Raw genomic sequence first — 54412 nt, forward strand, 5'->3', positions numbered from 1 at the left:
AACGCCTCGAACCCTTCCTAGAGAGGCGGAAAGGCCGTGCCAACACCCCCATCCCTACCCTTCCCCCATCAAGGGGGAAGGGAGAGCGGAAGTTGTGAGTTTTAGTGCGAGGCCGGCCCGCCCGCCGCCTTGATCGCGCGGAAGTCGATGCCCGTCTCGGCCACCAGGTAGATCAGGCTGGCCCAGGCGGCGACGTTCTGCGCCAGCTCGTCCGGACGCACCTTGTTCAGGGTGTCGTCGGCGGTGTGGTGGTAGTCGAAGTAGCGGGTGGCGTCCTGCTCCAGCTCGACCGACGGCACGCCGGCTTCCTCCAGGCCCTCGATGTCGGCGCCGCCGTGGGTGGCGGGGGTGCGGCTGACATAGATCTTCAGCGGGGCCAGGACATTGGCGGCCGTGGTGGCGAACGGATGGGTCTGGGCGCCGGTCGGCAGCTTCAGCGCATAGACGCGGTCGGCGCCGGTGTCGCTCTCACCGGCCAGGACGATCTTGGGGACCTCGTCCTTGTGGGCGGCGATATAGGCTTCCGACGAGCCGCCGCTCTCTTCCGAGCCGAACATCACCACGCGGATGGTGCGCTTGGGATGCTTGGGCAGGTCGCCGATCAGCTTGGCCGCGGCCGTGGTGATGGCCACGCCGGTGGCGTCGTCCAGGGCGCCGGTGCCGACATCCCAGCTGTCCAGGTGGCCGCCGATGACGATGACTTCGTCCGGCTTCTCCGAGCCCTTGATCTCGCCCGAGATGTTCCAGGCGACGTCGTTGGCGTCGGTGGTCGAGGCCAGCTTCAGCTTGATGCGCAGGGTCTTGCCCGATTTGGCCAGGCGCTCCAGCTGCTCGGCTTCCGGCACGCCCATGGCGGCGGACGGGATCGAGGCGACGCCGTCGCCGAACGCGGTGACGCCGGTGTGCGGCACGGTCGAGTCCGAGGTCGAGACCGAGCGGATCAGCAGGGCCACCGCACCGCGCTTGGCGGCTTCGGTCGGGCCCGAACGGCGCGAAATGCCGGCCACGCCGTAGCCCGAGCCGTCCTGGGCCTTGACCATCGGCTGGGTGATGACGGCGATCTTGCCCTTCAGCGCGCCCTCGGGGGCGGCCATCATCTCGGCATAGGTGCGGAACAGGGCGACGTCGGCCTCGATGCCTTCGGCCGGGGTCGGGACGGTGCGGCCCAGGCCCACGATGCCCAGCTTCATCGGATAGGGACCGACCAGCTCGGCGCTCTCTTCACCGCGCGTCCACGACGGCTTGGCGAACTGCTCGACCTTCACGTCGGTGAAGCCAAGAGCCTTGAACTTGGCCACGCCCCAGTCCTTGGCGCGCTCCATGGCCGGCGAACCGACGAGGCGCGGGCCGATGCTGGTGGTCAGGTCCTCGGTGATGTCCCAGGCGGTGCGGTCCAGCAGGGCCTTGTCGCGCAGGGCCTCGGCCGTGGCGACGGGCGACAGCGTGGGCGCGGCGGCCGGCGCAGCGGCCTTGACGCCCTTCGCGGGCTTGGTCTCGGCATGGGCGGCGCCCGAAAGCAGGGCGAGCGTGGCGGTGGCGGCCAGTAAGCGACGATACATGAGCAAGGATTCTCCCCAATGGCGCGGGAGTCATAGCACCGCTCCACGTCAGGGGGAGTCAGCATAACGCTGAACTGTCACAGTGCCCTCAGGCCGGGCGCCCGATCCGCTTGATCTCCCAGTCCAGCTGCACGCCGGTCTTTTCCTTCACATCAGCGCGGACGGCTTCGCCCAGGCCTTCCAGGTCGGCGGCGGTCGCCTCGCCCGTGTTGATCAGGAAGTTGCTGTGCAGCGGGCTGAACATCGCGCCGCCATACGGCTTGCCGCGCCAGCCGGCCTCATCGACCAGCTTCCACGACGAGTGGCCCGGCGGGTTCTTGAAGGTCGAGCCGCCGGTCTTCTCGCGGATCGGCTGGGTGGTTTCGCGACGGCTGGTGATCTCGGCCATGCGGGCCTTGATCGCCTCGGGTTCGTCGGCGGTCCCTTCGAACACGGCGTCGAGCACGAACACGGTGTCGCCGTCCTGCAGGGCGCTGTGGCGATAGGTGTAGTGCAGGTCCTCGACGGACAGCTCGCGCACCTGGCCGGCGCGGTCCATCACCCGGACGGACTTCACGACATTGACGGTTTCGGAGCCGTAGCAGCCGGCGTTCATGATCACCGCGCCGCCGATCGTGCCGGGGATGCCGGCATAAAACTCCAGCCCGGCGATCCCAGCCTCAGCCGCCTTGCGGGCCAGGATGGCGTCGGGCACGGCCGAGCCGGACTTGATGCGATTGTCGCCCAGCGGCTCGACGCCGTTGAAGCCCTTGCCCAGCCGGATGATCACGCCCTCGACGCCGCCGTCGCGGACCAACAGGTTGGAGCCCACGCCGATGGCCAGCACCGGAACCGCCGGGTCCAGGGCCTTCAGGAAGTCCGACAGGTCCTGCTCGTCGGCCGGCAGGAACACCACGTCGGCCGGACCGCCGACCCGGAACCAGGTGAACGGCGCCAGGGCCTCGTCGATCAGCAGCTTGCCACGAACGGTCGGGAGATTGGTTTTCCAGCTCATACGGGGGCTCTAGCGCGTCCTGTACCGTTTCTCAAAGTGCTCGACCGCCCACCAGGACAGCACAAGCAGGATGCCGGCGACGATCAAGGCGATATGCGCCCAGTGCTCGGCGGGCGTGACATAGGTGACGCCGCCGGGCTGCTTCAGCGCCACGACGAAGGCGCCCTCGGGCGCCTTGGGCCGCTGGGTGGTCAGGAGCTTGGTGAACCACCAGCTGCCGAACAGGTACGCGATCACCGCCACGACGATCGCGGCCTTGGTCGCGAGCCAGCGGTTCACTTGCTTAGCGCTTCAAGCTGCCCCGGCAGAGCGTAGGACCAGCTGGTGATGTCGCCCGCGCCCAGCAGCACGACGAGGTCGCCGCTGGTCGCCTCGGCCGCGATCAGGGCCGGCAGGGCCGCGGGGCTCTCCAGCGGCAGGGCGCGGCGGTGGCCGAACTTCTTGAGGCCCTCGACCAGGTGGTCGCGATCGACGCCCTCGATCGGCTGCTCGCCGGCCGTGTAGACGTCGGCGACGATCACGGTGTCGGCGTCGTTGAAGCAGCTGCTGAACTCGGTCATCAGGTCGCGCAGGCGCGTGTAGCGGTGCGGCTGGACCACGGCGATCACCTTGCCCGTCGAGACCGCGCGGGCGGCCTTTAGCACGGCGGCGATCTCGACCGGGTGGTGGCCGTAGTCGTCGACCACGCGGATGCCGTTGGCCACGCCGGTGGTGGTGAAGCGGCGCTTGACCCCGCCGAAGCTGGCCAGGCCCTTGCGGATGGACTCGGCATCGACGCTGAGCTCGCGGGCCACGGCCACGGCGGCGGTGGCGTTCAGCACGTTGTGGTGGCCGGCCATCGGCATCTTCAGGTCGTCATAGCGCACGACCTCGCCGTTCAGCGGCGAGACGATGATGTCGAAGGTCGCGCCTTCCGGGCCCATCTCGATGTTGGAGACCCGGACCTCGGCCTGCGGGTTGGTGCCATAGGTGACCAGGCGGCGGTTCTCGATGCGCGAGGTCAGGGCCTGGACTTCCGGGTGGTCGGTGCAGACCGCCGCGAAGCCGTAGAACGGGATGTTCTCGATGAAGTCCTGGAAGCCCTTCTTCACCGCGTCGAAGTCGCCCCAGTGGTCCAGGTGCTCGGCGTCGATATTGGTGACGATGGCCACCGTGGACTTCAGCTTCAGGAACGAGCCGTCGCTTTCGTCGGCCTCGACGACGATCCAGTCGCCCTCGCCGACCTTGGCGTTGGTGCCGTAGGCGTTGATGATGCCGCCGTTGACCACGGTCGGGTCCAGGTCGCCGGCGTCCAGCAGGGCCGCGACCATCGAGGTCGTGGTGGTCTTGCCGTGGGTGCCGCCGACGGCGATCGAGAACTGCAGGCGCATCAGTTCGGCCAGCATCTCGGCGCGGCGCACCAGCGGCAGGCGCTTGTCGCGGCCGGCGACCATTTCCGGGTTATCGGCCTTCACGGCCGTGGAATAGACGATGGCCGACGCGCCCTCGACGTGGCCGGCGTCATGGCCGATGAAGATGCGCGCGCCCAGCTTCTCCAGGCGCTCGGTGTTGGCGCTGGCCTTGGCGTCGCTGCCTTGGACGGTGTAGCCGATACGCAGCATGATCTCGGCGATGCCGGACATGCCAATGCCGCCGATGCCGATGAAGTGCACGGGGCCGAGTTCGAAGGGGACGGGGCGTCGACGCTGGATCATGAAAAGCCGATTAGACCAATTCCGCGCGCCGCGAAACGCCCTCCTGATCCTCTGTGTGTGGACAGCCTCCGCTCACGCCCAGGCGCCCTCGCCTGCCCCGCTTGAACTGCGCCTGGCCGATGTCGGCCGGTTCGCCAGCTTCGTGGACATGACCAGCCGCCAGGCCGAGGGCTCCACGGTGCAGGTCCGCGTCCTGCAGGTGGCCGAGGCCGACTTCGAAGTGGCCGGCGAAGCCTATTGGGGCGGCTGGCGGCATGAGGTGATCGACTGCCCGGCCCGCACCCTAGCCCACGCCGGCTTCTCCAGCCTGCGCGCCACCGGCCGCGAAGGCCCAGTCATGGGCGACCTTCGCCCTGCCGTGGGCCCCGCCCCCGGCGGGACGGACGAGGCGGTGCTCAAGGTCGTCTGCGATGGCTGGAAACCGTTCAAGCCGATCCCCGTCGCGACCAGCGTCGAACAGGCGGTGAAGCTCGCCCGCCCGCTGATCGAGACGGGTGCGGAGCCATGAGGGCGCTGCGGACCGTGATCGTGCTGGCGTTCGGCCTTGCCCTCCAGATCGGCCGCTACGCCGTCCTCGACGCGCTGTATCCGAAGGGCCCGCCGGAATGGGCGGTGTGGACCTCGGTCGTCGTCTTCTTCGTGCTGTGGTTCACGCTCGGCAATCTGCTGCACTGGCAACTGGGCCGCTGGTGGCTGGACAAGTCGAAGAAGGTCCCGCCCAAGCCCTAGGCCGTCTCGATCGGGATGTGCGGCTTGGTGTTCGGATAGATCAGCTCGACCGGCGGCTCGTCGGCGGCGGGCTTCTTCATGCCGTAGGCGTTGACCGGCTGCGAGCGGTTGATCCAGGCCGTGTAGTACAGGTGGTCGGCGCGCGGATCGTCGGTGTTCGGGTGCAGCAGGATCGTCAGGCCCAGGCTGTTCAGCTGCAGCCACGGCAGGATCACGTGCAGCAGGTCGTTGGTGAAGCCGAAATAGAACGACGGCGTCACGTGCGGGCCGCGCGGCGTCAGGTTCCAGTCGCCCAGCTCGACCTCGAACCGTTCGGCCACCCAGCGGCGCAGCAGCGCCGCCTTCTCCGAGGTGTCCTCGTCGAAATAGATGTGGGCGTGATAGCTGCGGATATCCGTATAGGCCCGAGGCTTCAGCGGCGTCGGCGTCTCGCCGGGGCGCACCGACACCGGATGCGGCGTGGGCTGGCTGGAGGTCTCGTATCCCCAGGGACTCTTGCCGCCGACCGGCGCGCGCGGCTGCTTGGCCGGCGGCGGTATCCTAGACTCGGTCTCGGCGGCGCTGGCCGGCTTGGACGCCAGTCCCGCCGCGGCGGCCAGGCCGCTCGCCAGCAGCAGGCCGCGCCGCTCGACACCCGGCTGCTCGGCGGCGATCGCCTTCGTGGATTTGCGCATGGAAAGCCCCCTGAGGCGGTGGAAAGGTCGAACCATTCATCCGCCGCCCCAGGGCGCCGCATCAAACTAGATTAGTTTGATGGGAATTCAGTGAAGCTATCGCCCTCACCACTCCGGCGGCATGTACGGCCCGCCGGCCGTGCAGATGTACATCGGCTGGAGGTCGTAATACGGCGTCGGGACCTGGACGCGATTGACGGTGACGACGTCGCCCGACTGGCTGCAACCCTGGTCGGAGACCGTGCCCAGGAACTGCGTCTTCGCCGCGTCGGCATAGTAGAAATAGGTGTAGGCGGTCAGCGGGTCCTCGGCCATGGCGGCCGGCGCGCCCAGGGCGGCGAAGGCGGCCACGGCGCCGACCAGGAAGGCTTTCATGCGGATGGTCATCGGAACTCTCCCATCTGGAATGCGCGACGGACGCGCGGCCAGACGGTTCATCAGATCGTGGCGACAATCAATCTTTGCCTGCATTATAGAAATTGCAATTTTAGGATTAAACACGATGCGCAACCTCGCGCTAAGCTTAACCTTGGATAGAAATGTCCATTTCACATCTTAAGATTGACTCGCCGCGCGTCGCGGGCGGATGCTCCGGCCATCCTCATGGTGAGGAGGGAGGACATCAGATGAAGTCTAGCCTTCGTTGGAAATCGATCTGCGCCGCCATCGCCTCGGCCGCCCTGGCCAATGGCGTGGTCCTGGTCACGCCGGCCGCCGCCCGTCCGCCGATCTGCGTGGAATGGGCCTGGCACAACTGCGACCCGGACTTCCCGCGCAACACGCCCGAATGGGGCGAGTGCTTCGACTACTACTCGACTCTCGGCTGCCCCTGGTGGGAAGGCCTGAGCGGCAAGAAGGCCCCCACGGCCGTCAAGCCGGAAGACATGCTGGCCTTCTCGCGCCAGTAGCGCTCCAGCGCGGCGCGGGCGTCCTTGCAGCGCCCGCGCTTAGCGCGCCGTGCGCTCCACCAGATCCGCCAGTTCCTCGGCCGCGTTCGGCTTGGCCACCGACCGTGCGCCGGCCGCCATCTTGGCCAGGCGTTCGGGGTTCTTGAGCAGGGCGTTCAGAGCGCCGGCCATGGCGTCCACCGTCAGCTCGTCTTCCAGGCACACGGCCGCGCCGCCCGCCTCTTCCAGGAGCTTGGCGTTGAAGCGCTGGTGGTCGTCGGCGGCGATCTTGAGCGGCACCAGGATCGAGGGCCGGCCGGCGACGGCCAGCTCGGTGCAGGTCGAGGCGCCCGAACGGCCGACGACCAAGTGAGCCTGACGCAGATAGCCGGCCATGTCGCGGAAGAACGGCGCGACCTCGCAGTCGACCATGGCGTTGCGATAGATCTTGCGGGCGCCTTCCATGCTCTCGGCGCGGGCCTGCTGGAAGACCTTCAGACGGCCGCGGACGTCCTCGGGCAGCTTGGCGACGGCCTCGGGGATCAGCTCCGACAGCAAGCGCGCGCCCTGGCTGCCGCCGGTGACGAGAATGCGCAGCTGCACTTCCGGCGCGATGTACGGCACGTCGTAGAGCTCGCGCACCGGCGGACGCACGGGATTGCCGACCACGTGGGCGCGGGCCTTCACGGCCGGCGTGGCCATCTGCAGCGTCGGGAAGGCGCAGGCCACCTCGTTGACGCGCGGGGCCAGGAAGCGGTTCACGCGGCCCAGGACCGCGTTCTGCTCGTGGATCACCGTCGGGCGCTTCTGGCTCAGCGCGCCCAGCAAGGCCGGTAAGGCGGGATAGCCGCCGAAGCCGACGACGACGGCCGGGTCCAGGCGCTTGAAGGCCGTACGGGCCTCCATCACGCCCTGCATGACCGTGAAGCCGGCCTTGATCATGCCCAGCGGGTCGTTGGACTTGGCCGTGGCGGCGGAAAGGGCGAGACGCTCCTCGGCCGGGAACTTGTCGGCGTACATCGCGCCGCGATCGTCCGTGGCCAGCACGACGCGCCAGCCGCGCGCGGACAGGGCCTCAGCCAGCGCCTGGGCGGGGAACATATGGCCGCCGGTTCCCCCGGCGGCGACGACAGCCAGCTTGCTCATCTCAGGCGAAAGCGCCGCCGAGGCTGAACTCGCCGCTCGCCCCATAGGCGCCGGGGCGCTTGCGAACCAATGCCAGGGCCATGCCCAGCGTCAAACCCATCGCGAGCATGGAAGAGCCCCCGTAACTGATGAACGGAAGCGTCATGCCCTTGGTCGGGATCATGTTCAAGTTCACGGCGATATTGATGATGGCCTGTTGCCCCACCAGCACGAACAATCCGGCGGCCGCGACCTGCTCGAACGGGTCGTTCAGCTTCATGGCCTTGTACAGTCCGCGCACCACCAGGAAGGCGAAGATGGCGATCAGGGCCCACGAGAAGATCAGGCCGTATTCCTCGGCCGCCACCGAATAGATGAAGTCGGTGTGCAGGTCGGGCACGTGGCGCTTCATGACGCCCTCGCCCGGGCCGCGTCCGAAGAAGCCGCCGGCGCGGATGGCCTCGGCGGCGCGGGTGATCTGGTGGGTGTCGGCCTGGTCGGGGCTGAGGAACTTCTGCACGCGGGCGTGCACGTGGTCGAACAGGAAATAGGTCGAGCCCAGGCCCGCCAGCGCCACCGCGCCCAGACCCATGATCCACGAGATCGGCACCCCGGCCATCCAGAACGCCGCCCCGAAAGCGATGGTGATCAGCACCGTCTGGCCGACGTCGGGCTGCACCAAAAGCAGGCCCACGGCGATGAAATAGAGCAGGAAGGCGATCGACACGCCCGGCACGCCCTCGCCCTTCTGGCCCTCGGCGAACATCCACGAGACCAGCACGATCAGGGCCGGCTTCATGAACTCGGACGGCTGCAGGGTGAAGCCGCCGAACTGCAGCCAGCGCGTGGCGCCCTTGGCGTTGTGGCCGATGAACGGCAGGGCGATCATGATCGCGATCGCCACGATGTAGATGAAGAAGGCGGTGCGCCGGATGCCCTTGGGCGACAGCATCGACACCGTCAGCATCACCACCGACGAGGCGGTGGCGAAGAAGCACATGCGGATCGCGAAGTGGAACTGGTCGTCGATGCCGATCCGCTGGGCCGCGGCCGGGCTCGAGGCGAACGACAGCAGCATGCCCAGCGTGGCCAGCAGGGCCGTCGCGCCCAGCAGCCAGCGGTCGGTGGTCCACCACCAGATGCCGAGCGCTGTGCGGTCGGTGCGGGCGAAAGCGTGTGTCGCGTTGGAGGCCATGGCCGGAGAGTCGGACCGCAGGGTTAATCAAATCTTGCTGCGCCGTTCTACGCCGGTGGACATGCGTCGAAAAGCGCGCGCAAGCGCGCTCGATCAGCGCAGTTCGAAATAGGCCGTCTCGCCGCCCTCGGTATGGGCGACCACCGCGATGTTCAGAACCTCGCCGTCATCCAGCGTCAGGCGGCACTCGCCGGCCCGGAACGCCTGCCGAAGAACGTCCGGATCACCCGTGACGCTGCCCTTGCCGGTCTTGCGCCCGGCCGGACCGCTGACGAGCAGCAGGGAGAAGGCCACGGCGCTGTCCTGGCGGGCGACGGTCAACGCGCCGTCACCGGTGCGGGGGAGCTTCTGAAGCTTGGCTACAGGCATCGAACACAACGCATGAAGTTGAAAATCACGCTTCGTTATTACAGAACGAAATCTGTCGTGCGTATAATAATATTCAGAAATTGCTTGCGCATTTCCAACCCGAAGCGCAGGGTATATTTTATCGAATATTGAACCGGTTCGGCCGCTCTCCACGCTTTCTCTTAGGATCGAGCTCCCGAGCCCCTCCAAATCCTCTCCGAAAATTTGATCACGTGGCTCGTCTCGGGTCGCGCGCCCCCTGACATGCAAGGAATACATCCATGGCTACCGGCACCGTGAAGTGGTTCAACTCCACCAAGGGCTTTGGCTTCATCCAACCCAACGACGGCGGCGCCGACGTGTTCGTGCACATCACGGCCGTCGAACGCTCGGGCCTGGGCTCGCTCGACGAAGGCCAGAAGGTGTCGTTCGAACTCGAACGCGACCAGAAGAGCGGCAAGATGTCCGCCGGCCAGCTGCAAGCCGCCTAAGGCCTGAGCCCAGCCTGGATGGATCATCCGGACTGGGCCCCCGCTCCTCCTGCGAAAGCGACCATGAACCCATTAGACATCCGCCATTCGGACCGCCTGAAGACGGCCGCTGACGCCAAGGCCGCCCTGCTGGCCAAGTTCAAGCCCCGCGCCGCCAGCACCGACCCGCTGTTCGCCGAGCGCGCGACGCTGCGCGCCGAGGAGCTGGCCCAGGTCCGCAAGGCCCGCGCCGACGCCAAGACCGCTGTCAAGCAAGCCGCCGCCGACGCCGAAGCCGCTCGGGTCGAGGCGCAGGCCGCGCTCAAAGCCGAAGCCCTCACCGCCAAGCGCGGCGAGCGCAAGGAACGCAAGGCGCTGTCGGCCGCCGACGCCAAGGAAAAGCGCGACGCGCGCTACGCCGCCCGCAAGGCCCGGAACTAGGCCAGCGCCCGCCGCGTCCAGTCGATGATCTGCGGCGCGGTCATGGCCCCGGCCTGCCGCGCGATCACCTGACCGTCGCGATAGAGCACCAGCGTCGGGATGCTGCTGACATTCAGCGCCCCGGCCGCGGCCGGCTCGGCGTCGGAATCAAGCTTCAGCAGACGCACCGCCGGCTCCAGCTGGCGCGCGGCGGCCTCGAAGGCGGGGGCCATGCTCCGGCAAGGTCCGCACCATGGCGCCCAGACGTCCAGCAGCAGCGCCACGCCCTTGGTCATCCGGCGATGGCGATCCAGCGCGGCGCCGGTCACGGCTGTCGGCCCGCCGGTGAACAGCGGCGACTTGCACTGGCCGCACTTGGCCGACAGCGGATCGCGCTCCTGCGGCAGGCGATTGCCGGCCCCGCAGGCGACGCAGACAACCTGGGACATCGCTGCTCCTGAAACTTCAACGACCGCGATCAGATGGTCGGATGCGCCAACGAACGCAAGGCGGCCTCGGTTTCCCATTGTCGTGCAGGCTTCGCTTGAATTCGGCCGCCAGCCAGTGATCATGGGGGTCGACAACAGGGGCGCAGAGTGGCTGACGAAGGATCCGACAAGGCTGTTCTGGAAGGGGTTGGCGCCTATTTCCTCAGCGTGGTCGAGGCCAGCCAGGACTGTATCCGCGTGATCAGCGCCGACGGCCATGTCGAGTACATGAACGCCCAGGGCCAGGCGCTGTTCGAAATCGTCGACTTCGACGGCCGCAACCGCCAGCGCTACTGGCCCGACATGTGGCCGTCCGAGAGCCGCGACACGGTCGAACAGGCCCTGCGCGCCGCGCTCGAAGGCAATGCCGTGGCCTTCCGCGCCTTCTGCCCGACGGCCCTGGGCGCGCCGCGCTGGTGGGACACCACCGTCTCGCCGATCCTGGAAGGCGACCGGGTGATCCGGGTCCTGGCCACCTCGCGCGACGTGACCGGCGAGCGCACGGCCGAAACCCACCGCCAGCTGCTGGTCAACGAGCTGAACCACCGGGTGAAGAACACCCTGGCCACCATCCAGTCGATCGCCAACCAGTCGCTGCGCAACGCCGGCGTCGGCCCCGACGTCCGCGACGCCCTGGAAGGCCGGCTGATGGCCATCGCCGCCACCCACAACGTGCTGACCGACCAGAACTGGTCCGCCGCCAGCCTTCGCCAGATCGTCGACGGCTCGGTGGCGCCCTACAGCGCCAGCCCCAGCCAGCTGACCATCACCGGCCAGGACCTCCAGGTCTCGCCCAAGCCCGCCGTGGTCATGGCGCTGGCCTTCCACGAACTGGCCATCAACGCCCTGAAGCACGGCGCCCTCTCCGCCCCCGACGGCCATGTCGACATCCGCTGGTCGATCGACCCGGACGACCAACTGCTCATCGAATGGGCGGAGCGCGGCGGGCCGACGGTGCGTCCGCCGGAGCGGCGGGGGTTCGGGTCGCGGATCGTCGAGACGGCGCTGCCGAACGAGCTCGGCGGCAAGGTCGCGGTGGACTACCGCGCGGACGGCCTGAGGTGCTCGATCCGCTCGCCGCTGACCGCGCTGGACAAGGTCGACGCGTTCATGCCGCTGGGCTGAGCCCTACCCGACGACGACGGCGGCGCGCTCGCCCAGCGCCTTGCGGACGGCCACGGCCAGATCGCTGACCTTGAAGGGCTTGCGGAGCACGGCCTCGGAATTGACCAGCTCGCGGATGGCGCCCGCGTCGGCATAGCCGGTGATCAGCAGCATGCCGAGGTCGGGAATGACCTGCCGCGCCCGCTTGGCGACCTGGGCGCCGTCCATGCCCGGCATGGCGAAGTCGACGACCATCAGGTCGGGCCGATCCTCGACCAGACGCGCCAGCCCTTCCTGCCCGCCCGACGCCTCGGTGACGCGGTAGCCCAGCGAGCGCAAACACTGGACCAGGAACCGGCGGACACTGGGATCGTCGTCGATCACCAGGACACGCTCGCCCTCACTGAGCGGCGTTTCGTTCGGCGGGATGTCGCTGGGCCGGATGCGATCGCCGGCCTCGGTGATCGGCAGCCAGATCTCGATCGTCGTGCCGACGCCGACCGTGCTGTCGATCCGCACCGTGCCGCCCGACTGGGTGGCGATGCCATAGACCTGGCTGAGGCCCAGCCCCGTCCCCTTGCCCACGCTCTTGGTCGTGAAGAAGGGATCGAACACCTTCTGCAGCAGCTCCTTGGGAATGCCATGACCGGTGTCGCTGACGGCGATGACGACGTGGTCGCCGGGCTGCAGACCCTCGTGCCACTCGTCGGAGATCCGGCTGGAGATGGTCACCGTGCCGCCGTCGCCCATGGCGTCGCGGGCGTTGATGGCCAGGTTCAGCACCGCCAGCTCCAGCTGGTTGGCGTCGGCCTTGGCCCGCGCCGCGCCGGCGGCCAGCGCCGTGCGGACCTCGACGGTGTGGCCCAGAGTGCGAGTCAGCAGATCGTCCATGCCAGCGATCAGCACGTCGACCTCGACCGGTTGCAGGTCCAGCTGCTGGCTGCGCGAGAAGGCCAGGAGTTGCGCGGTCAACTTGGTGGCGCGTTCGACGCCTTCGCGGGCGTTGGCGGCCATGCGCTTGACCCGCTCGTCGTCGCTGCGCCGCTCGATCATGTCGATATTGCCGACGATGGCGGTCAGCAGGTTGTTGAAGTCGTGGGCGATGCCGCCGGTCAGCTGGCCGATCGCGTCCATCTTCTGGGCCTGGACCAGGGCGGCCTGGGCCTGCTCGCGCTCGCTGATCTCGGCCAGCAGACGCTCGTTGGCGCGCTGCAGCTCGCGGACGCTGTCGGCGATGCGCTGCTCCAGCGTCTCGTTGAGCAGCCGCAGCTCGGACTCAGCGGTCTTGCGGGCGGTGATGTCGAGGCTGATCCCCGACATCCGTCGCGGCTCGCCGGGTTGGATCCGGTTGAGCCGTCCCCGCACCTGCACCCAGTGCAGCGAGCCGTCCGGCCAGAAGATCCGGTACTCGACGTCATAGTCCTCGGCGCGAGCGACCGAGGCCTCCAGCGCGCCGGCGCGCAGGGCCACGTCCTCGGGATGGACCGCCGCCTCGATGCTGGCCAGCGTCATGGGCTGGTCGGGCGCGTGGCCGAAATGGGCGCGGGTCGCCGTCGAGGTGGTCAGGGCTCCGCTGTCGAGGTCCAGGTCCCAGGCGCCCAGCTTGCCGGCCTCCAGGGCGAAGCGTAGCTGCTCCTCGGCCTTGGTCTGGGCCAGCAGGTGATCGCGGGCGACGTACTGGCGATGACGGGCGCGGATCGCCGAGTGCGCCGCGCTGACCAGCGTCTCGGCGTTGATCGGCCGCTCCAGCAGCACGATGTTGCCGATCGCCCGCAGGCGTTCGGCGTCGGCCTGGGCCCGCTTGCCGGGCTGCTTGGTGACCAGCACGATGAACGGGAAGTCCGACCAGGTCGGCTGATGGGCCAGCCAGTCGGTCAGGGCGTCGGTGGCGCCTTGAGCCAGCGCCTCTTCCGTCAGGACCGCCGCGCCGGCCTCGTCGCCCAGCGCCTGGGTCAGAGCGCCGAGGTCGCCGCAGATCTGCGAGGCGTGGCCGACATGGCCCAGGGTTTCGGCGATGACCGCCGCGTCGCGCCCTCGCGGCGCCAGGATGAGGATCGGCTTAGGCATCCGTCGGCCGATTGTTCTCCTCGCCCAGCATGTCGATCTTGCCCTGGTAGGACGGCAAGCCGGACATCACGCCCTGGAAGTCGGTCAGCGCCTGGCCGACCTCGATGCCTCGGTCGGTCAGACGGATTTCGCGGATGGTCTTCTCGTGCGCGGCCGTGCGGCTCTTGACCGCCGAGATCGCCGTCAGCACCGAACCGGCGGCCTCGAAGAAGCGGAACAGCAGGATGCCGTCGCTGAGATAGCTGAGGTCGATGTCGCTGCGGACCTCGCCGATGAAGCCGTGCTGGCCCAGGATCAGCAAGGTCACGACGCCCTGCTGGTTGAGATAGGTCAGCAGCTCGTGCATCTGCAGCAGCAGGAACTTCTGTCCCGGCATGGCCTGCAGGTAGGCGTTGAGGCTGTCGATGACGATGGTCCGTGCGCCCAGGCGCTCCACCGCGTCGCGGACGTGGAAGGCGAACTCGCCAGGCGACAGTTCGGCCGGGTCGATAGCGCGCACGAACAGTCGGCCGCTGTCGATGTGAGGCTGCAGGTCCATGCCCAGCGCCTTCGAGCGCGTCAGCAAGGTCGTCAGGCCTTAGTCGAACAGATAGTAGGCGACCGTCTCGCCGCGCTCGAGCGCGGTCAGGGCGCAGCGCACCGAGGTGGTGGTCTTGCCCACGCCCGAGGGGCCGCTGATCAGGGTGTTGGTGCCGCGCGTCAGCCCGCCGCCCATCAGCGCGTCGATGCCCGGCGAACCCGTGGACACCATCTCCTGGGCGAAGGTCGCCGGGTGATGGGCCGCCACCAGGCGCTCGAAGACCCGGATACCGCCGGTGTCGAGCGAGAAGTCGTGGAAGCCGCCGCGGAACTTGATGCCCCGCATCTTCACGACCTCCAGCTGGCGCCGCTGGGCGCCATACTCCTGGGTCATGCGGCGCAGGCTGATCACCCCGTGGGCGATGCTGTGCAGTTGCAGGTCGCCGTCCTCGGCGGTCTGGTCGTCGAGCAGCAGCACCGTGCACCGGCGCGTGGCGAAGAAGTGCTTCAGCGCCAGGATCTGGCGACGGTGGCGCAGCGGGTTCTGGGCCAGCAGCCGCATCTCCGACAAGCTGTCGAACACCACGCGGAGCGGCTTGGTCTCCTCGACCTGCTTCATCACCCCGCGCGTGGTTTCGCCCAGTTCGACGTCGGACGGGTGCAACACCGACTGCTCGCTGTCGGGGTCCAGGCCCTCTTCGCTGACCAGTTCGAACAGGTCGATGCCGTCCAGCGACCAGCCGTGGCTGGCGGCCGCGGCCTTCAGCTCGGGTTCGGTCTCCGACAAGGTGATGTAGAGCCCGCTCTCGCCCAGTTCCCGCCCCTTGAGCAGGAATTGCAGCGCCAGGGTGGTCTTGCCCGAGCCGGGCGTGCCCTCGACCAGATAGATGCGATCACGCGTCAGACCGCCGCCCAGGATGTCGTCGAGTCCGGGCACTCCGGTGCTGACACGGCTCTCGACCTTGACCTCAGACATGCTCGCTCCGCAAACGACGCGCCGGCCCCCTAGGCGGCGCACAGCGGTTCAACGCCGAAACAAAGGCTAAGTTCAGTGCGGGCGTGCCCGATATGTGGATACGGTGAAGCTAGCCGGCCCCTAGGCGACGGCCGACTTGCTTCCACTGGCCGTCAGCCCGTTGACGGCGGCGCGGAACGCTTCGCCCCGCGCCTCGAAATCCGAGAACTGATCGAACGACGCGCACGCCGGCGACAGCAGCACCACGGCGTCCTCGCCGCTGGCGGCCGCGTCGGCATAGGCTTGACTCACGGCCTTCTCCAGAGTGCCGCTCATCTTGACCTCGGCCTTGCCGGCCAGGGTCGTGGCGAAGGGCTTGGCCGCCTCGCCGATCAGGTAGGCGGTGGCGATGCGCGGAAAGAGGTCCTTCAGGTCGTCGATGCCGCCGGCCTTGGCCACGCCGCCGGCGATCCAGTAGAACTTCGGATAGCTGGACATCGCCTGGCGGGCGGCGTCGGCGTTGGTGGCCTTGCTGTCATTGACGAAGCGGACCTTTCCGATCTTGCCGACCGTCTCCATCCGGTGCGCCAGGCCCGGGAAGGTCATCAAGCCTTCGACCGCGTCGTGGGTGGAGATGCCGATGGCGCGGGCGGCGGCATAGGCGGCCGCGGCGTTCTGCCAGTTGTGGCGGCCCGGCAGGCTGCGGGCGCGCAGCAGGTCGGCCATCTCGACCACGCGTTCACCGGTGGCGTCGTAGAGCACGCCTTGCAGGGCGTAGACGCCCCGGCCCATGGCCTTGCCCGAGCTGATCGGCCAGATGGTGCGGCGGTTGGCGGCGGTGATCTCGGTGCAGATCTGCTGGCACCACGGATCGTCGACGCCGATGATGGCGGTGTCGCCCTTGCCCTGGTTCAGGAAGATCCGACGCTTGGCGGCGATGTAGCCGTCCATGCCGCCGTGACGGTCCAGGTGGTCGGGCGAGATGTTCAGCAGCACGACCGCGTCAGGCTTCAGGCTGGACGTCAGGTCCAGCTGGTAGGACGACAGCTCCAGCACGTAGACCGCGCCGCCGTGCATGTCTTCCAGGCCCAGGACGCCCAGGCCGATATTGCCGCCGACGCGGGTGTCGCGGCCGGCCGAGGCGCAGAGGTGGCCGACCAGGGCGGTCGTGGTCGACTTGCCGTTGGTGCCGGTGATGGCGATGATCTTCGGGCGCTTGTGCGCGGGAGCGGCGTTGACCGTGCGGGCGAAGAGCTCGACGTCGCCCAGCACCTCTACGCCGGCGGCCTTGGCCTTCTCGACGGTCCAGTGGGGCTTGGGATGGGTCAGCGGCACGCCCGGCGACAGCATCAGGGCGGCGAACTGGCTCCAGTCGGCGGCTTGCAGGTCGACGACGGGGAAACCCTCGGCGGCCGCGGCTTCGCGGCTCTCCGGTTTCTCGTCCCACAGGGCGACCTTCGCCCCACCCGCGATCAAGGCGCGCGCGGCCGTCAGTCCGGTCCGGCCCAGGCCGAACACCGCGACGGTCTTGTCCTCGAATCCGCGGACGGGGATCATGTTCTCAGGGCTCCTAGCGCAGCTTGAGGGTGGCGAGGCCGACGAAGGCCAGGATCATCGACACGATCCAGAAGCGGACCACGACGGTGGACTCGGCCCAGCCCAGCTTCTCGAAATGGTGGTGGATCGGGGCCATCAGGAAGACGCGCTTGCCGGTCTTCTTGAAGTAGGCGACCTGGATCATGACGCTGAGCGCCTCGGCGACGAACAGGCCGCCGACGATGCCCAGGACCAGCTCATGCTTGGCGCAGACGGCGATCGCGCCCAGCGCGCCGCCCAGGGCCAGCGAGCCGGTGTCGCCCATGAAGATCTTGGCGGGGGGCGCGTTATACCAGAGGAAACCCATGCCCCCGCCGATGATGGCGCCGCACAGCACCGCCAGCTCGCCGACACCCGGCGCGAAGTGCAGGTTCAGATAGTCCGCGAACTTGTAGTTGCCGACGAGGTAGGCGATCAGGCCGAAGGTCGAGGCGGCGAACATCACCGGCACGATGGCCAGGCCGTCCAGGCCGTCGGTCAGGTTCACGGCGTTCGAGAAGCCGGCGATCGTCACGGCCGCGAAGGCCACGTAGAACCAGCCCAGATTGATCACCAGCGCCTTGAAGATCGGGAAGACCACGCTGGTCTCCATCCCAGGCGTCATCGGCGACTTGGGCGCGAACAGGATCAGGATCACGGTGGCGGCGATGGCGACGATGAACTGCGCCACCAGCTTCTGACCGCTGGAGAGGCCCGCCGTGGTCTGCTTGGTGACCTTGGCGTAGTCGTCCATGAAGCCCAGGACGCCATAGCTGCCGGTGACCAGCAGCACGACCCAGACGTGGATGTTGCGCAGGTCCGACCACAGCAGGGCGCCGACGAACAGGCCGGCCAGGATCATGAAGCCGCCCATGGTGGGCGTGCCGGCCTTCTCGGTGACGTGACGGGCGATGCCGTCGGTGCGGATCGGCTGGCCCTTGCCCTGCTTGGCCTTCATCCAGCGGATGAAGCGCGAGCCCATGGCCACGGCGACGATATAGGCGGTCAGCATCGCCATGCCCGACCGGAAGGTCAGGTACTTCAGCAGATTCAGCATCGGCACATGCTCTTGCGAGCGCGCCAGCCATTCATACAGGAAGTACAGCATCAGCCCCGTTCTCCAAGGTCGAGCGCCGCCAGGGCCCGGGCGAGAACCCCTGCCTTGGAGCCGTTCGACCCCTTCACCATCACCACGTCACCCGGACGGATCGCCCCCGCCAGCTGCGCCGTTAACTTTTCAGTAACTTCCGCGTAGCCGCCCCGCCGAGTCGGCGGAAGCGCCTCCCACAGCGATTTCATGTGGACGCCTGCGACAAAAACGACGTCAACGTTTGCATGGTCGATCGGACCTGCAAGCTCGGCGTGAAACCGCTCGCTGCCCTCGCCCAGTTCGAGCATGTCGGTCAGCGCCACGACCCGGCGGCCGGCGACCTTGCGCGCGCCCAGGGTCTTCAGAGCGGCCTGCATCGAGACCGGATTGGCGTTGTAGCTCTCGTCGACCAGGGTGAAGGACCCGCCGTCGATACGGACCGTCTTCTCGGCCCCGCGGCCCTCGATCGGGGCGAAGGCGGCCAGGGCCGCCAGGGCCGTCTCGCGGGAGACGTCCAGGGCTTCCAGCATCAGCAGGACGCACAGGCTGTTGGGGCCCCAGTGGACGCCGGTCTGGCGGATCGGGAAGCTCAGGGGTTCGCCGCGCAGGTTGAGCGAGACGACCGCGCCCTCGCCATCGACCGCGAAGCCGGTCAGGCGCGCGGTCGCGCCTTCGACTTCGCCGAAGCTCCAGACGGTCGCGCCGGCCTTCTCGGCCTCGGCCTTCAGCAGGTCGAACCACTGGTTGTCGGCGTTGAGCACGGCGATCCCGCCGGGTTGCAGACCGGCGAAGATCTCGGCCTTGGCGCGCGCCACGCCCTCTTCGTTCTCGAAGTTCTCCAGGTGGACGGGGCCCACCGTGGTGATCGCCACCGCGTGCGGCTGGACGAAGCCCGACAGCGGGACGATCTCGTCCGCGTGGTTCATGCCGATCTCGAACACGGCGCGCTCGGTGTCGCGCGGCATCCGGGCCAGGGTCAGCGGCACGCCGATGTGGTTGTTGTAGCTCTTCACCGAGGCGTGGGCCTTGCCCGCCAGGCGCAGGCCCGCCTCGACGGCGCGGGTGACGCTGGTCTTGCCGACCGAGCCGGTCACCGCGCCGCGCTTGCATTGCGGCGCGCGTTCGCGGGCGGCGACGCCCAGCAGTTCCAGGGCCTTGAAGGTGTCCTCGACCATCACGGCCGGGGCGTCGACCGCCTTGGCGGCCAGGACGCCGGTCGCGCCGGCGGCCACGGCCTGCGGGACGAAATCGTGACCGTCGCGCACGCCGACCAGCGGCACGAACAGGTCGCCCGTCTCGACGGTTCGGGTGTCGATCGAGATCCCGGTCACAGCGAAGTCGCCGGCGACCTTGCCGCCGACCGCCTTGGCGATCTCGTCAGCCGTCCAGAGGGCTTCAGGCATCGACGCCCTCCAGGGCTTCGAGCGTTTCAGCCACGTCGTCGAACGGGTGGACGACGCCAGCGACGATCTGGCCCTGCTCGTGGCCCTTGCCTGCGATGACCAGCACGTCGCCCTCGCCCATCAGCGCCACGGCCGCGCGGATCGCGGCTCGGCGATCGCCGATCTCGCGGGCGCCCGGCGCGGCTTCCAGGATGGCGGCGCGGATCGAGGCGGGGTCTTCCGAGCGCGGATTGTCGTCGGTGACGATGGCGATGTCGGCCAGCTTGGCGCCGATCGCGCCCATCAGCGGGCGCTTGCCGCGATCGCGATCGCCGCCAGCCCCGAACACGGCGATCAGCTTGCCGCGCGTGTGCGGACGCAAGGCTTCCAGCACCGTCTGCAGGCCGTCCGGCGTGTGGGCGTAGTCGACATAGGCCTCGCCGCCCTTCAGGCCGCGACCGACACGCTGGAGACGACCGGCCGCGCCGTCGAGGGTCTCGAGAGCCTTCAGCACCTTGCCGATGTCCTCGCCGGCGGCGACGCACAGGCCGGCGGCGACCAGCACGTTCGAAGCCTGGAAGGCGCCGGCCAGCGGCAGCTTGATGTGATGGACGACGTCGTCGGCCTCGATGACCAGATCCTGGCCGGCCGGTGTCGGGGTGCGCGAGATCAGGCGCAGGCCCTGGCCGTCCTCGCCCACCGAATAGACGCTCTGGCCCGAGGTCACGGCGGCGGCGGCGAAGTTGGGGAAGGCGTCGCTGTCGGCGTTCAGCACCGCCGTCGCGCCGCCCGGCGTCAGGGTGTCGAACAGGCGCAGCTTGGCGGCCCGGTACTCTTCCATCGAGCCGTGATAGTCGAGGTGATCCTGGGTGAAGTTGGTGAAGCCGGCGGCCTTCAGCTTGACGCCATCGACGCGGCGCTGGTCGACGCCATGCGAAGACGCTTCCAGCGCCAAGTGGGTCACCCCCATCTCGGCCAGGCGGGCGACCATCTCGGCGACGTCGCCGGCGTCGGGCGTGGTCAGGCCCGGCGGGGTCAGCTGCTGATCGGGCTTGCCGGCTTCCGAGACGACGACGCCCAGGGTGCCCATGCTGGCGGCCTTGTGGCCCAGCGCGGCGAAGATCTGGCGAGCGAAGCCGGCGACCGAGGTCTTGCCGTTGGTGCCGGTGACGGCCACGCACATGGCCGGCTGCTTGCCCCAGAAGGCGGCCGAGGCCAGGGCGTAGGCCCGGCGGGCGTCTTCCGAGCGGACCACCGGAACGCCCAGGCCTTCCAGGCCGCCTTCGGGCGCCAGGATGGCGGCGGCGCCCTTGGAGACCGCGCCCGGCGCGAAGTCGCGGCCGTCGACCTTGGTGCCCGGCAGGGCGGCGAACAGCCAGCCGGCCGTGACCTTGCGGCTGTCGGCGGTGACGCCGGCGATCACCGGATCGGTCTCGAAGGGACGATTGAACAGTTGCGACAGGTGTCTGGTCATAGCCCTGCGTCCGGTGTGGCGTTCTTGGGGCCGGCGATGGTCACCAGCTCGGTCTTGCGTTGCACGCCCAGGAACGGCGCGATGCGTTCGATGACCTTGCCGGCCGGCGGCGCGCCGACCCAGCCGCCCGTCGAGAAGCCGAACGACTTGGCCGTGCCGTGCGGCTCGTCCATCAGGATCAGCACGAAGTAGCGGTCGGCCTCCACCGGGCCGTCGGTCGGGAACACCGCCGCGAACGACGAGACCTGGCGCTGGTGGTTGTAGCCGCGGATCGACGGGTCGTACTTCTCGCCGGTGCCGGTCTTGCCGCCCACCGACAGGCCGGGCACGTCGGCCTTGCCGCCGCTGCCGCCCGGCAGGACGTTGGCGCGCATGATCTTCAGCATCTCGGCCGAGGTGCTTTCCTTGATCACCTGCACGCCCTCGGGGCGCACGCCCGCCGGCAGCTTGCGGATGGTCAGCGGCCGCATCTGGCCGCCGTTCAGCAGGGCGTTCATCGCCTGGGCCAAAGCCAGCGGGCTGACGTTCATGCCGTGGCCGAACGAGGTGGAGGCCACAGCGTCCATGTCCCACTTGCGCGGGGTCAGCGGACGCGCCGACTCCATCAGCTCGACCTTGGCCGGCTTGGTCAGCCCCAGGGCCGTGAAGTACTTGGACAGCCGCTCGCCGCCGATCCGCTCGGCCAGCATGGCCGTGCCGATGTTCGACGAGTGCTTGAACACCTCGACCAGGGTCAGGATGGCCTTGGCGGCGTGGTAGTCGTGGATCGTGCGGTAGCCCAGCTTGAACGGCTCGCGCGCATCGAAGGTCGAGGACGGCGTGGCCACGCCGGTGTCCAGGCCGATCGCGACGGTGAACGCCTTGAAGGTCGAGCCCATCTCATAGACCGAGGCGGCGGCGCGGTTCAGGCGCTGCTCGTCGGTGGCCTCGCCGGCCTTGTTGGCGTCGTAGTCGGGATAGCTGGCCAGGCCCAGGATTTCGCCCGTGTGGACATTGGTGACCACGCCCACGGCGCCCTTCGGGGTGAACTCGGCGGCGCCCTTGCGCAGTTCGTCCTCCAGGGCCGCCTGCACGCGCACGTCGATCGACAATTGGGTCGGGCCGCCTTCGCCGCCCGCCGCCTTGCGGATCGGATCGTCCAGGGCGCGCTCGGCGCCGGCCAGGCCCTTGCCGCCGCTGTCGACGAAGCCGATCAGGTGCGCGGCAGTCGGCCCCAGCGGGTACATCCGCCGCTCCTGCTCCTCGAACGAGATGCCGGGCAGGCCCAGATTGAAGATGGCGTCCTTCTCGTCGGGCGTCAGGCCGCCCAGGACGAAGGCGCGGTGATCGCCGAACACGGCCTTGTCCAGGCGCTTGGCCGGCACTTGCGGCAGGGCCTTGCCCAGCGCCCGGCGCACTTCCTTGGCGTCCCAGACCTCGCGCGGATCGACATAGAGCGCGTAGTGGGCCAGGTCGACGGCCAGCAGCTTGCCGTTGCGATCGACCACGTCGCCGCGCGCGCCTTCCGCGCCTTGGGCGTAGCCATTGCCCTTGCCGGCGTTCGAGAACAGCGCCGCCCAGCCTGCGCCCAAGGCCACGCCGACGAAGCACAGGCTGAAGAAGCCCATGACCAGGAAGATGCGGATGCGGGTGTCGTCTTCAGGCCGGGCCTGGGCGCGCGAGCGCTCGAAGGCGTGCTCCAGGCGCCAGACGCGCTCGATCAGCCACCGCCAGATGGCGGGCTGGAAACCGCCGGGACCCAGGTTCGAGAGGCTCATCGCGGCGCCTCCGGAGCTTGCGGCTTGGGCGGCGGCGGTGGCGGCGGAAGCGAAGCGTCGTCCGGCAGGGCTTCCGGCGCGTCGGCGGCCAGGGCCTCGGGCGCGACCGGGGCGGCCGAGATCGGGGCGCGCGGCAGTTCGCGGCGGCGCGCGACGTCGATCAAGGCGTCCTCGGTGATCTCGTGGTCCGGCGCGATCGGCTTCAGCTGCATCATCTGCGCCAACTGCTCGATGCGGCGCGGCTGCTCCAGGTGGGCGACCTCGGCCTCGAGCAGGCGCTTGCGCACGCCCTCGTCGACGATCTCCTGCTCGATGCGGCTGATCTCCTGGCGTTCACGACCGGCGAAGGTCTTGGCCAGGTAGACGCTGGTCACCAGGGTCAGCAGCACGCCCATGCCCGCGACCTCGACGACGCGGAAGCCCCGGATGCGGCGATCGAACAGGCCGACGCTGGTCATGCGCTGGCCTCCCAGACGGGAGCCTCGGTGCGGACGGCGGCGCGTAGCTTCGACGAGCGCGCGCGCGGATTGACGGCCAGCTCGGCCTCGCCCGGCGCGATGGCCTTGTTGGCGATCAGCTGGAAGCTGGACGGCGCGCCGGCGGCGACGGGCGGCGCATGGCGTGAACCGCCGGCGGTGCGCCCGGCCCGCTCGGCCAGGTAATTCTTGACGATGCGGTCCTCCAGCGAGTGGAAGGTGACCACCGCCAGGCGACCGCCCGGCTTAAGGATACGCTCGGCGGCGGCGAGACCCGCCTCCAGCTCGGCCAGTTCCTCGTTGACCGCGATGCGCAGCCCCTGGAATGAGCGCGTGGCCGGATGGACCTTCGCGCCCTTGCGCCCCCCGAGCGCGCGCTCGATGACGTGGGCCAGGTCCAGGGTGCGCTCGAACTTGCGCTCTTCGCGGCGGCGCACCAGGAAGCTGGCGATCCGGCGCGAGGCGTGCTCCTCGCCATAGACGTAGAGGATGCGGGCCAGCTCGGTGTGGTCCAGCTCGTTGACGAGGTCGGCGGCCGTCGGGCCGGTGTCGCTCATCCGCATGTCCAGCGGACCATCGCGCATGAACGAGAAGCCGCGCTCGGCCTCGTCCAGCTGCATCGACGACACGCCGATATCCAGAACCACGCCGTCGACCGACCGCGGCGCGAAATGCTCGGCCATCTGCGAGAAGCGGTCCTGGATCAGGCGGAAGCGGTCGGCCGGCAGGCCTTCGGTGAACTTCAGGACGGTGGGGTCGCGGTCGAAGCCGACGACGGTCGCGCCGGTGGCCAGGATGGCGCGGGTATAGCCGCCCGCCCCGAAGGTCCCGTCGATGATGGTCTCGCCCGGTTTGGCGTCCAGGGCCTCGACGATCTCATTCAACAAGACCGAGATGTGCGGCGCTTCGCTCACGACGCGCCCCCGAACTTGGCCACACGCTGCTGCGCGCGCAGGGCCGCGAGGCCTTCCCTAGCCAGATCGCGTTGCGTCGCGCGATGAGCCTGGAAGGCCTCACGCGACCAGATCTGAAAACGCTCACCCATACCGACGACGGCTACCCAATCCGTGAGACCGCACATTTCGCACAGGTGGTCGGGAAGCGTAATGCGACCAGCTGTATCAAACGACAGCTTGGCCATGCCGCCCAGGACGCTGGTTTCCAGCGCCGAGCGCGTCGGATCGCCGAACGGCATCTCCTCGATCACGCCCAAGTAACGGTCGAACAAGGCTTTTCCGCCAGCTTCCAGGCAATCGGCCTCGATCGAGGGGAAGCAGAAGATGCCGTCGAACATGCCGGAGACGGCCGCGCGGAATTCCTGCGGCACAACGATGCGCCGCTTGCTGTCGAGCTGTTTCTCGAACGTCGAGAGAAACACTGAAGCTTAAACCCCGCCAAACCCAAGCCGGTCGGCGAGCACCACCAACTCGCCCCGACGCAAATTGGGTTAACATGGGATGAATTGGGAGACAATGACACCAAGCCCCGTTTCATCGAGATTTCAAAGATGTCGCACCCCTTCTTCACTGGGGGAGGCAGTTAATCCACAGAACATACACAGAACTCATTAAGTGAACGCCGTGCACGGTGTCACTGCGTCCCATTCGATGTGGATGGAGGGGTTTGGCTCGCCCTCCCCGCTGGGGAGGGCTGCGGACCAGACGGTCTGTAAGCCGGGTTCTGTTCCGCCTCCGAAGAAGCGGCGACGATCATTCCTCTAGGCCGGCCATTGCTGGACGGCTCTCGCGACCTACCCGGACCCTCTCGGCCAGTGACGGCCTATCCGACGCGAGGCCGGCGCGGGGTCCCTATTCGGTCTTGCTCCAGGCGGGGCTTGCCATGCCGTCCCTGTCGCCAGGTCCGCGGTGGGCTCTTACCCCACCCTTTCACCCTTCCCGCCCCGTAGGGAGGAGGTTTGCTTTCTGTGGCGCTATCCCTGGGATCGCTCCCGGTGGGCGTTACCCACCGCCTTGTCACCGTGGAGCCCGGACTTTCCTCGGCGTCCGAAGACGACGCGACCGCCCGACCGTCTGGTCCGGGGTCTTGGTGACGGACGCGGCGGTCCGGGTCAACCCCGGCGCATCAACTCCGCGATCGGATGGTCGCCCAGCCCCTGGGCCGCGCCGAGGCGATCGGCGTCGTTCTTGTTCTGCGAGAGCTTGAACGCGCCCTCCAGGCGCTCGACGAACAGGCGGCCGCCCTGGATGCCGCGCAGGAGAGCCTCGAACTTGCCGGGCTTCATCTTGTCGCGGGTCCAGGGCTTTTTGGGGAGAAGCCGCGCCTCTTCCTGGGCCGATAGGTCGTCGAGCAGGGCGATCAGCTCTTCGTCCTTCAGCGGCGCGACCGAGCCTTCGGCTTCGACGGACTGGTAGTTCCAGGTCGGGACCTGGTCGGCGCTCTCGTACCAGTCGGGGCTGACATAGGCGTCCAGGCCCGTGGCGAGGACCACCGCCCGGAAGCCTTGCGTCAGATGCGGCGTCAGGACGTTGCCGCGCGACAGGTGGAAGTCGAGCGCGATCTCGCCGTCCAAGTCGCGGATGACCACCGGGCTCTGGGCCACGAACGGCCGGCCGCCGACCGACGCCGCGATCGTCACGAACGGATGGGCGGCAATGAAGTCGAGCAGGACCGCGCGGTCTTCGACGCGGAAGCGGTTGTCGGGATGCATTACTCGGCCGCCGCGCGCAGCAGGCCCACCAATCGGGCTCGGGTCTCGCCGTCGGCGATGCCGTCGAAACGGCTCTGCAGCCAGTGGCGCTGGAAGGCGCCGACCACGGTGGCGGTCCACTCGTCGTACTTGCCGGTCGGGGCGCAGTCGAAGCCCAGGCGGGTCAGGCCGGCCTGTAGCGCGAAGACGCCAGTCCCCTCCTCGCCCTGGCCCAACGGCGCGCCCGGCGACGGGGCCGGCTCGATCCACAGGCCATGACCGCTTTCGGCCAGGCGCTTCCACGGGAAGAGCTCGCCTGGATCGATCTTGCGGGCCGGGGCGATGTCGGAGTGACCCAGGATCCGGCTGTCGGGGATCATCCAGCGCGAGCGCACGTCGGCCAGCAGGTTGATCACCGACGCGATCTGCGCCTCGGGGAACGGGCGATAGCCGAACTCGTGGCCGGGATTGACGATCTCGATGCCGATCGAGGCCGAGTTGATGTCCTTGACGCCCTTCCAGAAGGCGGCGCCGGCGTGCCAGGCGCGGCGCTCTTCGGGCACCAGGCGGAAGATACGGCCGTCTTCTTCCACGCAATAGTGCGCCGAGACCTTGGCCTCGGAGTCGCGCAGGCGCTCGATCGCCGCCTCGCCGGTCTCCATGCCCGTGTAGTGCAGGACGATCGTATCGGGCACGGCCTTGCGGGCGTCGAAGTTCGGCGACGGGGCCTCGATAAAGGACAGGCTCATTGGGCGCGGTTCCGGATCGACATCAGCAAGGGCATGACCTGATTCCGCCGAAGCGCGATGATCAGAACACCCAGCAAAGCCAGGCTGGCGCCGATCCCCATCCGCAGGTCGAAATGGTCGTGGGTGACCAGGACGCCCAGCAGGATCGTGAACAGCGGCGTCAGCAGGGTGAGCGGAGCGATCAGGTTGGCCTCATAGCGCTGGATCAGCCCGTAATAGGCCGTATGGGCCACGACCGAAACCACCAGGGCCGAGAACACCACCGCCGCCACGAACGGCCAGCCGGCGTGGACGCCGGCGGCGATCTGGCCAGGCTCCATGACGCCGCTCAAGGCCGCCAGCGGCCAGACCGAGCAGAAGCCGACCCAGGCCTGGAACTGCAGGGGCTTCACGCCCTCGACCTGCTTCATCATCACCGCGCCCAGCGAGCCGGCGAAGGCCGCCGCCGCGACCAGCCACAGGCCGGGCGACAGGTCGAAGCCGTGCGGACTCCACATCACCGTCACCGCGCCGGCCAGGGTGAGCGCTATCCCCAGGCCCCGCCGCCAGCGGATCTTCTCGCCCAGCATCAGCATCGACAGCAGGGTCGTGAACGGCACGCCCAGCTGGATCACCACCGAGGCGGCCGACGGCGAGGCGGTCTTGAAGCCCATGAACAGCAGGGCGAAGTTCCCCGCACCCATCAGCAGCGCCACCGCCACGATCCGCCAGGTCGGCTTGGGCGCGGGCAGCAGCCACGGCAGGGTCGCCAGCGCCACCAGCGAGAAGCGCACGGCCGCGTAGAACAGCGGCGGCACGCCCCAGTGGGCGACCACGATCTTGGACATGATGTTGTTGCCGGCCCAGATCAGGCAGATCAGGACAAGCAGGCCGAAGTCGCGCAGGGACATGAGCTATCCGATAGGCCGCAGTTGACGTTCGGTCAAAACGGTCGTTTGTTGGTGAACACTGTTCACATACAGCCACGCCGGGTCAACCGGCGGGTCAACAAGGGCGGACCGGGATGGAACATGTCGACGTACTGATCGTGGGCGCGGGCTTGTCGGGGATCGGCGCGGCCTATCACCTGAAGAAGCACTGCCCCGGCAAGAGCTACGCGATCCTGGAAGGGCGCGAGGCGATCGGCGGCACCTGGGACCTGTTCCGCTATCCCGGCATCCGGTCCGACAGCGACATGTACACCCTGGGCTACAGCTTCAAGCCGTGGAAGGCCGCCAAGGCCATCGCCGACGGCCCGTCGATCCTGTCCTACGTCCGCGAGACCGCCCGCGAGCACGACGTCGATCGCCACATCCGCTTCAAGCACATGGTCAAGCGCGCCAGCTGGTCGACCGAAACCGCGACCTGGACCGTCGAGGCCGAGCATGACGGCCAGTCCGTCAAGTTCACCTGCGGCTTCCTCTATATGTGCGCCGGCTACTATCGCTATTCGTCGGGCTACACGCCCGAGTTCGCCGGCGCCGAGCGGTTCAAGGGCCGCATCGTCCATCCGCAGCTCTGGCCCGAGGACCTCGACTACACCGGCAAGAAGGTCGTGGTGATCGGCAGCGGCGCCACCGCCGTGACCCTGGTGCCCGAGATGGCCAAGACCGCCGAGCACGTCGTCATGCTGCAGCGCTCGCCAACCTATGTGGTCTCGCGTCCGGCCGAGGACGGCGTGGCCAACTGGCTGCGCTCCAAGCTGCCGGCCATGACCGCCTATGGCCTGACCCGCTGGAAGAACGTCCTGTTCCAGATGCTGTTCTTCAACATGGCGCGGAAGAAACCTGAGAAGGTCAAGGAACGGCTGCTGGGCATGGTGCGCGAGCACCTGGGCCCGGACTACGACATCGGCACCCACTTCACGCCCAGCTACAATCCCTGGGACCAGCGCCTGTGCCTGGTGCCGGACGCCGACCTGTTCGCCTCGATCAAGGCCGGCTCCAGCTCGGTGGTCACCGATCACATCGACACCTTCACCGAGACCGGGATTCAGCTGAAGTCCGGCAAGACCCTGGACGCCGACGTCGTCGTCACCGCCACCGGCCTGCAGATGCAGCTCTTGAGCGGCATGGAGGTCGTGGTCGACGGCAAGGTCGCCGATCTGTCCCAGTCGATGAGCTACAAGGGCATGATGTTCAGCGACGTGCCGAACCTGGCCTCGGCGTTCGGCTACACCAACGCCAGCTGGACGCTGAAGGCGGACCTGACCAGCGAGTATGTCTGCCGCCTGATCAACCACATGACCCGCACGCGCACCGACTTCTGCGTGCCGCGCGTCGATGGCGAGATGGAGGTCGCGCCGTGGCTGGACTTCTCGTCCGGCTACGTCACCCGCGCCATCGGCCAGTTCCCCAAGCAGGGCCTGCGCAAGCCGTGGAAGGTGCACCAGAACTACGCCCTGGACCTGGCCGCCCTGCGCCTGGGCAAGGTCGAGGACGGGGTCATGCAGTTCGGCCGGAAGACCGGCGTAAAGGCCCAGCCGGTGAAGGCGATGGAAGCAGCCTAGTTTCCCTATCGGATTCGATAGGTTGCGACCGGCGGCCCTGACCCCGACCTTTCCTCGGGAAGGAGATCGCCATGGCCGACACCTATCTGGGCTGGAAGATCGACTACGCCAATCCGCCCGGCGAGCCCGCCTATCTGGAGCCGGGCTCGATGCACTGGCGGGTCTACAAGAACCCGATCGCCCTGGCGGTCGGGGGCGTGGCGGCCGTGCTGCTGGAGTTCGCCGACGCGCGGATTCGTTCGGGGGTCTGGGACCACTCGACCTACAAGGCCGACCCGATCGGCCGCTCCAAGCGCACCGGTATCGCCGCCATGGTCGGGGTCTATGGCCCGCAGGCCGCCGCGCGGCGGGTGATCCAGGGCGTCACCAACATGCACACGCGGGTGGTGGGGAACACGCCCAGCGGCGAGGCCTACAAGGCGCTGGACGTCGAGCTGCTGGACTGGGTCAGCGCCACCGCCGGCTACGGCTTCCTCAACGCCTATGACCGCTTCGTCGAGCCGCTGAGCGAGGCCGAGAAGACGCGGTTCTACGAGGAGGCCCACCCGATCGCTCGGCTCTACAGCGTGAAGTATTCGCCGTCGTCCCAGGCCGACTTCATGACGATGCTGGACAGGCTGGCGCCCCGCTTCGAGCCGCACCCGATTGTCGAGGAGTTCTTAGGCATCATCCAGTCGGGCAAGGCCGCGCCCAATGCGCCGAAGTTCCTGCACAAGGCCCTGGCGCGGGCGTCGGTGTCGCTATTGCCGCCGGTCGTGCGGGAGAAGTTGGCGCTAGGCCGCGAGTACGATCTGACGGCCTTCGACCGGCTGGCGCTGAAGGCCGCCGGCAGGCTGGCGGAGCGCATCCCCATGAAGAACTCACCGCCCAGCCAGGCCAGCGTGCGATTGGGACTGCCGTACGACTTCCTCTACCGGAGCAAGGCGGAGCAGAAGCGACTGCTCGCCAAATCCCACTCTCCGCTCATCCCCGCGAAAGCGGGGACCCAAGCCGAGGCTTAGCAACCACTACCGCATCCGCGTCGAGCGCCGCATGGGTCCCCGCTTTCGCGGGGATGAGCGGTGTTGGGTTATTCCTCTTCAAACCCTTCATCGTCCGCCACTGGAGCCACGGCCGGCGCGGTCTTCGGCGTCTTGCTCTTCACGAACCGCAGAGCGGTGTGGCTCTTCGAGAACGCGCAGACCTTGGTGTCGGAGAGGCCAAAGCCCCGCGCCGCGCCCAGCACGTCGGTGTCCTTCAGCGGCGCGCCCTTGCCCTTCTGGGAGACGATCCAGATCGCGCCCTTGTCGGCCAGGGTCCACATCAGGTCTTCCAGCCGGTCGAGGTCGGCCAGGTCGTCGGCGGCCAGGAACAGGATGTCGACGCCATCGGCCTCGTCGGCGTCCACCGGCTCGACGCGCGTCGACAGCTCGGCCAGGAATTCCTCGTCCTCGACGCCGTCGACCACCACGGTCATGCCGGGCTTCACGCCCAGTTTGTCCAGGCGCGAAGGCGGATTCTGGATCGCGTGCAGCCATTTGTCGGCCTGGCCCGGCTCTAGCGTAAAGCGGGTGCCGTCACTCAAGACCAGGTCATCGCCTTCGGTCCGTAGGTTCTTCAGGGCGTGGCCCTGGTAGATGCCGCGATAGGCCCCGCGGAAGATCAGCTTTGGCGGCTCCCACAGCAGCTTGCCCTCGCTCTCGCCGTCCGACAGCTGGCCCCAAACGCCACTTGCTTCCTTGCCCATGCTTATGCGCCCTTGAACGTCGGCTGACGCTTCTCGAGGATCGCGTCGACGCCTTCCATGTGGTCCTCGGTGTGGTGGGCGATGGCCTGGGCGGCCGCGCTCATCTCCATCAGGGTGTCGTAGCTGGCGGTCTGGCCATGCTTGAGCAGGCTCTTGGCCATGCGCAGGGCGTGCGGCGGCTGCTGGGCGATCCGGTTGGCCAGGATCATCGCCTCGTCCATCAGCGTCTCGGCCGGCACGGCCTTGCTGACCAGACCCCAGTCGGCGGCCTTGGCCGCGTCGATGACGTCGCCGGTGAAGAGGAGCTCAGCCGCGCGGCTCATGCCGATGGTGCGCGGCATCAACCAGGCGCCGCCGTCGCCGGGGATCAGACCCAGCTTCAGGAAGGTGACGCCGAACTTGGCGGTGTCGGCGGCGATGCGGATGTCGGTCATGCAGGCCACGTCGCAGCCCAGGCCGATCGCCGCGCCGTTCACCGCCGCGATCGACGGGACCTCCAGGCCGTAGATGGCCCGGACCACGCGGTGGATGTTCTTGCGATAGCCGTCGCGCACCGCCACGCCGTTGCCGCCGAACGCGCCTTCGCGGGCCTTCATCGCCTTGACGTCGCCGCCGGCCGAGAAGGCCTTGCCCGCGCCGGTCAGGATCACGCAGCGGATGTCTTGGTCGTCGTTGATCGCCTCGCAGGCCGCCGCCACCTGGTCGCCGTCGCCCGGCGCGCCCAAGGCGTTCATCGCCTCGGGGCGGTTCAGGGTGAGGATGGCGACATGGCCGCGCTTCTCGGTGAGGATCAAGGACAAGGGGCGCTCCTGCGAATTCTTGGTTTTCCCTTCCATAGCCTGCTTTCCCACACTGTGCAGCCGAACCGGGCCATACAACCAGTGCGTTCACACCGATCACGAAAACGCGACTGGCGCGGCGGACCGCATCGACATTGAGTGGACTCAGGGACGATCACGAAGGCTGCGGGATGACCGAGCACGCGAAGGCCCGACACGTGTTGATTATCGAGGATGAAATCCTCGTCGCGTTCGAGGTCGAAGCCCTCCTGACGGAGCAGGGCTTCACGAGTTTCGATATTGCCGACAGTCCGTCGGACGCCTTGGCCTTGGCCATGGCCAATCCGCCAGATCTGATCACGGCCGACTATCGCATCGTCGGCGGCACCGGCGAGGAAGCGGTCGAGGCCATCCAGCGCCATCTGGGGCGCATCCCCGTCGTCTATGTCACCGGCAACGCCGACCAGCTTCAGGGCCGCCTGACCCCCATCGTCGACAAGCCGATCTCGGCCCGCCGCCTGCGCGAGGCCTGCGCCCGAGCGTCCACGTCCTGAGCCAAACGTCCTGAGATTGCCGCCCTCCCGGCCAAGCCCTAGAATTGGACTCGGGAGGACGCGATGCACGAGATCACCACGCTCGAGGCCCTTGAGGCGCTGTACCAGCCCCAGCCCGTCGCCGCGTCGACCGTCAAGGTCACCGACCACATCACCCCGCACTACGCCGCCTTGATCGAGGCCTCGCCGTTCGTGGCCCTGGCCACCGTCGGCCCCGAAGGCCTGGACTGCAGCCCGCGCGGCGACCTGCCCGGCTTCGTCCGCATCGCCGATCCCAAGACGCTGATCCTGCCCGATCGGCGCGGCAATAACCGTATCGATTCCTTGCGCAACGTCGTTCGCGATCCGCGCGTGGCGCTGCTGTTCCTGATCCCCGGCTCGGGCACCACCTTCCGCGTCAACGGCCGGGCGGTGCTGAGCGTCGATCCCGAGCTGCTGGAGAGCTTTAGTGTCGACGGCAAGCCGCCCCGCACGGCGATGGTGGTCACGGTGGTGGAGGCCTACTTCCAGTGCGCCCGCGCCATCGTCCGCTCGGGCCTGTGGAAGCCGGAAAGCCACGTCGATCCGAAGTCGCTGCCGACACCCGGCGCCATGCTGGCGGCGGTGACAGCCGGGGAGGTCGGCGGCGAGACCTACGACCGCGAATGGCCGGGCCGCGCCGCGAAGACGATGTGGTGAGGCTCGCTGTTCTGATCCTGGCCGGCCTGGCGCTGAGCGCGATCGGCGTCGCGGCCTTCGTGCTGCGCGATCCGCCGAATTCGCCCGATCACATCGCCCGCGAGTGCCGCTTCATCGCGACTCTCGAAGCCAAGCGCATGGCCTGGCGCGATGAATGGGGTCCCGTTTCCTTTGAGCTCTGGCGCGCCGAGGATCGGACCAGCGGCGCCGCACGACCTGAGCTTGAGCGCTGGGGCTACCAACATCTGCCCTGGCAGACCGTGCTGCTTCGCTACATGACGCCAAGCGCCGTCGCGCCGATCAATTGCGGACAGGCCCTGAAGGCGTCGGGCGCGCCCGAGGTGATCAAACACAACCAAGGTCCCACGCGGCAGATCGACCGCCGCCAGTACTCCCGCGTCACCTTCTTTCCCGGCGATCGTTTCGCGCTGGCGCGAGTGTCGCTCTGCGGGCTGGACGACAACGGCTGGGACCAGGAAAGCCGCGCCTACATCTGGAGCCGCGACGGCGAGACCTGGACGATGATCTCGGACGATAGCTCGCCGGCCATCTACAGGTTTCCCCGCTACAAGCCGCCGATGCGCTGCTTCGAGACGCCGGTCTACTAGCAAGCCCGGCCGCGCCGGGAGGCGACGCGGCCGGGTCCTCGACTAGCCCTGGATCAGCCGGCCCAGCGGGGCCAGCGGACCGACGGGAACATAGTCGAAGGTCATGAAGCCGGCCTCGGCCAGCGGCAGGCCGCCGACGATCGCCTTGGCCTCGTCCACCGTGGCGGCGTTGACCAGGAAGACCACGCCCAGGCGGTCGTGGCGGAACCAGAACTGGTCGATCTTCTCATCGAGATAGAGCTGGAGGGTGGCCGGAACCTCCTGGGGCATGATCTGGGCCTGCTGCTCCGGCGTGGGCTGCTTGGTGATGGCGCCGAGGGCGAGAACTTTCATGGGGTGCTCCTGGTCGCCGGCGTGGCGACGGGGAGAGGGATAGCCTTGGCGCGGCGCGACCTGTATCGTCGTAACTGACAACTTTAGGGCCATTCACGCCATGCGCATCGCCATCCTGGCGCTCGACGGACTGTTCGACACCGGCCTCACCATCGCGCTGGACGCCTTCGGCATCGCCAACAACCTGTCGGCTCAGGTCCTCGGTGGCTCGCCGCGCTTCGACGTCACGGTGGTGGGCGTGCGCCGCAGGGTCCGGTCCGGACGCGGGCTGTCGATCCCCACCCAGCCGATCACCGCCGACCTGAAGCCGGACTGGATCTACGTCCCTGCCCTGGCCGGCGCCGCGCCCGAGCCGCTGACCGCCGCCCTCGCCCGCCCCGACGTGCGCCAGGCCAAGGACCAGCTGCGGACCTGGCATGAGGACGGCGCCCAGATCGCCGCCTCGTGCGTCGGGACCTTCCTGGTCGCCGAGGCCGGCCTCCTGGACCACCGCGAGGCGACCACGACCTGGTGGCTGTCGCCGATGTTCCGCCAGCGCTATCCGAAGGTGAAGCTGGACGAGTCGCGCATGCTGGTCCCGACCGACATCGGGGTGACAGCCGGCGCGGCCATGGGGCACCTCGATCTGGTGCTCTGGCTGATCCGCAGCGCCAGTCCCGAGCTGGCGACCCTGGTCTCGCGCTACCTGCTGGCCGATATCCGCTCGACCCAGGCGGCCTACATCATCCCCAACCACCTGGCGCAGTCCGATCCGCTGATGCTGCGCTTCGAGCGCTGGGCCCGCGACCGCTTGCAGGAAGGCTTCTCGCTGCACGGCGCGGCCGACGCCCTGGCCGTCAGCCCGCGCTCGCTGCAACGCCGCTGCCAGGCGGTGTTGGGCAAGTCGCCCCTGGCCTATTTCCAGGACCTGCGGGTGGAACGCGCCCAGTCGCTGCTGCACGGCAGCGGCCTGGACATCGACGCCATCGCCGCGCAGGTCGGCTATGTCGATGGGGCGACCTTGCGGACCCTGCTGCGCCAGCGCCTGGGCCGGGGCGTACGCGAGCTACGCGCCGACCTGCGCTAACTCTCCTCGATCTGGCGCTCGTCCTCGCGGCTGATCGAGACCTCTTCGAAGTCCAGCTCCTCCTGCAGGATCAGGAAGGCGTCGGGGCCGACGGCCTGGGCGTTGCGCAGCTCTTCCAGGCGTTCGCGCTCGCGGCGGATGGCCTTCAGGCCCAGGGTGCGGCGCGCCTCCAGATCTCCGGTCCGGGGCGGGACCTGGGTCGGCACGGCGGCGAAGCGGTAGCGCCAGTGGTCGGCCGCCGCGCCGGTCTTGCTCTCCAGCATCGCCAGGGCGACGCCGGCCATGTCGGCGCGCGTTCGGACCAGCTCCTCGTCCAGTCCGTTCTCGCCGTCCAGCCCCATCAGGCGAGCCAGGGGCGACAGGGTCAGGCCTTGCAGCACCAGGGTGGCCAGCACGACGGCGAAGGCGGTCAGCACGATCAGGTCGCGCTGCGGGAAACTGGCCGGCAGGGCGAAGGCGGTGGCCAGGGTGACGACGCCGCGCATGCCGCACCAGCCGACCAGGACCCCATGCTTGAGGGTCGGCGTCGGATAGCCGCTGCCCCGCAAACCCGGGAAAAGCTGCGCCAGGCGGATATAGATCAGCACCCAGGCCATCCGCACCACGATCAGGCAGCCGATCACCGCCGCGGCGAACAGGGCCGCCTCCTCTAGCCGCGCGCGCGGCATGGCCGCCACGATGGTCCGGGCCTGCAAGCCCATCAGCAGGAAGGCCAGGACGTTCAGCAGGAACACCGCCGAGGTCCAGACGGCGAAGCTGTGGATCCGCATGCGCGGCGGCGTGCGCAGGCCGGCCGTGCGGGCGATGGTCATGGCGAAGGCCACCAGGCACAGCACCGCCGACAGCCCCAGGCGCTCGGCGATGATCCAGGCCCCGAAGCAGGTGACGAACTCGGCGACATTGCCGCCCAGGGTGCCGGTCACGAACGGGTTCACGAAGCGCAGCACCCGGGCCAGGATGATGCCCAGGATGACCCCGCCCGGCGCGGCCAGGGTCAGCTTGACGGCCAGGGTGGTGTCGATGCCGCCCTGCGCCTGCAAGGCCAGCGCCGCCGAGAACAGCAGCAGGGCCGAGGCGTCGTTCAGCAGGCTCTCGCCCTTCAGCACGGACACCGAGCCGCGCGGCAGGCGGATGCTGCTGAGGATGGCCGTGGCGGCCGCCGCGTCCGGCGGCGCGACGATCGCGCCCAGCGCCAGGGCGGCGGCGATCGGCAGGCCGGCCATGGTCACGCCCAGCCAGGCCACCGCCCCCGCGCTGAGGATCACCGCCACGATGGCCAGGGCGAACAGCGGCCGCCACAGCCGCCGCGCGTCACCGACCGGAAAGTCGAAGGCCGCGTCGACCAGAGCCGGGGCCAGGAACAGCGCCAAAGCCGTATGCGGCTCGATCGAGATCGTCGGCGCGCCCGGCACCAGGGCCAAGCACACGCCAGCGGCGGCCAGCAAGGCTGGATAGGGCGCCTTCAGCCGGCGCGAGACCTGCAACAGCAGCACCGCGGCGGCCAGCAAGGCGAGCAGGCTCTCGAAAAAGCTCAAGCGGCGGGTCTCCCGGATCGACGCACGACCTTACGCACCTGACCCGAAAACAAAAGCGGCCCAAACAGAAGCGGCCTTGGGCTCCCCACCCAAGGCCGCTTGAAACACAGTAGTCGCCCCAAGTTACCTTGGAGAGCGATGCTTAGTCGTCGCGGTGGACGCGTTCGCGGCGCTCGTGGCGTTCCTGGGCCTCGACGCTCATGGTCGCCGTGGGGCGAGCATCCAGTCGGGCCAGGCCGATGGGCTCGCCCGTCTCCTCGCAATAGCCGTAGGAGCCGTCCTCGACGCGGCGCAGGGCCTGGTCGATCTTGGAGATCAGCTTCCGTTGACGATCGCGGGTACGGAGCTCAAGAGCCCGGTCGGTTTCCGAGGACGCGCGATCAGCGAGATCGGCGTGGTTCTCGGTTTCTTTCTGGAGGTGGACGACCGTTTCGCGAGATTCGCGAAGGATCTCCTCTTTCCAGGCCAGCAGCTTGTCCTTGAAATACTCAAGCTGCCGCTCGTTCATAAAAGGCTCGTCCTCGGAAGGACGATAATCAGACTTCTCGACTAGAACTGTGGCCGTTTGCATCAACGCCTCACGCCCCAATGAACTCAGCCCTTAAGGGCTGGGTGCTTATAGCAAAAGATGAGCCGGGTTCAATGAACCTCGCGTGAGTGGCGCGTTCAGCTTTCGCGCCCCTCGCCGGAGGGCCGTGGACACGGCGACGACAGGTGTAAAACGCGCGAGAAAGCCAAGCGTGGCAGGGAAAAACCGATTTCGAGGTCCCTGCCCTGGCCATGTCAGCTACGCGCCTGAAGCTTGGCCAGCTCGACGGCGGCGCGCGTTTCGATTTCGTTGAGGATGCCCTCCAGATTGGGGTCCTCGGTATTTTCCCGCTGCTCGCGGATGGCGCGGGTCAGGCGGTCCAGGGTGTCGTGCGAGATATCCCCGTCGATCATCCCGATATGGACGTCGCCCAGCAGGTCCAGGATGTGCTCGGCGCGGCGCACCGCGCGGCGCTTGCGTTCCAGCGGGCTGCCAACCGCGCCCATCTCCTGCAAGGCCAGCAGGGCGTCGACCGAGCCGACGCCGGACAGGCCGCCCACCGAGGCGGTGCTGGCGGCGCCGCTGGCGGCGTTCACGGACGGGAGCGAGAAGCTCGACGATCCGCCGGCCGGCTTGGCCCGCGACGCGCCGCTCGCACCTACGCCCCCCGTGCTCGAAACCTTCATCCGACAGCTCCAAAAAGCTTATGCGCGCGAGTCACTTATCCCGCACACCACTCATAATCCACCTGGGCGCTTGAAGTATGGTTAATGCCGGGCAGATTCTGCCGTGAGGCGCCGAGCGGACCAGCGCCGAATCTCGAATCCCTTGAGTCACAAGGCTCTGAGCACGATCAGGAAACTGGCCCGCTTCTGGCATGGGGCGGCGCGGGGACGGTTCCCCACGACGAGATTGCCATGCCGCGTTCATTCTTTCGCACTGTCCTGACCGCCCTCGCCGCCGTTTCCTGCCTGGTCGCTGCTCCGGCGTTCGCCAAGTCGCGCATCAAGGACATCGTCGCCTTCGAAGGCGTCCGCGAGAACCAGTTGATCGGCTACGGCATCGTGGTCGGCCTGAACGGCACGGGCGACAGCCTGCGCAACGCGCCGATGACCAAGCAGAGCCTCGAGGCCATGCTGGAGCGCCAGGGCGTCAACGTCCGCGACGGCAATCTCAACACCAAGAACACCGCCGCCGTCATGGTCACGGCCAGCCTGCCGCCGTTCTCGGCCTCGGGCTCGAAGCTGGACGTCACCGTCGCGACCCTGGGCGACGCCAAGAGCCTGCTGGGCGGCACCCTGCTGGTCACCAGCCTGCAAGGCGCGGACGGCCAGACCTACGCCGTGGCCCAAGGCACCGTGCAGACGGGCTCGGTCTCGGCCGGCGGCGCCTCGGGCAGCTCGGTCACCAAGGGCGTGCCGACGGCCGGCCGCATCGCCGGCGGCGGCGTCATCGAGCGCGAGACCGGCTTCCAGATGGTCAATATGGACATCATGCGCCTGACCCTGCGCAATCCGGACTTCACCACCGCACGCCGCGTGGCCGACGCCATCAACGCCAAGTTCCCCGGCAGCGCCCAAGCCCAGAACCCGACCATCATCGCCACCCGCGCCCCGGCCGGCATGGACATGATCAGCTTCATCACCAACATCGAGAACCTGACGGTCGAGCCCGACGGCCCGGCCAAGGTGGTGATCGACGAAGTGGCCGGCGTCATCGTCATGGGCGACGACGTCCGCATCAGCAAGGTGGCGATCGCCCAGGGCAACCTGACCATCTCGGTCCAGGAAAACCCGGCCGTCAGCCAACCCGCTCCCTTCAGCCAGGGTCAGACCAAGGTCGTGCCGCAGTCGACGGTCAGCGTCGACGAGGAGAAGGGCAAGCAGCTGCTGACCCTGGGCGGCGCGCCGTCGCTCAAGGGCCTGGTCGGCGGCCTCAACGCCCTGGGCGTCACGCCCCGCGACATGATCTCCATCCTGCAGGCCGTGAAGGCCGCGGGCGCCCTGCAAGCCGACATCGAGGTGATGTGATGAGCGCGCTTTCGACGATCTCCACCTACGTCCCGCAGTTCGGCGCGACCGCTGGCTCCATCAAGACCGCCGCCCAGGCGGTGAAAAGCGCCGCGACCACGGTCCAGGGCGCGGTTCAGGACGCCGCCAGCGCGGCCAAGGAAGCCAAGCAGCGCGCCAAGATCAAAGAGACGGCCAACACGTTCGAGTCCTCGTTCATGTCCGTGATGATGCAGCAGATGTTCGAGGGCGTGAAAACCGAAGAGCCCTTCGGCGGCGGCAACGGCGAAGAGATGTTCAAGTCGGTCCTGACCGACGCGATGTCGAAGGAAGTGACCAAGGCCGGCGGTATCGGCCTGGCCGCCACGATCCAGCGCGAAATGCTGAAGATGCAAGGTCTGAAGGAGTAACCCCATGGCCATCGCCGCCGTCGACGCCGACGATCGCGTCCACCAGCTGACCTTGCTGACCGAGCGCCTGACCGACCTGATCGCCAAGGAAGCCACGGCCTTCGAGACCCACCGCCCCCATGAGGCGGCGCAGTACGTTGAAGAGACGGCGAAGCTCGCCAATGTCTATCGGCACGAGTCGATGCGGGTCCGTCACAACGTCGCTCTGGTCGAGGCCGCTCGCCCCGAACTGCGCCAGCGCCTGATGCGCGCCACCGAGGCCTTCGACGCCGTCCTGGCCCGCCAAGCCCGCGCCGTGAACGCCGCCAAGACGGTCACCGAGGGCCTGGTCCACGCCGTGGCCCAGGAGATCGCCAGCCAGCGCGCCGCACCGGCCACGACCTACGGCTCCGGCGGCATGGTCAACGACCGCCCACAGCACGGCTCGGCGATCACGCTGAACCGCAAGGCCTAGAAGAACTCGTCCAGCATGAGGTGGAAGCGCAGCTTCCCCTCGTCGGACCGGTCGATCCCGTAGGTTTTCAGGAAGCGCGCCTGGAGCGAAGGGCCAAACTCGCCCAGGCCGTTCCAGGCGATGGCCAGGTCCTGATAACGATCGGCCAAGCCCACGCGGCCGACATCGATACAGCCGACCACCGCGCCGTCCCGCAGGATCAGGTTGTCGAGCGAATAGTCGCCATGGGTCACGACCGTGTCGGCCGCCAGCGGCAGCAGCGCCGTCATCTCGTCCCACACCGCCTGGGCGGTCATCCCCGCCCGCTCCTCATCGAAGTCGTCGGCGTCGACCAGGCCGGCCTCCAGCCGCGCCCGCGCCCTGGCCAACCGGAAGCGGTGGTCGCTGGTGAAGGGGCAGTCCTCGACCGGGATAGCGTGCAGGCGCTTCAGGTGCAGCGCCAGGGCGTCGACGATGCTCTCCTGGGCTTCGTCGTCCGCCGCCTCGAGCAATTGATAGGCGGTCTGGCCGGCGATCGCCTCCATCAGCAGCCAGGCCTCATCCGGCGCGCCGATGAAGCCGGACACGGCCGGAACGGGCAGGCGCCCCGCCAGCCAGCGCAGCCGAACCATTTCGTCCGTCACGTCCTCGGCGATCGGCCCGCGGCCGTGCTTGAGATAGAGGTCCGGCGCACCGGCGCGGCCGAACAGGCGATAGACCGCGCCGCCGGACTCGCCGACCGTGTCGCGCGCCCAGGCGTAGCCGGCAACTATCGCAGCCAGACTCGCAGGCGTCTCGATGGCGGCGCAGGGTTCTTCTCGATCGGTGTTCGACATGGGTGGGATGTGGGTGAGGATCGGCGCGAGCGCTACCGCGTGAAGGCGAACACCGCCGCCGTCCGCATGGCGCCCTCGGCATCCCCGTAGTCGGCGACCGGGTACTCGGCCACAACCCGCAACCGCTCCGTCGGCAGATAGGCCCGGAAGGGATCGCCGATCAGCACCGCGATCCCGCCGGCGACACAGCGCTCCAGATAGGTCGTGACCCGCGTCGCCAGGTCCGGATCGTAGAAGAGATCGCCCACCAGCATCAGCTCGACCTCCGGCGGATCACCTGCCGTCAGATCGCCGAGGACCACCTCGACCGTCACGCCGTTGGCCGCGGCGTTCAGGCGCGTGGCGGCGACCGCGTAGGGATCGACGTCGGCAGCTTTTACCTCGCGCGCCCCGGTCAGGGCGGCGGCGATCGCCACCAGGCCCGAGCCGGCGCCGAGGTCCAGCACGCGCCGACCGCGCACGACCTCGGGATGGTCGAGCACATGCCGCGCCAGGGCCAGCCCCCCGCCCCACGTCCGCGACCAGTAGGGCGAGCCGAAATCCGGATCGGTCTCGGCCAGACGCATCAACCCGCTGCGAGGCCCCGCGCGATGCAGGCGGATTTCCGGGACGCCCGGGACGGGCTCCAGCGGCAGGCGCTCACGGATGAAGGTGTCGAGGTCGGGGGTCATGGCTCGCCGCCCAAGCTTATCGTCCGTTCGACGCCGATCGCCTCCAGGAAATCGGCGTCGTGGCTGACGACCAACAGCGCCCCGTCATAGCCCGACAGCGCCGCCTCGACGGCCTCGATCGAGGCCAGGTCAAGGTGGTTGGTCGGCTCGTCCAGGATCAGCAGCTGCGGCGGCGCGGCCGCGCTCAGCACGCAGGCGAGGGCCGCCCGCAGGCGCTCGCCGCCGCTGAGGGTCCCCGCAACCTGATGGGCGGCGGTGTTGCGGAAGAGGAACCGGGCCAAGGCCGCGTGGGCGTCGTTCTGGCTGGCGGCCGGGTTCAGGCGGCGGAAGTTCTCCAGGATGGTCTGGTCGTCGGCCAGCAGCGCGGCCCGCTGATCCAGCAGGGCGACAGGAACGGACAGCTTCACCTCCCCAGCGGTCGGCGCGAGATCGCCGGTCGCCAGCCGGATCAGCGTCGTCTTGCCCGTCCCGTTCGGCCCCGACACCGCCACCCGCTCGGGTCCGGCCAGGCGGAACAACAGGCCCTCGATCACCGGCGCCCCGCCCGGCCAGGCGAAGGCGACCTCCTCGAACGTCAGCACCGTGCGCCCCTCCGGCAAGCCCGACGACGGAAGGTCGAAGCCCAGCGTCCGGGCGCGCTCGACGCGGGCCTCCGCGCTGGCCTTGGCCTGCGCCGCTTCGGTCGCCAGCTTGTCGGCGAGCTTGCCCTCGCGCGCGCCGCTGTTCTCGGCCCGCTCGGCCATCATGCCCAGCACGATCTTCGGCGTGCCGCCACGGTCGGCGAACTTGCGGCCGGCGGCGTCGCGGCGGTCCTTGCGCTCGCGGGCGACCTGGGCCTCGCGGGCGACGCGGCGGACCTCCTTCTCGGCATGGTCGAGGTCGCGCTGGGCGGCGTCAGCCTCGGCGGCCTTGCGCTCGGCATAGAGGTCCCAGCCGCCGCCGTAAGACCGTGCGCCCAGGGACGACAGCTCGACGATGCGGTCCATGCCGCGCAGCAAGGACCGGTCGTGGCTGACCACCACCGCCCCGCCGCGCCAGCGCGACAGCACCTTGCCGACGATAGCTCGCGCCTCGGCGTCGAGATTGTTGGTCGGCTCGTCCAACAGCAGCACGTCAGGCCGCGCGATCAGCAGCCGCGCCAGCCCCGCCCGAGTCGCCTGTCCGCCCGACAGCGCCGCCGCCGGCCGCCCGGGATCGAGGCCCGCGAGACCGACATCGGCTAGCGCCTGGTCCAGCCTAGTCGGCAGGTCCCAGTCGGCCTCGGCAAGGTCGGTTTCGTCGCCCTCCCCGCGCTCGATGCGCGAGAGGCGATCCCAGGCCGCGCCGACGCCCAGCAGGTCGGCCAGCCGCGCGCCCGGCGAGACATCCGGCGCCTGGTCGAGGGTGGCGACGGTCCCCGCCCGTGTGACCGTCCCGGCCAGCGGCGGACGCGATCCGGCGATCAGCGCCAGCAAGCTCGACTTGCCCGCGCCGTTGCGTCCCACGAGGCCGATCCGCTCGGCCCCGATCGCGAGGTTCAGATTTTCGAAGAGCAGCCGGCCGTCAGGCGTGGCGGCGGAAACGGCGTCCAGAGTGATGAAGGACATGCGAGCCCACGGTCAGGGAAACGGGAAGGACGAAGCGGTCTTCCGTCTGGCTGATCATGGGAGCCTCCATTGATGGGAGCAGGGTTTCTACGCGTCCGCGCCCAGGGCCGCAAGCGTGGCTAGGTCGGAGCCATGGCGTGCAGGACCCAGACCAGCGAGCCGATGCCGCCGCAGAACACCATCATGTCGATGACGATCGAACGCGGCTTGGGCGCCTTCAGGGCGTCGAAGGCTTCCTGCTTGGCTTCCTGCTTTCCGCTCTCGGCGGCGGCCTTCTTGGCCATGGCTCATTCCTCGCATGGTCGAGCTTCTGCCCGAGCGTGGCCCTTAGATCATGCGTGGACTGAAGAACCCGCTTCCAAACAGGGTTGAGCAAAGGTTCAAGGCGTCACTCCAGCGCCGCCGCCCGCGCCGCGCGGACGCCGTCGTGGACGGCCGACGCCGCCAGCGCGGCCAGCGACACCACCAAGCACAAGGTGACGAGGTTGGGGTCCAGTTTCAGCAGGTTTCCTGCAAACGCGATAACGGCTGGAGCGGCGACCAATAGCGTTCGCGGAAATGCGATCCATCGATAGGTCGCGTAGAACCGGTCGGCGTCCTTCGGTCGCGGCCAATAGTTCAGGATGGTCAAGGCCAGGCTTCGCTCCAGGCAGACCGCCGCGATGACCATGAAGAGAACCGTCAGCATCCACCCCTCCAGCGCCTGGACAACCCTGCCCAGCCACGCACCCGACGACAAGGTCAGAAGCAGCCGCCCTCTCTTATCGAGGGCATGGGGGGCGGATCCGCGCCGGGTTGGGTGCGAACGCCGCGATAGGCGCGGCAGCGTTCCTGGCGGCGTGTCTGCTTGTTCTCGAACTTCGGCTCCGGCCGCCAGACCTTGCGTCGATCGATAGGCCCGATGAACGTACTGGGTGGCTTGGGAACGCCACCATAGCAGCGCTCCTTTTCCTCCGGCGTCATGTGCTCGTTGCTGAGGCCCTTGCACGCCCGGTAGGCGCGGCCCCAGCCATAGGTCGGATTGCCCTCAGTCAGCTTCCACCGATCCACCGCCCTGGGATCGACTGTCCAGGCGGGCTCGGTCACGGGCTGAGCGGCGGTTGGTTCTCCAGCGGCCTGCGACACCGTCCCTTCCCGCGCGACCGACGGCGTGGTCGCTTGGGCTGGAGCCGCCTGCCGAGAAGCCGAGCCCGCTCGCGCGCTCACCAGCCGGGATCGCGGCCTCTGCCGCTCGAGTCGCTCCAGGTCCAGCACGATCACCGGTTGCTCCTCGACGACCGGCACCGGCTTCTCGACCAGCACCAGGGCCGCCAGGATCAAGCCGTTGATCAGGACGCCGCCCGACGCGGCGATCCATCGTCGCCCTTCCGGCCCCATTTTCCACCCCTGGTTAAGCTGGGCGGAAGCACGCGCGCCGCTGGCGCCGTTTTCGAGGCGAGGGGGTGTTCAAGCGGCGCCATGAAAGTGTCGGCCTGCTGACATCCACTGTCAGCAGAAACGCCCTCTCACGCGCGCGACATTTGTTCACACCTTGTTCTTGTGTTAATTCGCGCGTCGAGCCCTACATATAGCCGCTGCGCCGCGACCACTGTCGCGGCCCAACGTTCCGGAAAACATGGCTGAGCAACTGAACTTCATCCGCGTTCGCGGCGCCCGTGAGCACAATCTGAAGAACGTCAGCGTCGACATCCCGCGCGGCGAGCTGGTCGTGCTGACCGGCCTGTCGGGCTCGGGCAAGTCGTCCCTGGCCTTCGACACGATCTATGCCGAGGGCCAACGCCGCTACGTGGAAAGCCTGTCGGCCTATGCCCGTCAGTTCCTGGAGCTGATGAGCAAGCCCGACGTCGACCTGATCGAGGGCCTGTCGCCCGCGATCTCGATCGAGCAGAAGACCACGTCGCGCAATCCGCGCTCGACCGTCGGCACGGTGACCGAGATCCACGACTACATGCGCCTGCTGTGGGCGCGGGTCGGGGTTCCGTATTCGCCGGCCACCGGCCTGCCGATCGAAAGCCAGACCATCAGCCAGATGGTCGACAAGATCACCGCCCTGCCCGAAGGCACGCGTCTCTATCTGCTGGCCCCCGTCGTTCGCGACCGCAAAGGCGAGTACAAGAAGGAGATCGCCGAGTGGCAGAAGGCCGGCTTCCAGCGGCTGAAGATCGACGGCGAGTACTATCCGATCGAGGACGCCCCGGCGCTCGACAAGAAGTTCAAGCACGACATCGACGTGGTCGTGGACCGCGTGGTCACCAAGCCCGACATGGAGCAGCGCCTGGCTGACTCGATCGAGCAGGCGCTTCGGCTCGCCGATGGGCTCGCGGTTGCCGAGTTCGCCACTATCGAGGAAGGCGAGAAGGAGCCCAAGCGCATCCTGTTCTCGGAACGCTTCGCCTGCCCGGTCAGCGGCTTCACGATCGCCGAAATCGAGCCGCGGCTATTCTCGTTCAACAACCCGGCGGGCGCCTGTCCGGTCTGCGACGGCCTCGGCGCCAAGCTGGCCTTCGACGCCGACCTGGTCATTCCGGACAAGGACAAGAGCCTGCACAAGGGCGCGGTCGCCCCGTGGGCCAAGGGTCCTTCGCCGCTCTACACCCAGACCCTGCAGGCCCTGGCGCGCCACTACGGCTTCTCGATGGACGAGGCCTGGTACAAGCTGTCGGCCGACGCGCGCGACGTGGTGCTGAACGGGTCCAAGGGGACCAAGATCAAGTTCATCTACGACGACAACGCCCGCAAGTACGAGGTCGAGAAGCCCTTCGAGGGCGTGCTGCCGAACCTGGAGCGCCGCTGGCGCGAGACGGACTCCTCGTGGGTCCGCGAAGAACTGGGTCGCTACCAGTCCGACACCCCTTGCGAGACCTGCCACGGCAAGCGCCTGAAGCCCGAAGCCCTGGCCGTCAAGATCGACGCCATGGATATCGCCGAGGTCTCGATGCTGGCCATCCGGCCTGCACGGGATTGGTTCGCCGGCCTGGAAGGCAAGCTCTCCGACAAGCAGATGGAGATCGCCCGGCGGATCCTGAAGGAGATCAATGATCGCCTGCGGTTCCTGGTCGATGTTGGGCTCGACTACCTGAACCTGTCGCGCGGCTCGGGCACCCTGTCGGGCGGCGAGAGCCAGCGCATCCGCCTGGCCAGCCAGATCGGCTCGGGCCTGACCGGCGTGCTGTACGTGCTGGACGAGCCGTCGATCGGCCTGCACCAGCGCGACAACACCCGCCTGCTGACCAGCTTGCAGGGCCTGCGGGACCTGGGCAATTCGGTGCTGGTCGTCGAGCACGACGAGGAGGCCATCCTCACCGCCGACTACGTGATCGACATGGGCCCGGCCGCCGGCGTCCATGGCGGCGAGATCGTCGCCGAGGGCAAGCCGGCCGAGATCATGGCCAATCCCAAGAGCGTCACCGGCATGTACCTGACCGGCGCGCGCGAGATCGAAGTCCCCGAACAGCGCCGGCCGATCAGCAAGAAGAAGGTGCTGAAGGTCATCGGGGCCACCGGCAACAACCTGAAGAACGTCACGGCGGAGATCCCCGTGGGGACCTTCACCTGCATCACCGGCGTGTCGGGCGGCGGCAAGTCGACCTTCACGATCGAGACCCTATACAAGGCCGCCGCGCGCCGCCTGAACAACGCCAGCGACGCCCCCGCCCCGCACGAGCGGATCGAGGGCCTGGAACAGTTCGACAAGGTCATCGACATCGACCAGTCGCCGATCGGCCGCACCCCGCGCTCGAACCCGGCGACCTATACCGGCGCCTTCGGTCCGATCCGCGACTGGTTCGCCGGCCTGCCGGAAAGCAAAGCGCGTGGCTACGGCCCGGGTCGCTTCAGCTTCAACGTCAAGGGCGGCCGCTGCGAGGCCTGCCAGGGCGACGGCGTCATCAAGATCGAGATGCACTTCCTGCCGGACGTCTACGTCACCTGCGATATCTGCAAGGGCAAGCGCTACAACCGCGAGACCCTGGACGTGCTGTTCAAGGGCAAGACGATCGCCGACGTCCTGGACATGACCGTCGAGGAGGCCGCCGACTTCTTCAAGGCCGTGCCGCCGATCCGCGACAAGATGGAGACCCTCAAGCGCGTGGGCCTCAGCTACATCAAGGTCGGCCAGCAGGCCACGACCCTGTCGGGCGGCGAGGCGCAGCGCGTGAAGCTGTCGAAAGAGCTGTCGCGCCGGGCCACCGGCCGGACGCTGTACATCCTCGACGAGCCGACGACCGGCCTGCACTTCGAGGACACCAAGAAGCTGCTCGAGGTGCTGCACGAGCTGGCCGACCAGGGCAACACCGTGGTGGTCATCGAGCATAACCTGGACGTGGTGAAGACCGCCGACTGGCTGATCGACTTCGGCCCCGAGGGCGGCGACGGCGGCGGCGAGATCGTCGCCACGGGCTCGCCCCAGGACGTGGCCAAGGTCGAGGCCAGCTGGACCGGCCGCTATCTCAAGGAACTGCTGGATCGCCACGAGGAGCGCCGCAAGGCGCGGGTGGCGGAACTGAAGAAGGCTAAGCGGGCCTAGCCGGCGCAGCGGCCCGAAAAGTGGGAACCGGTTTTCGCAGAAACCGATGCCCCAAGAAATAAGAAGCCCCGGAGAGCGATCTCCGGGGCTTTTCTCTTTACCAGCCGCCCGTGGTGTCGGCCCCGCCCTGGCGGTCCTTGAGCTCGCGATAGACGCTGGGGGCTGGACCAAAGACGATCAGGGTCGTCAGCACGGTGATCAGGCCCGAGAACAGCGTCTGGACGATGCCGGCGGGCGTGAAATAGGCCTGCAGCGAGCTGGTGTCGGCGCGCATCATCTTGCCGGTGGCGGCCAGGTCGCCGGAGGCGATCAGGCCGACGGCCGAGACGATGGTCCAGATCAGCAGCACGACGATGACGCTCATCACGGCGGCCAGCAGGTAGGCGCCCAGCAGCGGCCAGAACAGGCCCTTGGTCTGCGGCAGCGCGCCGAACAGGGTCAGCTTGCCGGTGTCGAAGGTGATCGACGAGGCGAACGACAGGCGGACGGCCAGATAGACCGCGGCGCAGAACGAACCGACCACGCACAGCAGGCCCAGGAACGCGCCCGTCGGCCCGCCCAGCGCGCTGAGGAAGCCGGCCAGCAGCGCGCCGACGAACAGCACGCCCATCAGGACGAGGCACATCAGGAACCACATCGCGGCCTGGCGCAGCTCCTGCGCGCCCAAGCGCAGATAGGCCGCCCGGCCGTCGTCATGGCGCAGCACCAGGCGGTTCAGGGCCGCGAAGATCACGCCGTTCAGGATGAAGCTGTACGGCAGCGACCACAGGGTCAGCGGGAACAGGGCCGACAGGTGACGCGCGAAGGTCTCCGGGTCGGGCGTGGTGTTGTCCGACATGTAGTCCAGGAAGCCCTGCAGCTGGACGCCGAAGAACTGGATCGCCAGCAGGTTGGAGATCAGCGACAGCACCGTCATCGCCACCGCCCAGATGGCGACGGTCTTCAGGTTCTCCCGCACGAGCCGGAAACCGGAGAAGGCCGCGTCGGAGGCGGAGAACTGGGACATGTCGTGCTCTTCGAATGGCGTAGGCCCACGAAACTAGACAGGTTCGCGATGCTTCGACAGGGCCGAACGTGGGATTTTCACCCAAGTTGCGGTGAGGGTTGCGAACGGGCCGCCACACCCTCTAACGTTCGTTTGAAAACGATCCTGGGGAGGACATCATGAAGCTCTATGGCGAGGCCATGCCCGCGCCCAATCCGCGTCGCGTGCGGATATTCCTGGCCGAGAAGGGCGTCGAGGTCCCGGAGATCCAGATCGGCATGCGCCAGGGCGGCCACCGGTCGCCCGAACACCTGGCGCGCAACAGCCTGGGCCAGGTGCCGACCCTGGAGCTCGACGACGGGACGACGATCAGCGAGACCGTCGCCATCTGCCGCTATTTCGAGGTGCTGCACCCCTCCCCGCCGCTGTTCGGGGTCTCGGCGCTGGAGCAGGCCCAGGTCGAGATGTGGACCCGGCGCGCCGAGTTCCGGCTGATGGTCCCTGTCGGCATGTTCTGGCGTCACGCTCACCCGCTGACCGCCCGCCTGCTGAAGCAGAACGTCGAGTTCGGCGAGTCCAACCGCGAAGTGGTCGAGAAGGCCCAGCTGTGGCTCGACCGCGAACTGGCCGACGGGCGGCCCTACCTGACCGGCGACACCTACACCATGGCCGACATCACCGCCCAGACCACCCTGGACTTCGCCGACTTCACCGGACTGCACACACCGGCCGAGGCCAGGCACGTGCTGGCCTGGCGTGAACGCATGGCGGCGAGGCCCTCCGCCTCGGCCTAGGTCTTGGCGCCTAGTCGTGCAGGCCCGCGTCGATCTCGTCCTGGTTCAGCTGGGCGAAGGCGCGGGCCGGGGCGGCGACCAGGATCACGGTCTGCAGGGTCAGGAAGATCGGCGCCAGCAGCAACTGGGCCAACAGCGTCAGGATCAGCCGCGGGTGGCTGCCCGCCACGCCGCCCATTGGATCGACGCCGCCGCCGATCACATTGCCAACGATGCCCGACACCATCGCCTGGACGACCGAGACCACCGCCGACAGCACGATGGCCAGAACGTACATGCCCAGCAGCCGCAGGAACTGGCCGTGGGTCTGCACCCAGGCCTCGCGGATGTCGATGTGGTGATGCGAGAAGGCGTGCGGCCCCAGCAGCGACAGGCGCACGGCCACCCACAGCGACAGACCGATCACCGCCAGGGCGCCCAGGGTGGCGAACCAGCCGGCCGCCGCGCCCGACAGCAGCGACGCGCCCAGCACCACCGCGCCCGACGGGATCACCGTCACGCCCAGGGCCGCGGCCCAGGTGATCAGCGAGACGATCAAGAGCTGCAGCTCTTCCTTGCCCAGGCGCAGATAGGCGAAGCGGCTGTTCTTGGGGTCGATCACCGAACGGATGATCGCCGCCTGCAGCACCGAGGACAGGAACAGGGCCACGGCGATCAGGATCACCATGACGCCGCCCAGGTGGGTGATCAGGTCGAGGATTTCGCGCGGATCGGCCGAGCCGACGCGACCGGCCAGGGCCGCCCGGCCCTCCTCGCCCAGCACGATCTTCACGAACAGGCCCAGGATCGGCAGCATGACCAGCGAGAAGGTCGCCCAGGCCAACACGGCCAGCGGCTTGCGCCGCATGGTCTGGAGGCCTTCGAGGGCGGCGTCGACGGGGCGGACGGACATCTAGGCTTCCTGCGTGACCGCGCTGACGCGGTAGAAATGGGCCAGGGCGCCGGACCAGGCTGGCGCGCCATAGAAATAGTAAGCCGCCGCCAGGATCGCCGGGCCCCCCAGCGCTTGGCCGGGCGCGAGCCTGAGCAAGGCGTTGAGAACGAATAGCGGCGCTGCGATGGCCAAGCCGACCACGAGCAGGGTTCCCACTCGACCCTTGCTCAAGGCGAAAGCGCTCAGCACCCGCACGCCCGACTGCTCGACCGTGGCCGGCGCCGACAGCGACAGGCGAAGGCTCAGCCAGATCATGATGGCGATGCTTGCCAGCGGAACCAGGCTGAGCACGAAACCCGCCGGGCCGGCGCTGGCGAAAGCGCCCTGCCAGCCCGCGATGGTGCTAGGATCAAAGTCCGGTGCGGCGGTGCGGGCTACGCCCAGCGAGACGCCGCCGACCACGACCATCAGGATCGCGCCGATCAGGCACAACAGCGCCCAGATCATCAGCTGGGCGGCCAGCAGTCGCCATTCGTCGCGCCCCCAGCGTAGCCCCTTCAGTCCCGCCTCGCGGCCGAAAGCGCGCCGGAACAACGCGCCTTGGGCGATGACGATGGGCAGGAGGACGGCCAGGATCTTCACGACCGGCGGCATGGCGTTGGCGGCGACGCTGATCGCCGCCGCGACCGCCAAGGCCGCCCAGCAGTCGCGCGCGGCGCTGGCCACGTCGGACAGGCCCGCCCGCAGGGTCGCGCCGATCGTCGCCGATCCGTCCGTCATCCGATCAAGTCCCTCTTGCGCGCCGAGTCGTCGCGATCCGCGCAATCTATGGCCTCGCCACGGTTCTGGCGATGGCGTCGCGCGGACGGGAGCGGATTTCCGGAAGGCCGTAGCGCCGCCGCTACGCCGAGGTCGCCGCCTCGCCGCGCAGCGCCCTGTAGGCCACGGCCCAAGGCGCGCAGAACACCACGCTGACGACGGCCGAGAACGCCACCAGCAACGTGCCCGCGATGGCGATGGCCGGGCCCAGCTTGCGGACGATCGCGTTGGGCGTCTCGCGCAGCAGGTCATGGACCGCCCCCGGCTCGAACAGCCAGCTCATCTGGCCGCCCAGCGAGAACAGCCCGCCGATGACCAGACCGCAGAACACCACCTCGATGCCGATCAGGAACACCAGCAGCAGCAGCGACATGCCCAGCAGCCGCCAGACATGACCCTTGGTGAAGGTCCACGACTCGAACAGCCGGAACTGCCGATCGACGACGGTCATCGGCGCGGCCATCGACAGCTTCAGCGCCAGCCACAGGAACAGGCCCAGCGCCGCCAGGCCGACGACGATCGCCGTCCCGAACATCGCGCTCACCGAATTACCGCCCGCCCCGACGCCGACGATCGCCACCAGCACCATGCCCAACAGAGCGACGATGAAGATGGCGATATAGGCCAGCACGTACTCGACCAGGAACAGCAGGGTCAGCCAGCCCTCCTGCGGGCCCAGCCGCAGATAGGCGAAGCGCGACTCCTTCGGCTCCAGCACCGCCCGGAACACCGCCGAGCAGATCACCGCCTTCACGCCCGTCGACCACAGCCAGAACACCAGCTGGAACAGCATCATCCCCGACTGCATGCGGATCAGGCGGGGAAGCAGGTCGGGATCGTTCGAGGGGCCATCCTGGGCGCCCATCTGCATCAGCAGCGCGAAGTCCGGCCGCAGGAACATCAGCAGCAGGTACATCGGCGCCGCCGTGGCGACCAGCAGCAGCAGCCCCCAGGCCAGCACCGCCAACGGCTTGCGCGCGATGACGCCGAACCCGGCCGTCGCGGCCTCGCCCACGGAAAAGCTCGCCATGTTCCCACCCATGCTCGCCAGGCGCGAAGGACCCGCCCCCTCTCGCGACACTACCAGCAGGTTTCGCCGAGCGACAGCCGGGGGTATACGCCCGGCCATGACCACGAATTCGACCCAACTTCAGCCCGTCCACATCATCGGCGGCGGCCTCGCCGGCTCCGAAGCCGCCTGGCAGATCGCCCAGAGCGGCGTGCCCGTCGTCCTGCACGAGATGCGCAAGGACGACGCCACGGGCAAAGTCACCACCGACGCCCACAACACCGACGGCCTGGCCGAGATGGTGTGCTCCAACTCGTTCCGCTCGGACGACTGGCAGTTCAACGCCGTGGGCCTGCTGCACGCCGAGATGCGCAAGCTGGACAGCCTGATCCTGTCCTGCGCCGACCAGCATCAGGTACCGGCCGGCGGCGCCCTGGCCGTCGATCGCGACAACTTCTCGGCCGAAGTCACCCGCCGCCTGGAGGCCCACCCGCTGGTCACCATCGTCCGCGAAGAGATCGCCGGCCTGCCGCCCGAAGACTGGGACAGCGTCATCGTCGCCACCGGCCCGCTGACCTCGCCGGCCCTGGCCAACGCGGTCCTGGAGCTGTCGGGCGAAGGTCAGCTCAGCTTCTTCGACGCCATCGCGCCGATCATCCACTTCGAGTCCATCAACATGGACGTCGCCTGGCGCCAGTCGCGCTACGACAAGGAAGGCCCCGGCGGCGACGCGACCGCCTACATCAACCTGCCCATGAACAAGGAACAGTACGAGGCCTTCATCGACGCCCTGATCAACGGCCCCAAGTCCGAGTTCAAGGAGTGGGAGAACGTCCCCTATTTCGATGGCTGCCTGCCGATCGAGGTGATGGCAGAACGCGGCCGCGAGACCCTGCGCCACGGCCCGATGAAGCCCGTCGGCCTGACCAACCCGCGCGATCCGACGGTGAAGTCCTACGCCATCGTCCAGCTGCGCCAGGACAATGCGCTGGGCACGCTGTGGAACATGGTCGGCTTCCAGACCAAGCTGAAGCACGGCGTCCAGGCCGAGACCTTCCGGATGATCCCGGGGCTGGAGAACGCCCAGTTCGCCCGTCTGGGCGGCCTGCACCGCAACACCTTCATCAACTCGCCCAAGCTCCTGGACAAGTCGCTGCGCATGAAGGTCATGCCGCGCCTGCGCTTCGCCGGCCAAGTCACGGGCGTCGAGGGCTATGTCGAGAGCGCCGCCATGGGCCTGCTGACCGGCCGCTTCGCCGCCGCCGACCGCAAGGGCGCGCCGATCGACGCCCCGCCACCGACCACCGCTCTGGGCGCTCTGGTCGAGCACATCACCGGCGGCCACCTGGAAGCCGGCAACGGTCCGGGCAGCTTCCAGCCGATGAACATCAACTACGGCCTGTTGCCGCCGCTCGAGGCGCCGAAGGTCGACGAGGACGGCAAGAAGATTCCGCTCAAGGAGCGTGGCCGGGCCAAGAAACGGTTGATGAGCCTGCGCGCGCTGAAGGACCTGGAGGCGTGGGCCGGCCTCTAGTCGCGACGTCCTGCGGGAAGTAGCGGAAGCCCTTCAAGACGAGCTTCAGCGCTTCCCAATGGATCGCCGCCAGGATGCCGGCGACCTGCCAGGGATGACTGGTCAGCGCCCGCCAAATGGTATGGTCGGTCAGGTCGCGGCGCTCGCCCGAGAAGGTGGCGGCCAGCACCAGGCCATCCTCGTCCAGCACGTCGACGCCGACGTGGACGGCTTCGGACGGCGGCGCGATCTCGAAGGCGTAGCGCAGGTCCATCGGCAGGAACGGCGAGACGTAGAACGCCTTGGCCGCGCCTTGCTCGATCCAGCCGCCGACGATCCGCCGGGCCGGCAGCACATAGTCGTGACGCTGGCCGAAGGTGTTGCGCACGGCATGGACTGTGGCGACCAGCTTGCCGTCGGCGTCGTGGCAGAAGAACACACTCAGCGGATTGAAGCCCTTGCCCAGGATGCGCGGCATGGCCAGCACGCTGACCCGCGTGGCCTCCAGACCCTGCGCCTGCAGCTTGTCCAGCACGGTGTCCTTCAGCGACACTTGGGAGTCTTCCAGATGGTCGCGATCGTGGAAGCCGATCAGGTTCCAACGCCCGCGCGAGAACCGCTTCAGCGTCCGGTCCAGCCCGTCGATCTCGTCGAGGTCCAGCAGCAGCATGAACACCCGGTAGCGCAGTCGATGGCGCTTGGGCCGCATCCGCTCGTGGACGACATGACCGCTGTAGAGCGCCGACCGGAGGGTCATGCGACCAGCTCCCGCTCCGCCTCGACGGCCGGAGCCTCTAGGAAGATGCGGCTCGACGGCTTGGATGTCACCCAAGGTCGATCGACGCCGCCCAGTTGTTCGGCGACGGCGAGACCCGCCTGCAAGCCGTCCTCGTGGAAGCCCGAGCCGAAATAGGCCCCGCAGAACCAGGTCCGCCGACGCCCCTGCAGCGACCACAGCTTGCGCTGCGCCAGCATGGCCGGGCCGTCGAACAGCGGGTGCTCGTAGACCTGGTCGTGCAGCAGCCCGCCGGGCGTCTGGTCCGGGTTCAGGGACAGGAACACCGGCGCCTCGCCGATCGGCTGCAGACGGTTCATCCAGTAGGTCACCCCGCCGTCCTCGCCGCGCCGGCCGACGTGGTTCCAGCTGGCCCAGGCGGCCCGGCGCACCGGCATCTGGCCCTGGTCGGTGTGCAGCACCGCCCGGTTGCGGCTGTAGCGGAAGGCGCCCAGCAGTTCGCGCTCGGCGGCGGACGCCGAAGGGAGCATGGCCAGCG

At 68.4% G+C, this 54412-nt stretch carries 59 protein-coding genes, 1 other RNA gene and 1 pseudogene (1 of these 61 cut by a window edge); 18 read left to right on the forward strand and 43 right to left on the reverse strand.

Annotation, left to right across the window (positions count from 1 at the left end; translation table 11 throughout):
• Positions 1-101: 101 nt before the first annotated feature.
• The 4 genes from AC07YH_RS18720 to murC all read right to left on the reverse strand — a co-directional run bounded on the left by AC07YH_RS18720 (position 102) and on the right by murC (position 4247).
• Positions 102-1559: a M20/M25/M40 family metallo-hydrolase gene (locus AC07YH_RS18720; RefSeq protein ID WP_494748466.1), complete on the reverse strand. Its 1458-nt coding sequence runs from the start codon at positions 1557-1559 to the stop codon at positions 102-104.
• A gap of 88 nt (positions 1560-1647) precedes the next feature.
• Positions 1648-2553: a UDP-N-acetylmuramate dehydrogenase gene (gene murB / locus AC07YH_RS18725; RefSeq protein WP_494748467.1), complete on the reverse strand. Its 906-nt coding sequence runs from the start codon at positions 2551-2553 to the stop codon at positions 1648-1650.
• Positions 2554-2562: 9 nt separating this feature from the next.
• Positions 2563-2832 (reverse strand): hypothetical protein, encoded by a 270-nt coding sequence (locus AC07YH_RS18730; RefSeq protein ID WP_494748468.1) that lies wholly within the window; start codon positions 2830-2832, stop codon positions 2563-2565.
• Positions 2829-4247, reverse strand: coding sequence for a UDP-N-acetylmuramate--L-alanine ligase (gene murC, locus AC07YH_RS18735; RefSeq protein ID WP_494748469.1), 1419 nt, complete (start codon positions 4245-4247; stop codon positions 2829-2831). The genes AC07YH_RS18730 and murC overlap by 4 nt, the downstream gene beginning before the upstream one ends.
• A 55-nt stretch (positions 4248-4302) precedes the next feature.
• Between murC and AC07YH_RS18740 the strand changes: the two genes are divergently transcribed.
• Both AC07YH_RS18740 and AC07YH_RS18745 read left to right on the forward strand, forming a co-directional pair.
• Positions 4303-4755: a hypothetical protein gene (locus AC07YH_RS18740; protein ID WP_494748470.1), complete on the forward strand. Its 453-nt coding sequence runs from the start codon at positions 4303-4305 to the stop codon at positions 4753-4755.
• Positions 4752-4976: a hypothetical protein gene (locus AC07YH_RS18745; protein ID WP_494748471.1), complete on the forward strand. Its 225-nt coding sequence runs from the start codon at positions 4752-4754 to the stop codon at positions 4974-4976. Before AC07YH_RS18740 ends, AC07YH_RS18745 begins: the two co-directional genes overlap by 4 nt.
• Here the strand turns inward: AC07YH_RS18745 and AC07YH_RS18750 are convergent.
• Both AC07YH_RS18750 and AC07YH_RS18755 read right to left on the reverse strand, forming a co-directional pair.
• Entirely contained in the window at positions 4973-5650 is a 678-nt protein-coding gene (locus tag AC07YH_RS18750; protein WP_494748472.1) for a DOPA 4,5-dioxygenase family protein, read from the reverse strand. The two genes, AC07YH_RS18745 and AC07YH_RS18750, sit on opposite strands and share 4 nt — an antisense overlap.
• A gap of 105 nt (positions 5651-5755) precedes the next feature.
• Positions 5756-6037, reverse strand: a complete 282-nt coding sequence (locus tag AC07YH_RS18755; RefSeq protein WP_494748473.1) for a hypothetical protein — start codon at positions 6035-6037, stop codon at positions 5756-5758.
• A 239-nt stretch (positions 6038-6276) separates the two neighbouring features.
• Here AC07YH_RS18755 and AC07YH_RS18760 point away from each other — a divergent pair, with 239 nt between their 5' ends.
• Entirely contained in the window at positions 6277-6558 is a 282-nt protein-coding gene (locus AC07YH_RS18760) for a hypothetical protein (protein ID WP_494748474.1), read from the forward strand.
• Between the two features lie 39 nt (positions 6559-6597).
• On the opposite strand, the gene murG is transcribed toward AC07YH_RS18760, so the two are convergent.
• From murG to AC07YH_RS18775, 3 genes are all read right to left on the reverse strand, one after another.
• A complete protein-coding gene (gene murG / locus AC07YH_RS18765) occupies positions 6598-7683 on the reverse strand; it encodes an undecaprenyldiphospho-muramoylpentapeptide beta-N-acetylglucosaminyltransferase (protein WP_494748475.1) in 1086 nt (361 codons plus the stop codon).
• 1 nt (position 7684) lies between these two features.
• Entirely contained in the window at positions 7685-8857 is a 1173-nt protein-coding gene (ftsW, locus tag AC07YH_RS18770) for a putative lipid II flippase FtsW (RefSeq protein WP_494748476.1), read from the reverse strand.
• Between the two features lie 93 nt (positions 8858-8950).
• Positions 8951-9226 carry a hypothetical protein gene (locus AC07YH_RS18775; RefSeq protein WP_494748477.1) on the reverse strand — a complete coding sequence of 92 codons (276 nt, stop codon included), beginning with the start codon at positions 9224-9226 and terminating at the stop codon, positions 8951-8953.
• A gap of 260 nt (positions 9227-9486) precedes the next feature.
• Between AC07YH_RS18775 and AC07YH_RS18780 the strand changes: the two genes are divergently transcribed.
• Complete coding sequence (locus tag AC07YH_RS18780) at positions 9487-9696, forward strand: cold-shock protein (protein ID WP_494748478.1); 210 nt, start codon at positions 9487-9489, stop codon at positions 9694-9696.
• A gap of 63 nt (positions 9697-9759) precedes the next feature.
• The gene (locus AC07YH_RS18785) at positions 9760-10116 is read left to right on the forward strand and encodes a DUF6481 family protein (protein ID WP_494748479.1); all 357 of its coding nucleotides are present in this window, start codon (positions 9760-9762) and stop codon (positions 10114-10116) included.
• Here the strand turns inward: AC07YH_RS18785 and AC07YH_RS18790 are convergent.
• Positions 10113-10544, reverse strand: coding sequence for a thioredoxin domain-containing protein (locus AC07YH_RS18790; protein WP_494748480.1), 432 nt, complete (start codon positions 10542-10544; stop codon positions 10113-10115). The genes AC07YH_RS18785 and AC07YH_RS18790 overlap by 4 nt on opposite strands.
• Positions 10545-10691: 147 nt before the next feature.
• On the opposite strand from AC07YH_RS18790, the gene AC07YH_RS18795 reads away from it, so the two are divergent.
• Positions 10692-11708: a sensor histidine kinase gene (locus tag AC07YH_RS18795; RefSeq protein ID WP_494748481.1), complete on the forward strand. Its 1017-nt coding sequence runs from the start codon at positions 10692-10694 to the stop codon at positions 11706-11708.
• Positions 11709-11711: 3 nt separating this feature from the next.
• Here the strand turns inward: AC07YH_RS18795 and AC07YH_RS18800 are convergent, their stop codons facing one another.
• From AC07YH_RS18800 to AC07YH_RS18865, 14 genes and pseudogenes are all read right to left on the reverse strand, one after another.
• Positions 11712-13754 (reverse strand): hybrid sensor histidine kinase/response regulator, encoded by a 2043-nt coding sequence (locus tag AC07YH_RS18800; RefSeq protein ID WP_494748482.1) that lies wholly within the window; start codon positions 13752-13754, stop codon positions 11712-11714.
• A pseudogene (locus AC07YH_RS18805) lies at positions 13747-15249 on the reverse strand (ATPase domain-containing protein). The gene AC07YH_RS18800 and the pseudogene AC07YH_RS18805 overlap by 8 nt, the downstream one beginning before the upstream one ends.
• 120 nt (positions 15250-15369) lie before the next feature.
• Entirely contained in the window at positions 15370-16785 is a 1416-nt protein-coding gene (gene murD, locus AC07YH_RS18810; RefSeq protein ID WP_494748483.1) for a UDP-N-acetylmuramoyl-L-alanine--D-glutamate ligase, read from the reverse strand.
• 13 nt (positions 16786-16798) lie between these two features.
• Positions 16799-17911 (reverse strand): phospho-N-acetylmuramoyl-pentapeptide-transferase, encoded by a 1113-nt coding sequence (gene mraY / locus AC07YH_RS18815; protein WP_494748484.1) that lies wholly within the window; start codon positions 17909-17911, stop codon positions 16799-16801.
• Positions 17911-19296, reverse strand: a complete 1386-nt coding sequence (locus AC07YH_RS18820) for a UDP-N-acetylmuramoyl-tripeptide--D-alanyl-D-alanine ligase (protein ID WP_494748485.1) — start codon at positions 19294-19296, stop codon at positions 17911-17913. The genes mraY and AC07YH_RS18820 overlap by 1 nt, the downstream gene beginning before the upstream one ends.
• Entirely contained in the window at positions 19289-20749 is a 1461-nt protein-coding gene (locus AC07YH_RS18825) for a UDP-N-acetylmuramoyl-L-alanyl-D-glutamate--2,6-diaminopimelate ligase (protein WP_494748486.1), read from the reverse strand. Before AC07YH_RS18825 ends, AC07YH_RS18820 begins: the two co-directional genes overlap by 8 nt.
• Entirely contained in the window at positions 20746-22506 is a 1761-nt protein-coding gene (locus AC07YH_RS18830) for a peptidoglycan D,D-transpeptidase FtsI family protein (protein WP_494748487.1), read from the reverse strand. Before AC07YH_RS18830 ends, AC07YH_RS18825 begins: the two co-directional genes overlap by 4 nt.
• Positions 22503-22964 carry a cell division protein FtsL gene (gene ftsL, locus AC07YH_RS18835; protein WP_494748488.1) on the reverse strand — a complete coding sequence of 154 codons (462 nt, stop codon included), beginning with the start codon at positions 22962-22964 and terminating at the stop codon, positions 22503-22505. The genes AC07YH_RS18830 and ftsL overlap by 4 nt, the downstream gene beginning before the upstream one ends.
• Positions 22961-23896, reverse strand: a complete 936-nt coding sequence (gene rsmH, locus AC07YH_RS18840) for a 16S rRNA (cytosine(1402)-N(4))-methyltransferase RsmH (RefSeq protein ID WP_494748489.1) — start codon at positions 23894-23896, stop codon at positions 22961-22963. Before rsmH ends, ftsL begins: the two co-directional genes overlap by 4 nt.
• Positions 23893-24360: a division/cell wall cluster transcriptional repressor MraZ gene (locus AC07YH_RS18845; protein WP_494748490.1), complete on the reverse strand. Its 468-nt coding sequence runs from the start codon at positions 24358-24360 to the stop codon at positions 23893-23895. The genes rsmH and AC07YH_RS18845 overlap by 4 nt, the downstream gene beginning before the upstream one ends.
• A 275-nt stretch (positions 24361-24635) precedes the next feature.
• Positions 24636-25016, reverse strand: an RNA gene (rnpB, locus tag AC07YH_RS18850) — RNase P RNA component class A.
• A 34-nt stretch (positions 25017-25050) separates the two neighbouring features.
• Positions 25051-25650, reverse strand: coding sequence for an FMN-binding negative transcriptional regulator (locus tag AC07YH_RS18855; RefSeq protein WP_494748491.1), 600 nt, complete (start codon positions 25648-25650; stop codon positions 25051-25053).
• Positions 25650-26378 carry an N-acetylmuramoyl-L-alanine amidase gene (locus AC07YH_RS18860; protein WP_494748492.1) on the reverse strand — a complete coding sequence of 243 codons (729 nt, stop codon included), beginning with the start codon at positions 26376-26378 and terminating at the stop codon, positions 25650-25652. The genes AC07YH_RS18855 and AC07YH_RS18860 overlap by 1 nt, the downstream gene beginning before the upstream one ends.
• A complete protein-coding gene (locus AC07YH_RS18865) occupies positions 26375-27268 on the reverse strand; it encodes a DMT family transporter (protein ID WP_494748493.1) in 894 nt (297 codons plus the stop codon). Before AC07YH_RS18865 ends, AC07YH_RS18860 begins: the two co-directional genes overlap by 4 nt.
• Positions 27269-27381: 113 nt before the next feature.
• Here AC07YH_RS18865 and AC07YH_RS18870 point away from each other — a divergent pair, with 113 nt between their 5' ends.
• Both AC07YH_RS18870 and AC07YH_RS18875 read left to right on the forward strand, forming a co-directional pair.
• Entirely contained in the window at positions 27382-28866 is a 1485-nt protein-coding gene (locus AC07YH_RS18870; RefSeq protein ID WP_494748494.1) for a flavin-containing monooxygenase, read from the forward strand.
• Positions 28867-28937: 71 nt separating this feature from the next.
• On the forward strand, positions 28938-29867 hold the full coding sequence (locus AC07YH_RS18875; RefSeq protein WP_494748495.1) for an oxygenase MpaB family protein: 930 nt from the start codon (positions 28938-28940) through the stop codon (positions 29865-29867).
• Between the two features lie 68 nt (positions 29868-29935).
• Here AC07YH_RS18875 and AC07YH_RS18880 read toward each other — a convergent pair whose 3' ends face one another.
• Positions 29936-30592: a DUF3052 family protein gene (locus tag AC07YH_RS18880; RefSeq protein ID WP_494748496.1), complete on the reverse strand. Its 657-nt coding sequence runs from the start codon at positions 30590-30592 to the stop codon at positions 29936-29938.
• 2 nt (positions 30593-30594) lie between these two features.
• Positions 30595-31392, reverse strand: coding sequence for a crotonase/enoyl-CoA hydratase family protein (locus AC07YH_RS18885; RefSeq protein ID WP_494748497.1), 798 nt, complete (start codon positions 31390-31392; stop codon positions 30595-30597).
• A 170-nt stretch (positions 31393-31562) separates the two neighbouring features.
• On the opposite strand from AC07YH_RS18885, the gene AC07YH_RS18890 reads away from it, so the two are divergent.
• The 3 genes from AC07YH_RS18890 (at position 31563) to AC07YH_RS18900 (ending at position 33211) form a co-directional block, all read left to right on the forward strand.
• Complete coding sequence (locus AC07YH_RS18890; RefSeq protein WP_494748498.1) at positions 31563-31925, forward strand: response regulator; 363 nt, start codon at positions 31563-31565, stop codon at positions 31923-31925.
• Between the two features lie 63 nt (positions 31926-31988).
• A complete protein-coding gene (locus tag AC07YH_RS18895; RefSeq protein WP_494748499.1) occupies positions 31989-32603 on the forward strand; it encodes a pyridoxamine 5'-phosphate oxidase family protein in 615 nt (204 codons plus the stop codon).
• Positions 32600-33211 carry a hypothetical protein gene (locus AC07YH_RS18900; protein ID WP_494748500.1) on the forward strand — a complete coding sequence of 204 codons (612 nt, stop codon included), beginning with the start codon at positions 32600-32602 and terminating at the stop codon, positions 33209-33211. The genes AC07YH_RS18895 and AC07YH_RS18900 overlap by 4 nt, the downstream gene beginning before the upstream one ends.
• Positions 33212-33253: 42 nt before the next feature.
• Here the strand turns inward: AC07YH_RS18900 and AC07YH_RS18905 are convergent, their stop codons facing one another.
• On the reverse strand, positions 33254-33544 hold the full coding sequence (locus tag AC07YH_RS18905; protein WP_494748501.1) for a hypothetical protein: 291 nt from the start codon (positions 33542-33544) through the stop codon (positions 33254-33256).
• 100 nt (positions 33545-33644) lie between these two features.
• Here AC07YH_RS18905 and AC07YH_RS18910 point away from each other — a divergent pair, with 100 nt between their 5' ends.
• Entirely contained in the window at positions 33645-34610 is a 966-nt protein-coding gene (locus AC07YH_RS18910; protein WP_494748502.1) for a GlxA family transcriptional regulator, read from the forward strand.
• On the opposite strand, the gene AC07YH_RS18915 is transcribed toward AC07YH_RS18910, so the two are convergent.
• The 3 genes from AC07YH_RS18915 to fliX all read right to left on the reverse strand — a co-directional run bounded on the left by AC07YH_RS18915 (position 34607) and on the right by fliX (position 37360).
• Positions 34607-36145 (reverse strand): cation:proton antiporter, encoded by a 1539-nt coding sequence (locus AC07YH_RS18915; protein ID WP_494748503.1) that lies wholly within the window; start codon positions 36143-36145, stop codon positions 34607-34609. The two genes, AC07YH_RS18910 and AC07YH_RS18915, sit on opposite strands and share 4 nt — an antisense overlap.
• 142 nt (positions 36146-36287) lie before the next feature.
• Positions 36288-36716, reverse strand: coding sequence for an RNA polymerase-binding protein DksA (gene dksA / locus AC07YH_RS18920; RefSeq protein WP_494748547.1), 429 nt, complete (start codon positions 36714-36716; stop codon positions 36288-36290).
• A 212-nt stretch (positions 36717-36928) separates the two neighbouring features.
• The gene (fliX, locus tag AC07YH_RS18925) at positions 36929-37360 is read right to left on the reverse strand and encodes a flagellar assembly regulator FliX (protein WP_494748504.1); all 432 of its coding nucleotides are present in this window, start codon (positions 37358-37360) and stop codon (positions 36929-36931) included.
• Positions 37361-37591: 231 nt separating this feature from the next.
• On the opposite strand from fliX, the gene AC07YH_RS18930 reads away from it, so the two are divergent.
• The 3 genes from AC07YH_RS18930 to AC07YH_RS18940 are packed head-to-tail and all read left to right on the forward strand — an operon-like array spanning position 37592 to position 39547.
• Entirely contained in the window at positions 37592-38704 is a 1113-nt protein-coding gene (locus AC07YH_RS18930) for a flagellar basal body P-ring protein FlgI (RefSeq protein WP_494748505.1), read from the forward strand.
• The gene (locus AC07YH_RS18935; RefSeq protein WP_494748506.1) at positions 38704-39093 is read left to right on the forward strand and encodes a rod-binding protein; all 390 of its coding nucleotides are present in this window, start codon (positions 38704-38706) and stop codon (positions 39091-39093) included. The genes AC07YH_RS18930 and AC07YH_RS18935 overlap by 1 nt, the downstream gene beginning before the upstream one ends.
• Before the next feature lie 4 nt (positions 39094-39097).
• Positions 39098-39547 carry a flagellar basal body protein gene (locus AC07YH_RS18940; protein WP_494748507.1) on the forward strand — a complete coding sequence of 150 codons (450 nt, stop codon included), beginning with the start codon at positions 39098-39100 and terminating at the stop codon, positions 39545-39547.
• On the opposite strand, the gene AC07YH_RS18945 is transcribed toward AC07YH_RS18940, so the two are convergent.
• The 7 genes from AC07YH_RS18945 to AC07YH_RS18975 form a co-directional block, all read right to left on the reverse strand.
• Entirely contained in the window at positions 39544-40362 is an 819-nt protein-coding gene (locus AC07YH_RS18945; protein ID WP_494748508.1) for an APH(3')-I family aminoglycoside O-phosphotransferase, read from the reverse strand. The two genes, AC07YH_RS18940 and AC07YH_RS18945, sit on opposite strands and share 4 nt — an antisense overlap.
• 32 nt (positions 40363-40394) lie before the next feature.
• Complete coding sequence (locus AC07YH_RS18950) at positions 40395-41033, reverse strand: class I SAM-dependent methyltransferase (protein WP_494748509.1); 639 nt, start codon at positions 41031-41033, stop codon at positions 40395-40397.
• On the reverse strand, positions 41030-42619 hold the full coding sequence (locus AC07YH_RS18955) for an ABC-F family ATP-binding cassette domain-containing protein (protein WP_494748510.1): 1590 nt from the start codon (positions 42617-42619) through the stop codon (positions 41030-41032). Before AC07YH_RS18955 ends, AC07YH_RS18950 begins: the two co-directional genes overlap by 4 nt.
• On the reverse strand, positions 42576-42689 hold the full coding sequence (locus AC07YH_RS18960) for a hypothetical protein (protein ID WP_494748511.1): 114 nt from the start codon (positions 42687-42689) through the stop codon (positions 42576-42578). The genes AC07YH_RS18955 and AC07YH_RS18960 overlap by 44 nt, the downstream gene beginning before the upstream one ends.
• A 49-nt stretch (positions 42690-42738) precedes the next feature.
• Positions 42739-42903, reverse strand: coding sequence for a hypothetical protein (locus AC07YH_RS18965; RefSeq protein WP_494748512.1), 165 nt, complete (start codon positions 42901-42903; stop codon positions 42739-42741).
• Positions 42904-43007: 104 nt separating this feature from the next.
• Positions 43008-43307, reverse strand: coding sequence for a hypothetical protein (locus AC07YH_RS18970; RefSeq protein ID WP_494748513.1), 300 nt, complete (start codon positions 43305-43307; stop codon positions 43008-43010).
• Between the two features lie 53 nt (positions 43308-43360).
• Entirely contained in the window at positions 43361-43996 is a 636-nt protein-coding gene (locus tag AC07YH_RS18975; protein ID WP_494748514.1) for a hypothetical protein, read from the reverse strand.
• Between the two features lie 238 nt (positions 43997-44234).
• On the opposite strand from AC07YH_RS18975, the gene uvrA reads away from it, so the two are divergent.
• Positions 44235-47144 (forward strand): excinuclease ABC subunit UvrA, encoded by a 2910-nt coding sequence (uvrA, locus tag AC07YH_RS18980; protein ID WP_494748515.1) that lies wholly within the window; start codon positions 44235-44237, stop codon positions 47142-47144.
• A gap of 97 nt (positions 47145-47241) precedes the next feature.
• Here uvrA and AC07YH_RS18985 read toward each other — a convergent pair whose 3' ends face one another.
• On the reverse strand, positions 47242-48150 hold the full coding sequence (locus tag AC07YH_RS18985) for a hypothetical protein (RefSeq protein WP_494748516.1): 909 nt from the start codon (positions 48148-48150) through the stop codon (positions 47242-47244).
• A 158-nt stretch (positions 48151-48308) separates the two neighbouring features.
• Between AC07YH_RS18985 and AC07YH_RS18990 the strand changes: the two genes are divergently transcribed.
• Positions 48309-48923: a glutathione S-transferase family protein gene (locus tag AC07YH_RS18990; RefSeq protein ID WP_494748517.1), complete on the forward strand. Its 615-nt coding sequence runs from the start codon at positions 48309-48311 to the stop codon at positions 48921-48923.
• Positions 48924-48933: 10 nt separating this feature from the next.
• Here the strand turns inward: AC07YH_RS18990 and AC07YH_RS18995 are convergent, their stop codons facing one another.
• The 3 genes from AC07YH_RS18995 to AC07YH_RS19005 all read right to left on the reverse strand — a co-directional run bounded on the left by AC07YH_RS18995 (position 48934) and on the right by AC07YH_RS19005 (position 51646).
• Positions 48934-49815: a hypothetical protein gene (locus AC07YH_RS18995; RefSeq protein WP_494748518.1), complete on the reverse strand. Its 882-nt coding sequence runs from the start codon at positions 49813-49815 to the stop codon at positions 48934-48936.
• Positions 49816-50577 (reverse strand): hypothetical protein, encoded by a 762-nt coding sequence (locus AC07YH_RS19000; RefSeq protein ID WP_494748519.1) that lies wholly within the window; start codon positions 50575-50577, stop codon positions 49816-49818. It abuts the gene before it with no gap.
• 121 nt (positions 50578-50698) lie between these two features.
• Positions 50699-51646 carry a hypothetical protein gene (locus tag AC07YH_RS19005; RefSeq protein WP_494748520.1) on the reverse strand — a complete coding sequence of 316 codons (948 nt, stop codon included), beginning with the start codon at positions 51644-51646 and terminating at the stop codon, positions 50699-50701.
• A gap of 97 nt (positions 51647-51743) precedes the next feature.
• On the opposite strand from AC07YH_RS19005, the gene trmFO reads away from it, so the two are divergent.
• Positions 51744-53159 carry a methylenetetrahydrofolate--tRNA-(uracil(54)-C(5))-methyltransferase (FADH(2)-oxidizing) TrmFO gene (gene trmFO, locus AC07YH_RS19010; RefSeq protein ID WP_494748521.1) on the forward strand — a complete coding sequence of 472 codons (1416 nt, stop codon included), beginning with the start codon at positions 51744-51746 and terminating at the stop codon, positions 53157-53159.
• On the opposite strand, the gene AC07YH_RS19015 is transcribed toward trmFO, so the two are convergent.
• Positions 53080-53895, reverse strand: coding sequence for a DUF1365 domain-containing protein (locus AC07YH_RS19015; protein WP_494748522.1), 816 nt, complete (start codon positions 53893-53895; stop codon positions 53080-53082). The two genes, trmFO and AC07YH_RS19015, sit on opposite strands and share 80 nt — an antisense overlap.
• Positions 53892-54412: the end of an NAD(P)/FAD-dependent oxidoreductase gene (locus AC07YH_RS19020; RefSeq protein ID WP_494748523.1), read on the reverse strand. Its footprint extends 799 nt past the window's final position; only the last 521 of its 1320 coding nucleotides appear in the window; the start codon falls outside the window, past its right edge; it ends in the stop codon at positions 53892-53894. The genes AC07YH_RS19015 and AC07YH_RS19020 overlap by 4 nt, the downstream gene beginning before the upstream one ends.

It is taken from the genome of Caulobacter sp. GW456-12-1-14-TSB4 (assembly GCF_059424195.1).

Coding starts and splice junctions, on each gene's coding strand:
- AC07YH_RS18745 (WP_494748471.1), top strand. CDS start 4,752: ATGAGGGCGCTGCGGACCGTGATCGTGCTGGCGTTCGGCCTTGCCCTC.
- ftsL (WP_494748488.1), bottom strand. CDS start 22,964: ATGACCAGCGTCGGCCTGTTCGATCGCCGCATCCGGGGCTTCCGCGTC.
- AC07YH_RS18950 (WP_494748509.1), bottom strand. CDS start 41,033: ATGACCCCCGACCTCGACACCTTCATCCGTGAGCGCCTGCCGCTGGAG.
- AC07YH_RS18790 (WP_494748480.1), bottom strand. CDS start 10,544: ATGTCCCAGGTTGTCTGCGTCGCCTGCGGGGCCGGCAATCGCCTGCCG.
- AC07YH_RS18940 (WP_494748507.1), top strand. CDS start 39,098: ATGGCCATCGCCGCCGTCGACGCCGACGATCGCGTCCACCAGCTGACC.
- AC07YH_RS18910 (WP_494748502.1), top strand. CDS start 33,645: ATGCGCATCGCCATCCTGGCGCTCGACGGACTGTTCGACACCGGCCTC.
- AC07YH_RS18755 (WP_494748473.1), bottom strand. CDS start 6,037: ATGACCATCCGCATGAAAGCCTTCCTGGTCGGCGCCGTGGCCGCCTTC.
- AC07YH_RS18990 (WP_494748517.1), top strand. CDS start 48,309: ATGAAGCTCTATGGCGAGGCCATGCCCGCGCCCAATCCGCGTCGCGTG.
- AC07YH_RS18930 (WP_494748505.1), top strand. CDS start 37,592: ATGCCGCGTTCATTCTTTCGCACTGTCCTGACCGCCCTCGCCGCCGTT.
- AC07YH_RS18870 (WP_494748494.1), top strand. CDS start 27,382: ATGGAACATGTCGACGTACTGATCGTGGGCGCGGGCTTGTCGGGGATC.
- AC07YH_RS19005 (WP_494748520.1), bottom strand. CDS start 51,646: ATGGCGAGCTTTTCCGTGGGCGAGGCCGCGACGGCCGGGTTCGGCGTC.
- AC07YH_RS18960 (WP_494748511.1), bottom strand. CDS start 42,689: ATGGAGGCTCCCATGATCAGCCAGACGGAAGACCGCTTCGTCCTTCCC.
- AC07YH_RS18975 (WP_494748514.1), bottom strand. CDS start 43,996: ATGGGGCCGGAAGGGCGACGATGGATCGCCGCGTCGGGCGGCGTCCTG.
- ftsW (WP_494748476.1), bottom strand. CDS start 8,857: ATGGCCTCCAACGCGACACACGCTTTCGCCCGCACCGACCGCACAGCG.
- AC07YH_RS18890 (WP_494748498.1), top strand. CDS start 31,563: ATGACCGAGCACGCGAAGGCCCGACACGTGTTGATTATCGAGGATGAA.
- murD (WP_494748483.1), bottom strand. CDS start 16,785: ATGATCCCCGTCCGCGGATTCGAGGACAAGACCGTCGCGGTGTTCGGC.
- AC07YH_RS18935 (WP_494748506.1), top strand. CDS start 38,704: ATGAGCGCGCTTTCGACGATCTCCACCTACGTCCCGCAGTTCGGCGCG.
- AC07YH_RS18995 (WP_494748518.1), bottom strand. CDS start 49,815: ATGTCCGTCCGCCCCGTCGACGCCGCCCTCGAAGGCCTCCAGACCATG.
- AC07YH_RS18785 (WP_494748479.1), top strand. CDS start 9,760: ATGAACCCATTAGACATCCGCCATTCGGACCGCCTGAAGACGGCCGCT.
- AC07YH_RS18895 (WP_494748499.1), top strand. CDS start 31,989: ATGCACGAGATCACCACGCTCGAGGCCCTTGAGGCGCTGTACCAGCCC.
- dksA (WP_494748547.1), bottom strand. CDS start 36,716: ATGCAAACGGCCACAGTTCTAGTCGAGAAGTCTGATTATCGTCCTTCC.
- murC (WP_494748469.1), bottom strand. CDS start 4,247: ATGATCCAGCGTCGACGCCCCGTCCCCTTCGAACTCGGCCCCGTGCAC.
- AC07YH_RS18830 (WP_494748487.1), bottom strand. CDS start 22,506: ATGAGCCTCTCGAACCTGGGTCCCGGCGGTTTCCAGCCCGCCATCTGG.
- AC07YH_RS18970 (WP_494748513.1), bottom strand. CDS start 43,307: ATGCTGACGGTTCTCTTCATGGTCATCGCGGCGGTCTGCCTGGAGCGA.
- AC07YH_RS18820 (WP_494748485.1), bottom strand. CDS start 19,296: ATGCCTGAAGCCCTCTGGACGGCTGACGAGATCGCCAAGGCGGTCGGC.
- AC07YH_RS19000 (WP_494748519.1), bottom strand. CDS start 50,577: ATGACGGACGGATCGGCGACGATCGGCGCGACCCTGCGGGCGGGCCTG.
- AC07YH_RS18780 (WP_494748478.1), top strand. CDS start 9,487: ATGGCTACCGGCACCGTGAAGTGGTTCAACTCCACCAAGGGCTTTGGC.
- AC07YH_RS18875 (WP_494748495.1), top strand. CDS start 28,938: ATGGCCGACACCTATCTGGGCTGGAAGATCGACTACGCCAATCCGCCC.
- AC07YH_RS18760 (WP_494748474.1), top strand. CDS start 6,277: ATGAAGTCTAGCCTTCGTTGGAAATCGATCTGCGCCGCCATCGCCTCG.
- murG (WP_494748475.1), bottom strand. CDS start 7,683: ATGAGCAAGCTGGCTGTCGTCGCCGCCGGGGGAACCGGCGGCCATATG.
- AC07YH_RS18905 (WP_494748501.1), bottom strand. CDS start 33,544: ATGAAAGTTCTCGCCCTCGGCGCCATCACCAAGCAGCCCACGCCGGAG.
- AC07YH_RS18860 (WP_494748492.1), bottom strand. CDS start 26,378: ATGAGCCTGTCCTTTATCGAGGCCCCGTCGCCGAACTTCGACGCCCGC.
- AC07YH_RS18775 (WP_494748477.1), bottom strand. CDS start 9,226: ATGCCTGTAGCCAAGCTTCAGAAGCTCCCCCGCACCGGTGACGGCGCG.
- AC07YH_RS18855 (WP_494748491.1), bottom strand. CDS start 25,650: ATGCATCCCGACAACCGCTTCCGCGTCGAAGACCGCGCGGTCCTGCTC.
- AC07YH_RS18880 (WP_494748496.1), bottom strand. CDS start 30,592: ATGGGCAAGGAAGCAAGTGGCGTTTGGGGCCAGCTGTCGGACGGCGAG.
- AC07YH_RS18955 (WP_494748510.1), bottom strand. CDS start 42,619: ATGTCCTTCATCACTCTGGACGCCGTTTCCGCCGCCACGCCTGACGGC.
- fliX (WP_494748504.1), bottom strand. CDS start 37,360: ATGAAGGTTTCGAGCACGGGGGGCGTAGGTGCGAGCGGCGCGTCGCGG.
- AC07YH_RS19015 (WP_494748522.1), bottom strand. CDS start 53,895: ATGACCCTCCGGTCGGCGCTCTACAGCGGTCATGTCGTCCACGAGCGG.
- AC07YH_RS18965 (WP_494748512.1), bottom strand. CDS start 42,903: ATGGCCAAGAAGGCCGCCGCCGAGAGCGGAAAGCAGGAAGCCAAGCAG.
- AC07YH_RS18720 (WP_494748466.1), bottom strand. CDS start 1,559: ATGTATCGTCGCTTACTGGCCGCCACCGCCACGCTCGCCCTGCTTTCG.
- AC07YH_RS18750 (WP_494748472.1), bottom strand. CDS start 5,650: ATGCGCAAATCCACGAAGGCGATCGCCGCCGAGCAGCCGGGTGTCGAG.
- uvrA (WP_494748515.1), top strand. CDS start 44,235: ATGGCTGAGCAACTGAACTTCATCCGCGTTCGCGGCGCCCGTGAGCAC.
- AC07YH_RS18825 (WP_494748486.1), bottom strand. CDS start 20,749: ATGACCAGACACCTGTCGCAACTGTTCAATCGTCCCTTCGAGACCGAT.
- AC07YH_RS18865 (WP_494748493.1), bottom strand. CDS start 27,268: ATGTCCCTGCGCGACTTCGGCCTGCTTGTCCTGATCTGCCTGATCTGG.
- murB (WP_494748467.1), bottom strand. CDS start 2,553: ATGAGCTGGAAAACCAATCTCCCGACCGTTCGTGGCAAGCTGCTGATC.
- AC07YH_RS18945 (WP_494748508.1), bottom strand. CDS start 40,362: ATGTCGAACACCGATCGAGAAGAACCCTGCGCCGCCATCGAGACGCCT.
- AC07YH_RS18985 (WP_494748516.1), bottom strand. CDS start 48,150: ATGTCCCAGTTCTCCGCCTCCGACGCGGCCTTCTCCGGTTTCCGGCTC.
- AC07YH_RS18800 (WP_494748482.1), bottom strand. CDS start 13,754: ATGCCTAAGCCGATCCTCATCCTGGCGCCGCGAGGGCGCGACGCGGCG.
- mraY (WP_494748484.1), bottom strand. CDS start 17,911: ATGCTGTACTTCCTGTATGAATGGCTGGCGCGCTCGCAAGAGCATGTG.
- trmFO (WP_494748521.1), top strand. CDS start 51,744: ATGACCACGAATTCGACCCAACTTCAGCCCGTCCACATCATCGGCGGC.